The 57671-nt window shown below is 68.3% G+C and carries 52 protein-coding genes (1 of these 52 running past the window's edge); 11 read left to right on the forward strand and 41 right to left on the reverse strand.

The window, feature by feature from the left end; all coding sequences use genetic code 11:
* Positions 1-336: 336 nt before the first annotated feature.
* From AB0M45_RS17500 to AB0M45_RS17530, 7 genes are all read right to left on the reverse strand, one after another.
* Positions 337-1629 carry a helix-turn-helix transcriptional regulator gene (locus tag AB0M45_RS17500; protein WP_364329563.1) on the reverse strand — a complete coding sequence of 431 codons (1293 nt, stop codon included), beginning with the start codon at positions 1627-1629 and terminating at the stop codon, positions 337-339.
* Positions 1630-2089: 460 nt separating this feature from the next.
* A complete protein-coding gene (locus AB0M45_RS17505; protein ID WP_364329566.1) occupies positions 2090-2509 on the reverse strand; it encodes a PIN domain nuclease in 420 nt (139 codons plus the stop codon).
* Positions 2500-2718: a type II toxin-antitoxin system VapB family antitoxin gene (locus tag AB0M45_RS17510; protein WP_364329569.1), complete on the reverse strand. Its 219-nt coding sequence runs from the start codon at positions 2716-2718 to the stop codon at positions 2500-2502. Before AB0M45_RS17510 ends, AB0M45_RS17505 begins: the two co-directional genes overlap by 10 nt.
* Before the next feature lie 177 nt (positions 2719-2895).
* Positions 2896-3123, reverse strand: coding sequence for a type VII secretion protein EccB (locus AB0M45_RS17515; protein WP_364329936.1), 228 nt, complete (start codon positions 3121-3123; stop codon positions 2896-2898).
* Positions 3124-3221: 98 nt separating this feature from the next.
* Entirely contained in the window at positions 3222-3599 is a 378-nt protein-coding gene (locus AB0M45_RS17520) for a hypothetical protein (RefSeq protein WP_364329572.1), read from the reverse strand.
* A 10-nt stretch (positions 3600-3609) separates the two neighbouring features.
* Complete coding sequence (locus tag AB0M45_RS17525) at positions 3610-4152, reverse strand: DUF3558 domain-containing protein (RefSeq protein WP_364329575.1); 543 nt, start codon at positions 4150-4152, stop codon at positions 3610-3612.
* 193 nt (positions 4153-4345) lie between these two features.
* A complete protein-coding gene (locus tag AB0M45_RS17530; RefSeq protein WP_364329578.1) occupies positions 4346-5689 on the reverse strand; it encodes a helix-turn-helix transcriptional regulator in 1344 nt (447 codons plus the stop codon).
* 269 nt (positions 5690-5958) lie between these two features.
* On the opposite strand from AB0M45_RS17530, the gene AB0M45_RS17535 reads away from it, so the two are divergent.
* Both AB0M45_RS17535 and AB0M45_RS17540 read left to right on the forward strand, forming a co-directional pair.
* Positions 5959-6318 (forward strand): hypothetical protein, encoded by a 360-nt coding sequence (locus AB0M45_RS17535; protein WP_364329581.1) that lies wholly within the window; start codon positions 5959-5961, stop codon positions 6316-6318.
* Positions 6318-6620, forward strand: coding sequence for a hypothetical protein (locus tag AB0M45_RS17540; protein WP_364329584.1), 303 nt, complete (start codon positions 6318-6320; stop codon positions 6618-6620). The genes AB0M45_RS17535 and AB0M45_RS17540 overlap by 1 nt, the downstream gene beginning before the upstream one ends.
* Before the next feature lie 59 nt (positions 6621-6679).
* On the opposite strand, the gene eccB (AB0M45_RS17545) is transcribed toward AB0M45_RS17540, so the two are convergent.
* On the reverse strand, positions 6680-8170 hold the full coding sequence (gene eccB, locus AB0M45_RS17545; protein ID WP_364329587.1) for a type VII secretion protein EccB: 1491 nt from the start codon (positions 8168-8170) through the stop codon (positions 6680-6682).
* 112 nt (positions 8171-8282) lie between these two features.
* Between eccB (AB0M45_RS17545) and eccE (AB0M45_RS17550) the strand changes: the two genes are divergently transcribed.
* On the forward strand, positions 8283-9926 hold the full coding sequence (gene eccE / locus AB0M45_RS17550) for a type VII secretion protein EccE (RefSeq protein WP_364329590.1): 1644 nt from the start codon (positions 8283-8285) through the stop codon (positions 9924-9926).
* A 4-nt stretch (positions 9927-9930) separates the two neighbouring features.
* Here the strand turns inward: eccE (AB0M45_RS17550) and AB0M45_RS17555 are convergent, their stop codons facing one another.
* A complete protein-coding gene (locus AB0M45_RS17555; RefSeq protein ID WP_364329593.1) occupies positions 9931-10491 on the reverse strand; it encodes an NAD(P)H-dependent oxidoreductase in 561 nt (186 codons plus the stop codon).
* Positions 10492-10759: 268 nt separating this feature from the next.
* Between AB0M45_RS17555 and AB0M45_RS17560 the strand changes: the two genes are divergently transcribed.
* Positions 10760-11602, forward strand: a complete 843-nt coding sequence (locus AB0M45_RS17560) for an NAD(P)H-binding protein (RefSeq protein WP_364329596.1) — start codon at positions 10760-10762, stop codon at positions 11600-11602.
* A 160-nt stretch (positions 11603-11762) separates the two neighbouring features.
* Here the strand turns inward: AB0M45_RS17560 and AB0M45_RS17565 are convergent, their stop codons facing one another.
* Positions 11763-12572: an S-methyl-5'-thioadenosine phosphorylase gene (locus AB0M45_RS17565; RefSeq protein ID WP_364329598.1), complete on the reverse strand. Its 810-nt coding sequence runs from the start codon at positions 12570-12572 to the stop codon at positions 11763-11765.
* 219 nt (positions 12573-12791) lie between these two features.
* Here AB0M45_RS17565 and AB0M45_RS17570 point away from each other — a divergent pair, with 219 nt between their 5' ends.
* Complete coding sequence (locus AB0M45_RS17570) at positions 12792-13115, forward strand: metal-sensitive transcriptional regulator (RefSeq protein WP_364329601.1); 324 nt, start codon at positions 12792-12794, stop codon at positions 13113-13115.
* A gap of 6 nt (positions 13116-13121) precedes the next feature.
* Here the strand turns inward: AB0M45_RS17570 and AB0M45_RS17575 are convergent, their stop codons facing one another.
* From AB0M45_RS17575 to AB0M45_RS17595, 5 genes are all read right to left on the reverse strand, one after another.
* On the reverse strand, positions 13122-14156 hold the full coding sequence (locus AB0M45_RS17575; RefSeq protein ID WP_364329604.1) for a TAXI family TRAP transporter solute-binding subunit: 1035 nt from the start codon (positions 14154-14156) through the stop codon (positions 13122-13124).
* Positions 14153-15574, reverse strand: a complete 1422-nt coding sequence (locus AB0M45_RS17580) for a HAMP domain-containing sensor histidine kinase (protein ID WP_364329608.1) — start codon at positions 15572-15574, stop codon at positions 14153-14155. The genes AB0M45_RS17575 and AB0M45_RS17580 overlap by 4 nt, the downstream gene beginning before the upstream one ends.
* Before the next feature lie 26 nt (positions 15575-15600).
* Positions 15601-16260, reverse strand: coding sequence for a response regulator transcription factor (locus AB0M45_RS17585; RefSeq protein ID WP_364329611.1), 660 nt, complete (start codon positions 16258-16260; stop codon positions 15601-15603).
* 46 nt (positions 16261-16306) lie between these two features.
* Positions 16307-17707, reverse strand: a complete 1401-nt coding sequence (locus AB0M45_RS17590; protein ID WP_364329614.1) for an MFS transporter — start codon at positions 17705-17707, stop codon at positions 16307-16309.
* Positions 17708-17904: 197 nt separating this feature from the next.
* The gene (locus AB0M45_RS17595) at positions 17905-18738 is read right to left on the reverse strand and encodes an LLM class F420-dependent oxidoreductase (protein ID WP_364329617.1); all 834 of its coding nucleotides are present in this window, start codon (positions 18736-18738) and stop codon (positions 17905-17907) included.
* Positions 18739-18911: 173 nt separating this feature from the next.
* Here AB0M45_RS17595 and AB0M45_RS17600 point away from each other — a divergent pair, with 173 nt between their 5' ends.
* Positions 18912-19391, forward strand: coding sequence for an Hsp20/alpha crystallin family protein (locus AB0M45_RS17600; protein WP_364329939.1), 480 nt, complete (start codon positions 18912-18914; stop codon positions 19389-19391).
* Positions 19392-19435: 44 nt separating this feature from the next.
* Here the strand turns inward: AB0M45_RS17600 and truA are convergent, their stop codons facing one another.
* The 8 genes from truA to infA all read right to left on the reverse strand — a co-directional run bounded on the left by truA (position 19436) and on the right by infA (position 24617).
* Entirely contained in the window at positions 19436-20359 is a 924-nt protein-coding gene (gene truA, locus AB0M45_RS17605) for a tRNA pseudouridine(38-40) synthase TruA (protein WP_364329620.1), read from the reverse strand.
* Between the two features lie 318 nt (positions 20360-20677).
* Entirely contained in the window at positions 20678-21205 is a 528-nt protein-coding gene (rplQ, locus tag AB0M45_RS17610) for a 50S ribosomal protein L17 (RefSeq protein ID WP_364329622.1), read from the reverse strand.
* 50 nt (positions 21206-21255) lie between these two features.
* Positions 21256-22314 (reverse strand): DNA-directed RNA polymerase subunit alpha, encoded by a 1059-nt coding sequence (locus tag AB0M45_RS17615; protein ID WP_039796155.1) that lies wholly within the window; start codon positions 22312-22314, stop codon positions 21256-21258.
* Positions 22315-22464: 150 nt separating this feature from the next.
* A complete protein-coding gene (rpsD, locus tag AB0M45_RS17620) occupies positions 22465-23070 on the reverse strand; it encodes a 30S ribosomal protein S4 (protein ID WP_043719990.1) in 606 nt (201 codons plus the stop codon).
* Between the two features lie 20 nt (positions 23071-23090).
* Complete coding sequence (rpsK, locus tag AB0M45_RS17625) at positions 23091-23504, reverse strand: 30S ribosomal protein S11 (protein ID WP_040704448.1); 414 nt, start codon at positions 23502-23504, stop codon at positions 23091-23093.
* 9 nt (positions 23505-23513) lie between these two features.
* Complete coding sequence (rpsM, locus tag AB0M45_RS17630; RefSeq protein WP_039795645.1) at positions 23514-23885, reverse strand: 30S ribosomal protein S13; 372 nt, start codon at positions 23883-23885, stop codon at positions 23514-23516.
* Between the two features lie 248 nt (positions 23886-24133).
* The gene (gene rpmJ / locus AB0M45_RS17635; RefSeq protein WP_011207363.1) at positions 24134-24247 is read right to left on the reverse strand and encodes a 50S ribosomal protein L36; all 114 of its coding nucleotides are present in this window, start codon (positions 24245-24247) and stop codon (positions 24134-24136) included.
* Between the two features lie 148 nt (positions 24248-24395).
* Positions 24396-24617: a translation initiation factor IF-1 gene (gene infA / locus AB0M45_RS17640; protein WP_003418601.1), complete on the reverse strand. Its 222-nt coding sequence runs from the start codon at positions 24615-24617 to the stop codon at positions 24396-24398.
* A 518-nt stretch (positions 24618-25135) separates the two neighbouring features.
* On the opposite strand from infA, the gene AB0M45_RS17645 reads away from it, so the two are divergent.
* Positions 25136-28960 carry an AAA family ATPase gene (locus AB0M45_RS17645; RefSeq protein WP_364329631.1) on the forward strand — a complete coding sequence of 1275 codons (3825 nt, stop codon included), beginning with the start codon at positions 25136-25138 and terminating at the stop codon, positions 28958-28960.
* 77 nt (positions 28961-29037) lie between these two features.
* Here the strand turns inward: AB0M45_RS17645 and AB0M45_RS17650 are convergent, their stop codons facing one another.
* Positions 29038-29469, reverse strand: a complete 432-nt coding sequence (locus AB0M45_RS17650; RefSeq protein WP_364329633.1) for a DUF4254 domain-containing protein — start codon at positions 29467-29469, stop codon at positions 29038-29040.
* Between the two features lie 239 nt (positions 29470-29708).
* Between AB0M45_RS17650 and AB0M45_RS17655 the strand changes: the two genes are divergently transcribed.
* Both AB0M45_RS17655 and AB0M45_RS17660 read left to right on the forward strand, forming a co-directional pair.
* A complete protein-coding gene (locus AB0M45_RS17655; RefSeq protein WP_364329635.1) occupies positions 29709-30512 on the forward strand; it encodes a GntR family transcriptional regulator in 804 nt (267 codons plus the stop codon).
* Between the two features lie 3 nt (positions 30513-30515).
* Positions 30516-31121 (forward strand): GNAT family N-acetyltransferase, encoded by a 606-nt coding sequence (locus AB0M45_RS17660; protein WP_364329637.1) that lies wholly within the window; start codon positions 30516-30518, stop codon positions 31119-31121.
* Positions 31122-31133: 12 nt separating this feature from the next.
* Here the strand turns inward: AB0M45_RS17660 and eccCa are convergent, their stop codons facing one another.
* Genes eccCa through eccD form a run of 3 tightly spaced genes read right to left on the reverse strand, consistent with a single transcriptional unit; the run spans position 31134 to position 38130 of the window.
* Positions 31134-35231, reverse strand: a complete 4098-nt coding sequence (eccCa, locus tag AB0M45_RS17665; RefSeq protein ID WP_364329639.1) for a type VII secretion protein EccCa — start codon at positions 35229-35231, stop codon at positions 31134-31136.
* A 3-nt stretch (positions 35232-35234) separates the two neighbouring features.
* Positions 35235-36638: a type VII secretion-associated serine protease mycosin gene (gene mycP, locus AB0M45_RS17670; RefSeq protein ID WP_364329641.1), complete on the reverse strand. Its 1404-nt coding sequence runs from the start codon at positions 36636-36638 to the stop codon at positions 35235-35237.
* 19 nt (positions 36639-36657) lie between these two features.
* Positions 36658-38130, reverse strand: a complete 1473-nt coding sequence (gene eccD, locus AB0M45_RS17675; protein WP_364329643.1) for a type VII secretion integral membrane protein EccD — start codon at positions 38128-38130, stop codon at positions 36658-36660.
* A 121-nt stretch (positions 38131-38251) separates the two neighbouring features.
* On the opposite strand from eccD, the gene eccA reads away from it, so the two are divergent.
* Positions 38252-40072 (forward strand): type VII secretion AAA-ATPase EccA, encoded by a 1821-nt coding sequence (gene eccA, locus AB0M45_RS17680; RefSeq protein WP_364329645.1) that lies wholly within the window; start codon positions 38252-38254, stop codon positions 40070-40072.
* Between the two features lie 57 nt (positions 40073-40129).
* On the opposite strand, the gene eccB (AB0M45_RS17685) is transcribed toward eccA, so the two are convergent.
* Positions 40130-41581, reverse strand: a complete 1452-nt coding sequence (gene eccB / locus AB0M45_RS17685; protein WP_364329647.1) for a type VII secretion protein EccB — start codon at positions 41579-41581, stop codon at positions 40130-40132.
* Between the two features lie 95 nt (positions 41582-41676).
* Between eccB (AB0M45_RS17685) and eccE (AB0M45_RS17690) the strand changes: the two genes are divergently transcribed.
* Entirely contained in the window at positions 41677-43464 is a 1788-nt protein-coding gene (gene eccE, locus AB0M45_RS17690; protein ID WP_364329651.1) for a type VII secretion protein EccE, read from the forward strand.
* Between the two features lie 146 nt (positions 43465-43610).
* On the opposite strand, the gene AB0M45_RS17695 is transcribed toward eccE (AB0M45_RS17690), so the two are convergent.
* The 13 genes from AB0M45_RS17695 to AB0M45_RS17755 form a co-directional block, all read right to left on the reverse strand.
* On the reverse strand, positions 43611-43898 hold the full coding sequence (locus tag AB0M45_RS17695) for a hypothetical protein (RefSeq protein WP_195128980.1): 288 nt from the start codon (positions 43896-43898) through the stop codon (positions 43611-43613).
* A gap of 37 nt (positions 43899-43935) precedes the next feature.
* Positions 43936-44232: a WXG100 family type VII secretion target gene (locus AB0M45_RS17700; protein ID WP_364329655.1), complete on the reverse strand. Its 297-nt coding sequence runs from the start codon at positions 44230-44232 to the stop codon at positions 43936-43938.
* An 86-nt stretch (positions 44233-44318) separates the two neighbouring features.
* Positions 44319-45101 carry an ESX secretion-associated protein EspG gene (locus AB0M45_RS17705; protein ID WP_364329942.1) on the reverse strand — a complete coding sequence of 261 codons (783 nt, stop codon included), beginning with the start codon at positions 45099-45101 and terminating at the stop codon, positions 44319-44321.
* Positions 45102-45288: 187 nt separating this feature from the next.
* Complete coding sequence (locus AB0M45_RS17710) at positions 45289-46269, reverse strand: PPE domain-containing protein (protein ID WP_364329658.1); 981 nt, start codon at positions 46267-46269, stop codon at positions 45289-45291.
* A 12-nt stretch (positions 46270-46281) separates the two neighbouring features.
* On the reverse strand, positions 46282-46575 hold the full coding sequence (locus tag AB0M45_RS17715) for a PE family protein (RefSeq protein ID WP_364329661.1): 294 nt from the start codon (positions 46573-46575) through the stop codon (positions 46282-46284).
* A gap of 12 nt (positions 46576-46587) precedes the next feature.
* Positions 46588-47877, reverse strand: a complete 1290-nt coding sequence (locus tag AB0M45_RS17720; RefSeq protein WP_364329664.1) for a hypothetical protein — start codon at positions 47875-47877, stop codon at positions 46588-46590.
* The gene (locus AB0M45_RS17725) at positions 47874-48191 is read right to left on the reverse strand and encodes a type VII secretion target (protein WP_364329667.1); all 318 of its coding nucleotides are present in this window, start codon (positions 48189-48191) and stop codon (positions 47874-47876) included. The genes AB0M45_RS17720 and AB0M45_RS17725 overlap by 4 nt, the downstream gene beginning before the upstream one ends.
* Positions 48192-48320: 129 nt before the next feature.
* Complete coding sequence (locus tag AB0M45_RS17730) at positions 48321-48626, reverse strand: YbaB/EbfC family nucleoid-associated protein (RefSeq protein ID WP_364329670.1); 306 nt, start codon at positions 48624-48626, stop codon at positions 48321-48323.
* Positions 48627-48640: 14 nt separating this feature from the next.
* Entirely contained in the window at positions 48641-48967 is a 327-nt protein-coding gene (locus tag AB0M45_RS17735; RefSeq protein ID WP_364329673.1) for a hypothetical protein, read from the reverse strand.
* A gap of 335 nt (positions 48968-49302) precedes the next feature.
* Entirely contained in the window at positions 49303-50085 is a 783-nt protein-coding gene (locus AB0M45_RS17740; protein ID WP_364329676.1) for an ESX secretion-associated protein EspG, read from the reverse strand.
* Entirely contained in the window at positions 50082-51932 is a 1851-nt protein-coding gene (locus AB0M45_RS17745; RefSeq protein WP_364329679.1) for a hypothetical protein, read from the reverse strand. The genes AB0M45_RS17740 and AB0M45_RS17745 overlap by 4 nt, the downstream gene beginning before the upstream one ends.
* Positions 51933-52180: 248 nt before the next feature.
* On the reverse strand, positions 52181-52858 hold the full coding sequence (locus AB0M45_RS17750; protein ID WP_364329683.1) for a hypothetical protein: 678 nt from the start codon (positions 52856-52858) through the stop codon (positions 52181-52183).
* A protein-coding gene (locus AB0M45_RS17755; protein ID WP_364329686.1) for a sigma-70 family RNA polymerase sigma factor crosses the window boundary here: on the reverse strand, positions 52855-57671 show its final stretch. Its footprint extends 17995 nt past the window's final position; 4817 of the gene's 22812 nt are visible here — the last part of the coding sequence; its start codon lies off the right edge, out of view; it ends in the stop codon at positions 52855-52857. The genes AB0M45_RS17750 and AB0M45_RS17755 overlap by 4 nt, the downstream gene beginning before the upstream one ends.

Genomic DNA, 57671 nt, shown 5'->3' on the forward strand with positions numbered 1-57671 from the left:
GATCCAGCCGAGAGCGCTCGCTACGCTCGCAACGAGGCACGCCCAATGGAGGAATTCCGTGACGGCAGCCCGGGGGAATTACCTGATCGTCGACACCACTACCCCCGCCAGCACCGCGGCTGCCCCTGTTCGTCGTCCCACCAGCGCCTCCCGTCCAGCCGTCAAACGTCCCCCGAAGTGTATGACGCACCGGCCATGGATACGGTTCCACCCGGATCGCTTGACAAGTCGGCGGTTGGACCCCGGAACCGTTGCGCCGGTGCACAGCTGAACTTCCAATTCATCAGCCCAACTCGGTGCTCGCTCTGCAGGTTGCGCTTTGAGACAGCAAGCGGGCTATGTCGACGCGAGAGACTTGCCCTGCCCCACAGTCGAACCGCACAGTGCGTCGAAGCGAAGGCGGAAACGTTCGCCCTCGTCTCCGGAGATTCGTTCGGCAGCGACTCGCACTGGTCGAAGCTCTTCCACCAAACGCGGAGAGCTGACCGGGCCTTCCAGCAGCGACAAGGCTGCGTGCCCTTCAGTGATTGCCGTGTTGAGATCGCCGAGGCCAGCAAGCGACGCCGCGAAGTAAGCACGGTATGACGCCTGGTCTCGCAGAAGCATGGTTCCTGCGCTGCTGGTCGCCTTGCGATAGATGGTCGCCGCCCTGCTGTGCTGTCCCAAGTAGGATCGACCTCTGGCCTCGATGGACCGGATCTCGGCCGAGGTGACGAACTGCAACCATGTCAGGTCATCGGGATCATCGAGACCGCGGTCGACCTCCCGCCAGGCGCGGATCATGGCCTGTTCGAACTCGCGTCGCTCGCCAACTGCCGCGTGCGCCACTGCTTCTCGCGCAGCACGCAACGCGTTCAAACGCGCTGAAGGGACTCGACGCGCAAGTTCGCTTGCACGCTGGGCCAGGCGTACCGGCTCACGACTCGTCGGACGTTTCGTGGCTAGGAAGGCCACGTTCGCGATGGCGTTGGTCAACAACTCATCTTTTCCGCCTTGCTCGGCGAGTAGAACTCCCTCCATGTAGAACCGCCTCGCCACATCCACCCAGCCGTTGTCTTCGGCCACCCAACCTGCGAAATCAGCTAGCCGACCGGCGGCATCGATCAAGTCCGCGCCGACGCGGGGACCGTATTCACCGTGGTCCACCAGTCTGCGAGCAAGACGGTATTGCTCGATCGCAAAGTCAGCGATCCTGCCGCCGCCGTATACGTTGTCGTGTTCCCACAAGCGTTGAGTTACAGCACGAATGTATGCGATGTGACCGGTCCCGACTCGCATCGGACCCGACCACGGCACATCGGCCGCCGCACCCGCCGTCACCGCTAGCGTCGCTGTCTGGACGAATTGTCTGCGATCCACGTCATCGACTCCTTCAGCGCCCCCGCCCTCGATGGTCCCCGCGTCAGGGTCACCGAGCAAGAGGGGCAATAACGCAGACCGTGGTATGCCCAGCGCGTCCGCCGCCCGGATCAGTTCGCGCACATCGAAAATCGTGCCGACCTCACCCCGCTCGACCCGCCCGGCGTGCGTGCGATCCCAGTGCAGCAACTCCGCGAAATCCGCCTGAGACAAACCCATCTGCTTACGCACGAGCGCCAGCGCCGCGCCTGGCTTGCCCGAGGCGAGCAACTGCCGGAACCGCGGCGAGTCCCACACGGCGATGAACGGTGAATCGGTCACATCCGGCCCCCAGATCCGAAGCGATACGCAATACCCGGAACTCTATTCCGCGCAACACAATTCACGGCGGCAAACGGCAGATATCGCGCAATCCGACCGATCGGCCGGGGCAGTCGTCGCACGGCCAGCAGCGGCCGAAGCTATCGATGGCTCCGGCGCCGGGCCGATGCCTTTTCCAGGGCACATCGGCCGCAAAGGGTTGCGGGTCGGTGGCGCAAGCCCCCGGCGCCGGACGCTCGATTCTCCCGTCGACCCGAAAGAGACACCGCATGACATCGCCACACATGGCACCGCCGCACACCGCACAAGCCCGCCCAAAAGCACTGGGTTATCTGCGCGACGAAGTGAGCGGGCCAGGGTTGGTGCTCGGGCGAACGGCACACGCATGACAGGTAGCGTGCACGTTGAATCACACTGTTCCTGCGGGAACGATCCACCGCGTGGCCTGACCGGTGATCTGCGCAACGGTGTCGAAGTCCGCGTCATAGTGCAGCACTGTCAATCCGCCCAGCTCTGCAGTAGCTGCCACAAGGAGATCGGCCAATCCTGCACTCCGTAGGCAGCCCCGTTTGGCCATCTCGTACTGCACTTCCCGCACGCGCTCCCAGACTCGCTCGGGCATCGGTTGCCAGGGATAGATGTCGGCAAGGTCATCCCGATCCTGCTCGAAATCCGCCAGGGACCGGGATGAGTAGAGGAATTCTGTCTCGATCGCCGCGCAGATGTGCACCAAACCCGCCTGCACAGTGCCCGTCCACACCGAAGCAACGGCGGGATGGCCCATCCGCGCCAGGGCGCTGGTGTCGATGAGATATCGCTCTACCGCCACGCCTCAGCCTTGCGCCCCGGCGCGACGACGTCGTCGTACGCACCGCTCTGGGACCGAGCCATCATCCGCTCCAGTGCGGCAGACCGTCGATAGAACGCGATGACCTTGTGCAACGCCGCGTTGACGGTGTCCTTCTTGGTCGTGGTGCCAAGCAGATCACCGGCCTCAGCCAAAGCCGTGTCATCGATGTCGATCATCGTTCGCGACATCTTCCACCTCCAGCATGTATATAACTCGTGAGCTTCTAGCATACTATTTCGGAATACTATATGCCCATATCTGGTCGAAGTGGACACACGAAATCGCGGGGTGGGTGCCGCTCGCCACGCCTCAGCAGCAGCCGCTGACTCGCGGAGTTCGAGCATGCCGGACGCATCGCCGACCGACTACCTCGCCGAGACGACCCGCTGCTCGGCGGGTGCGGAGTCCGGCGCGACGCCGTCGTGGGCCACCATGGCGGCGTCAGCGCCCATGGTGGGGCCGCTGCCGAGCAGCCCGAGGATCGGCCACAGCGCCGGTTCCGGGGGCTCGACACCGGATTCGGCATCCATGCCGAGCGCCTTCGCGCGGCCTCTTTGTCCTTGATCCCGACCAGGCGACGGCGCATGCCCCAGGGAAGAGGAACCCTACGTCGGCTACGGCACGATTGGTGCCATCACCGCACCCACCGCCGATGGCACAATCACGGGGATACCCACAACCACTCCCCCGATCAGTTGATCTGGACATTCGCCAGAGCCTGCGCATTGACCCGCTCCTGCTCCACCAAGCGGTCAACCGAGACCTTGATCGTATCCCGGATGAGCTCCAGGACAGTGATGTGCTCGGCGAGGGCCGAATCGAAGTCACCCTCACCGCCGCTTGCCTTCAAGCCCAGCATCTTTGCGAGCTCGTCGGCACATGGGAAATCACCCAGACCAGTGACTTTGTCCATGTTCCCAAGCATCATGCGGCACTCGGTGTACACCTGGATCCGATCCTCGCATGCCTTCAGGCAGTCACGAGAGACGGAATCGTCGAGATATAGACGGCCAGCCTTCGCCTCATCGGCAAGATACCGCCACAACGTAACGTCCTCGCTGGTCCCCATCTGCTTCCCCTCACTTCGGGAACAACGGTACTAGGACATCAGCAGCGGCGAGGGCCCGATCGCATGGCACCGTCTTAGCACTGGGTGACAGGTTATAGAACGAAATTCCATGTACTCCCTGACTCGACGGGAAGAGCAGATCGCATTTCTCATTCTTCTTATCGTTCGAACGGTGATACCGCCACCCGCTGCGGCCCTTCACAGAGATATCGACAAAATCGACATTCCCTTCTTTCTTCTTGAAGTCGTCAACCGTGAAGATTGAAGAATCGACCGTCAAAGAGTAGTCCTTCCTTGGCGAGGGGCTCCAGCTACACATCTTCCATCCCTCCGTCTGGACTCCTCCGACGCCTGACTCACGTGTCGCTGGATCGACATCGAGACTGCGCAGTGTCTGGTCACTGATCTGCGTGCATGGATCCCACAGCGCCGCAGTAGCGGCCTTCTTGTCGATGCTCGCGCTCGGTGTCGCCGCCTCGTCGGTCGGCTGCGTGCACCCGGCAAGCGTCAACACTCCCGCCAGCATCACGGCCGCTCCTGTGCGTCCTCCCACCAGTGCCTCCTATCGCGCCGCCACAAGTCCTCCGAAGTCTATGACGCACCAGCCGGGGGTTCGGTTCCACCGGATACGACCGATCAGTGTTTGACCGGAACCGTTGCGCTGGCGCAGGACTGACCATCCATCACGGCCCAAGCAATGCTCAGTGCTGGTCCTTGCTCTGCGCACACTTCGGAACAGAGTGGGCCTACGTCGATCGGAAGGATCCACCGTGTCCCGTAGCCGCACCACACAGGGAATCGAACCGGCGACGGAAGTATTCGGCATCGTCTCCTCGCAACCGCGAAACACCGACTCGTACCGGTCGAAGCTCTTCCACCAAGCGAGGAGAGCTGACCGGGCCTTCCAGCAGGGACAAGGCTGCATGCCCCTCGGCGATTGCCGTGCTGAGATCGCCGAGGCCAGCAAGCGACGCCGCGAAGTAGGCACGATATGACGCCTCGTCTCGGAGAGGCATGGATCCCCCACCGCTGACCGCCTCGTGATAGACGATTGCCGCCCTGCGGTGCTGCCCTAAGTAGGAACGGCCCCTCGCCTCGATGGACCGAATCTCGGTCGGTGTGACGAAGTGCAACCAGATCGCGTCTTCTGAATCATCGAGACCACGGTCCACTTCCCGCCAAGCGCGGGTCATGGTCTGTTCGAATTCACGTTGCTCGCCGACAGCTGCGTGTGCCACGGCTTCTCGTGCAGCGCGAAGCGCATTCAAACGCGCGGAAGGGATTCGGCGTGCGAGTTCGCTCGCACGCTGCGCCAGGCGTACCGGCTCGCGGCTCGCCGGACGTTCCGTGGCGAGGAACGACATGTTCGCGATGGCGTCCTCCAGCAACTCTTCTTCTCCGCATTGTTCGGCGAGGAGAACCGCCTCCGTGTAGAACCGCCTTGCCAGGTCAACCCACCCGCTGTCTTCGGCCACCCAACCCGCCAAACCGGCCAGGCGACAGGTAGCATCGATCAAGTCCGCGCCGATGCGAGAACCATATTCGCCATGATCGACCAGGCGACGAGCCAGACGGTACTGCTGTACTGCGAAGTCAGCGATCCTGGCGCCACCGTACACGTTGTCGTGCTCCCACAGCTGCTGAGTCACCTTCTCCAGATATGCGATGTGACCGGTCCCGACTCGCATCGGACCCGACCACGGCACATCGGCCGCCACACCCGCCGTCACCGCTAGCGTCGCTGTCTGGACGAATTGCCTGCGATCCACGTCATCGACTCCTTCACCGCCCCCGCCCTCGATGGTCCCCGCGTCGGCATCACCGAGCAAGAGGGGCAATAACGCAGACCGTGGTATGCCCAGCGCGTCCGCCGCCCGGATCAGTTCGCGCACATCGAAAATCGTGCCGACCTCACCCCGCTCGACCCGCCCGGCGTGCGTGCGATCCCAGTGCAGCAACTCCGCGAAATCCGCCTGAGACAAACCCATCTGCTTACGCACGAGCGCCAGCGCCGCGCCTGGCTTGCCCGAGGCGAGCAACTGCCGGAACCGCGGCGAGTCCCACACGGCGATGAACGGTGAATCGGTCACATCCGGCCCCCAGATCCGAAGCGATACGCAATACCCGGAACTCTATTCCGCACAACACAATTCACGGCGGCAAACGGCAGATATCGCGCAATCCGACCGATCGGCCGGGGCAGTCGTCGCACGGCCAGCAGCGGCCGAAGCTATCGATGGCTCCGGCGCCGGGCCAATGCCATCTCCAGGGCACATCGGCCGCAAAGGGTTGCGGATCGGTGGCGCAAGCCCCCGGCGCCGGACGCTCGATTCTCCCGTCGACCCGAAAGAGACACCGCATGGCACGGCCACAGATGACACCGCCGCACACCTCGCAAGCCCGCCCCAAAGCGCTCGGCTACCTGCGTGACGACGTGAGCGGGCAAGGGTGGCAGCACGATGAGCAGGCGATCCTGGCACTGGCTACCCGGCTCGGCTACGACCTGGTGAAAACCGTGCGGATGCGTCCCGATATCGACGACCCGCTGCATCGGCTGTTGGTCATCGTCCGCCGCCTCGATATCGCCGCAGTGATCACACCGACCCTCGAGCACATCGGCGGCCCCGGCCGCATCTGCCGGGTCTGTTCCCTGATCACCATCAGCCCGGAATACAACTGGGCACTCGCCTACCGGCCATTCGACGGAAGTGGGCAATAGTGCCCGCAGAACTCGCAGCCGTGTTGATAGTCGCAGCCGCCGTCGTCGGACTACTCATCCTGCTGTTCTGGGTGCTGCCCTGGCTGATCGACAGCGCGTCCCAGCCGCCCGACCTCACCGGTGAGGCCCGGAAACACGTCGGACCCCACGCCGCACCGCGCAGGCCCTACCCGGTGCACGAAGCCCATTGGGTGACACAGGACCACATCGACTGCGACGCCCGCACCTGCGGCACGAAGGCCACGGCCATCGACGTTCTCATCGAGGCCGGGCACATGCGGCCAGCGAGGTACTTACGGTGAATCCCGCAGGTACCGCCGATGTCCTGGGCCGCTGGTATGCACAGCCGCGGGGATAATCCCTACTTCGCCGAGGCGACCGGCTGCTTGGCGGGTGCGGAGTCCGGTGCGACGCCGTCGTGGGCAACCATGGCGGCGTCACGGCCCATGGTGGGTCCGCTGGCGAGCAGACCGACGATCGGCCAAGGCGCCGGTTCAGGTTCGACACCGGACTCGACGTCCATGCCGAGCGCCTTCGCGGCCTCATTGTCCTTGATGCCGAAGCGAACACCGGTGTCGGCGACGTAGAACATGCTGTCCTTGCGCCTGCTGTCCGGTTCGATGCCGGTGGTCTGGACGAAGGCGCCGGAACCCGGCGGGAAGTACACCGAGTCGACGTTGTCGCCCTTGCCGTCGGCCTGCGCGAGCGGAACCAGCTTGGCGCCACTGGACATCGGCAGATCGCTCCCGTCGATGAACGACAGTTCCGCCCGCACGGCGACATCGGTATTGCCCGCGACTCCCGGAATCGGCTTCCACGACATGCAGCTCACCGGGCGCGCCTTGGGCTGGATGATCGTCGGCGCGGTCTCGGGGTAGGTGTCGACGTTCAGTGCCCGCGACTCCGGTGCGTTGGTCTTGTCGAAGGATTCGATGGCGGTGCCGTGGTCGGGGTTGCGCTGCGAGCCACGGATCACTTCGGCGGTGAACGGACTGACGGCCTGCAGACCGTCGTGCAGCAGGACGTAATTCTGATTGGCTTTGCCATCGAGCTGGACGACTGTGCCGATCTTCAAGCCGTTGATCGAATACCCGGACGGTTGCCCGCCTGGATCGGTGATCTTCGGCGGGATAATCGGATCGACCTCAGGAATGGCGTTGAGCAGGCCCTCGCTGATCGGCCGCGGGGTCATCCCCCGAATGTTCAGCGGTCCGGTAACGAACGGGTCGTTCATGTCGACACGAGCGCGCGTCTTGTTCCAGACCAGGTAGGCCGCGTCCTTGCCCTTCACCAGCAGCGCTTTGTCCTTACCCATCGGCGCGGCCTTGTCGCCCAGTTCCAGATCACCGATCAGCACGGAGCTGCTGCGGTCGTCGCTGCCGTCGGTCTTCAACGAGTCGCACACCGTCCAGACCCGCCCCTTGCCCTCCTTGTCGAAGTGCAGCGAGCCGGGAGCGCCTGGGATGCCGATCAATTGGCCGCGCGGCTTCTTGCCCAGCTCCGATTCCTTCACGATCGCCGGCTTGGCCGCCTCGCCCGCGGCCAATCGCGCGGAGGCCAGGTTGAGTGCCGGGTGCACCACGTCGTCGAGCACCACGTAGACCGCGCCGGAATCCTTGCCGATCAGGATCTTGTTGTCGCCGATCTTGTCCTGTGGACGCAGCAACGCCAGCACACCACAGCCCGCGAGCACGACGCACGCCAGAATCAGACCGACCGCGTACGCGCGGGACTGGGAACGCATGGGGTCGTGCAGCATTCGCACGTCCCGGCGCACCAAGGCGTGCTCCATCCGCCGGACCAGAAAGCGGTAGCCGCTCACCTGCCAGCGTGTAGTGGGTTTTGAAGGCATTATTCCTCCCCCGAACAGTGCTCGCGTTCGCCGAACACAGTACAGTTCCCGAGGACTCTTGTTCAGCTCGGCCACGACAAACCGGCCGACACCGGGTACATGGGGGACGATGATGGCGGAACCGGCCGGCGCGGGACCACGACCGCTGCTCGGGCGCGTCTCGATGCAGAATCTGCTGATCGCACAGATCCTCGGGGTGATCGCCGGAGTGATCGCGCTGCTCGCCGGGCTGCCCGGACTGCCGGCGCTCGGCGTGGCGGTGGTCGCGATACTGATCCCGCTCATCACCGTCGCCAAACGTACTGTGCTGGACTGGATCACCACCTGGTGGCGCTATCAAACCCACCGGGAGTACGAGATCGGCGACACGATCGACTACCGCGGCACGGACGGACGTTCACTCGGACTGTTCTGGGACGGCAGCCGTGTGGTGACGGTGGTCGAGGTGCTTCCCCCGCCGGGCGGCCTGACCAGGATCGGCCGCACCACGGTGCACGCCTCGCACCTGCTTCCACTGTCGGAGCTGGCGAAATGCCTGAACCAGCACGATATCCTGCTCAGCGGCATCGACATCATCAGCCACGGGCACCGCAGCCGCTCCGGCACGCCCGCCGGCCCGATCTACGAATCGTTGCTCGGTCCACTGCCCGCCACCGCACACCGCACGGTATGGCTCGCGATCAGCTTCGACGCGGTGGCCTGCCCGGAGGCGGCGGCCCGGCGCGGCGGCGGGGCCGAGGGCGCCTCGCGTGCGGTCACCATCGCCACCCAGCGCATCATGCGCACGCTCGAGGACGCCGGCTGCAACGCCCGCATCCTGACCGCGCCGGAGATCCGCAAGGCGGTCCTGCAGATCACCGGCGGCTACGACCCGCGCGGCCTCGAACACCGCTGGCGCTACGCCGAAATCGGCAACAACGTGAACATCGGCAGCGGCGTCGACCCGAAGCGCCTCAGCTCCGACCTGCTCGCCCAGCTGTGGGTGGCGCCGTCGCGCGGCACCACGGTGGCGGTGCGGCTGCGCCCCGGCAATTCGGCCGAGTCGGTGAACATCGGCGCCGCATGGCGCCTGACCACGCGGGAACTGCCGGAGCGGACCGAGTTGCCGGGCATGGTCTCGATGAACGGACGCCACCGCGACGGACTGCTCGCCCATCTGCCGATCGCCGTCCCCGATCTGGACGATACCGTTCCGATGATCGAATACCCCATCGACGTGCTCGACGTGCTGCACCTGCCTTCCTCCGGCTGCGGCCAGCTGATCGGCTCGGACGACGAAGGAAACGGCGTCGCGGTCCGCATCGTAGGCGCAGGTATCTCGACGGTGTACGTCGCGGGCGAGCTGTACTTGGCGCAGCAGCTGGTGTTCCGGGCACTCGCGGTCGGCGAGCGGATCCTGATCCGCACCGACCGGGCGCAGGCATGGGAGAACCTGGCCACGACGATCGGCAATCCGGAGCGGCTGACCATCGCGGTCGAAACCCACCAGTCCGATGCGGGATTCACCGCCACGGTGGTGGACGGCGTGCTGGCACCGGCGCCGCACGCCGGCGTCACCACCATCTATGTGACGGGCGACCCGATGGGCTGGCCCGCCACCCGCCCCGACCTGGCCATCCAGCAACCCGGCGCGATCGGCAATCACGTGATCCTGCGTACCGGCACCGCGCAGGTCGACCTGACGCTGGTGTCGATCCCGCGCGAGGCCACCTACATCGGTCAGCCGCGCGGCCGCCGCGCCGTGCCGGCCGGGTAGCGGGCTAGCCGGGATACGGGTCGGCGGCCCGTGCGGCCCGCAAAAGGCGGGCCCACCAAGACAATTGGCGCAGCATCCGTTCGGCGGCGTCGATCGCGGCGCCGTCGCGGGTCTCACCCGCCTCGTCGAATCGCTTCTTGGCCTGATGGAAACTGACCGTCTCGCGAACCGAGACCATGTGGATCTCGGCGACGACCTGACGCAGCTGCTCCACCGCGCGCAACCCGCCGGAAAGACCGCCATAGGAGACGAAAGCGATCGGCTTGGCGCGCCATTCGTGTTTGGCGGTGTCGAACGCGGTCTTCAGCGAGGCCGGGTAGCCGTGGTTGTATTCCGAGGTGACCACGACGAAGGCGTCAGCCGCGCGCAGTCGAGCACGGTAGGCGACGGTCTGCTCGGTCTCGGTGAGATCGATCGGCAGCGGAGTGTGCGCGAGATCGATGACGCCTGTGTCGAATTCGGCATGCGCGCGGAGTGTGCGCAGTAACCAGTCGGCGACCACCGGGGCGAACCGCTCCGGACGCACGCTGGCCACGATGACCTCGAGCCGCAACGGGGTGTCCACCGCGCGAGCCTAACCCCGGAGTGTCCGACCATGGCCACCGGCGCGCTCGGTTGGCCACGTCGAACGCGGCTTCCCGTGGTAGGCACGCTGCCCTCAGGCAGAAACCCGCCGGATACCCTATGTTCGACAAGGGGCCATACCCATTGCGAAACCCGTTGGCTCCGGCGGCTTTTCGCGCGGAGCGAGATCGAGCATGGCCCGCTCGCGAGCCTGAAGGGGCCGCGAACACGCAGCGCCGCAGGCGCTACCGAATAGACACGGAGACGAAATGATCCTGGTCACCGGCGCCACCGGGAATATCGGCGCGGAATTGGTGCGAACGCTGAGCGAGCGGGGCGAGCAGGTGCGAGCGCTCGTCCGCGACCAGGCGAAGGCCGCGTTCGCGCCGGGCGTCGAGGCCGTCACCGGCGATCTCAACCGGCCGGAGACGCTGACCGACGCGCTCGACGGCGTGCACGGGCTGTTTCTGCTCCCCGGCTACAACGACCTGTCCGACCTGCTGGAACGCGCGAAAAAGGCCGGGGTGCACCGGGTCGCGCTGCTCTCCAGCGGCTCGGCCGCGCTGCAGGACATGGACAACGCCGTGTCCCGCTACATGACGCTGTCCGAGCAAGCCGTGCGCGCGTCCGAGCTGAGCTGGACCTTCCTGCGGCCGCGGTCGTTCATGTCCAACGCGCTGCGCTGGCTGCCGCAGCTCGCGGTCGGCGACGTCGTGCGGGTGCAGTTCCCCGGCGTGCGGGTCGGCGCGATCGACCCCGCCGATATCGCGGCGGTCGCGGCGGCGGCGCTGGTCGAGGGCGAACTGGACGGGCAGGTACTCGAACTGACCGGCCCGCAGGCGCTGCGGCCGGCGGACCAGATCGCGGTGCTCGCCGCGGTGCTGGACCGACCGCTCGTGGCGCACGAACTCAGCGACGAGGAGACCGAGGCCGAACTGGCCGCCACCATGCCGCGGGAGTACGTCGACGCGTTCCTCAGCTTCTTCGTCGACGGCACGCTGGACGAGGCGACGCTCCACCCGACCGTCGAGCAGGTGACCGGGCGCCCGCCGCGTACCTTCGAGCAGTGGGCGAACGCCCACGCGGCGGCGTTCGCGCCGAAAGCGCACTGAGTCAAGCCGTTTCACCTCGCGCGATTCGATTTCGGCCACATTTTGGTGTGTGAAACCGGCCCGAGTGACGCGGGAACCGACGCCTGCACCCGGCCGGGTGCAGGCCGAGGACGTCCGAGGAGGACGGTGTCCGGAACTCCGCGAGTCTCCACTCACGTTGTCAGGGCAGTTCGAACGGCAGCGACACGCCCGCGTGGACGCGGCATCGCTCGCAGGTGTCGGCGCCGTCCACCGCGGCCACCGCGCGGCGGATGAGCTCTTTGAACGGTGTGAGGTTGCGCTTGAACTCGGCGAAGACGTCGACGGCGTGCACGCCCTCACCCTCTTCCAGGCCCGCATCCAGATCGGTCACCAACGCGACGGCGGCGTAGCACATCTCGAGTTCGCGGGCGAGCACGGCTTCCGGGTGACCGGTCATGTTCACCAGTTCCCAGCCCTGCGCGGCGAACCACCGGCTCTCCGCGCGCGTGGAGAACCGCGGCCCCTCCACCACCACCATGGTGGCCGCGTGCATCATGTGCAGCGCGTCGGACTCGGCCTTGATCGCGGCGGCACGCAGTTCCTCGCAGTACGGATCGGCGAAGGACACGTGGATGCCGCCGCCCTCGAAGTAGGTCTGCCGACGGCCGGAGGTCCGGTCCACCAGCTGGTCCGGCACCACGACCGTGCCGGGACCCCAATCCGCGCGCAGGCTGCCGACCGCGCACGGCGCGAAGATCCGGCGCACGCCCAGCGAGCGCAGCGCCCACAGGTTGGCCCGGTACGGCAGGGTGTGGGGGGCGAATTCGTGGTTCTTGCCGTGCCGCGGGAGGAAGGCCACCGGCCTGCCCTCCACCTCCCCGACCGCGATCGGCGCGCTCGGCGCGCCGTAAGGCGTCTCGACCTCGACGGTGGTGGCCTCGTTGTCGAAGAAATCGTAGAACCCGCTGCCGCCTATGACGGCGAGCGCGGGCCGGGGGTGCGAACTCATACCGCAATTGTCTCGTCCCGCCGCTCCGGTCGCTCGGCGGGATCGGCCTCGGCCTGTGACCGCGGCGGTATCGGACGGGTCGCCGAAGTCCTCGCCAGGAGTCCGCCCGTCCCGCCAGTCGGGGCGAACACGCCGCCGACCTGACAAGTCCAGCGCGAAACTGTACCCTAGGGGGGTATTAATCCGGTTCCCGGACCGGCAGGCAGCGAGGAGACACCGGTGGCAGCTACCCCCCACGACCACGCGGCGCCCGAGCACGCGGCGCACGGCTACATCACCGCCAAGGATGACTACCTCAAGCGGCTGCGCCGCATCGAGGGCCAGGCACGCGGCCTGCAGCGGATGGTCGAGGAGGATAAGTACTGCATCGACATCCTCACCCAGGTGTCGGCCATGACCAAGGCCCTCCAAGCGGTGGCGATGGGACTGCTCGAGGACCACATCAGCCACTGCGTGGTGGACGCCGCGGTCGCGGGCGGTCCGGAGGCGGAAGCCAAGATCAAGGAAGCCACCGACGCCATCGCCCGCCTCGTCCGCTCCTGACGACGTTTACCCGTGCCAGCGGCGATAGACGGCGGCCGCGCCGGGGTGCAGCGGGATCGAACCGGTGCTGATCAGGGATCGGCCGTCGAGGAACTGGGTGCCCGCCGCCACGGTGGGCACCAGCGCGTCCGCGTGCCACACCAGTAGTTCCACGATCGCGGCGGCCACCTCGTCGGGCACCGTGGTGGCGGCGAGCAGCAGGTTCGCCACGCCGATGGTGTGCACCGCGGCGCCGCCGGGGTAGGCGTCGGCGGGGATCGCGACGCGGTCGTAGACCGGACCGAACCGCTCCCGCATCGGCGCGGCAAGCTCGCCCATGTCCACCAGCCGCATCCGGCTCGGCACCGCGAGCAGGGTGGTCGGCACCCCGCCCGCCCACAGCAGCGCGTCCACCTCGCCGCCCGTCAGAGCGGCCACCGCCTCGGCCAGCGAGCGGTGCGAAATCGCCACGTCCACCGCGGGATCCAGGCCCGCGACACGCAGAATCCGTGCACCGGTCAGTGCCGCGCCTGATCCTTCCGCGCCCAGACTCACCCGAGACCCACGCAGATCCGCGACCGAACCGATCGGGCTATCGGACCGCACGACCAGCTGCAGGTAGTTCTCGTACACCCGCCCCAACGCACACAGCGTCGTGGAGCGACTCGATGGGGGGTGGTCGGGTGACGGGTGGCCCAGCGTCGCGGAGCGATTCGGTGCGGGGTGGTGGTCGGGCGACGGGTCGGCCGGCCGGTCGGTGGTGTCCCGCACCGAGTCCGCGAGCGCGAGCGCGGCGTCCACCTCGCCTCGGGCGAGAAGTGCCAGATTGTCTTGCGAACCGGACGTGGTGACCCGCTCGATGCGCACGTCCCCCTGCTCCGCCGCCGCGGCGCCGAGCAACCCCGCGAAAGCGTGATAGAAGCCGCCGACCTCACCGGACGCGAGCCGAACAGTGGCGCCGCCACCACTCGGACCGCAGCCCGTGATGCCCGCCGCGACGGCCAGCGCGAGAAAACCGCGTCGGCCGATGCCGCGCCGCACACCGGGTTCTCGACTGGTCATCGCACCTCCGCCGCGGGCAATCGGACACCGACCGCGAGACCGTGCGGATGCACCGCCTCGATCGTGAGCGTGCCACCACGCGCCTGCGCCAGCGCCGCGGCGATCGGCAAACCGAGCCCGGAGCCACCGGCACCGGCGGACGAGCCGCGGAAGAAACGGGTGGTGAGTTTGTCGATCTCGTCGGGCCGCACGCCGGCGCCGTCGTCGCGGACGGTCACCGCGACCCAGCCCGGCTCCGCGACGACGATCAGCTCGGTGCGCGTGCCCGATCCGGCATAGCGCGCCGCGTTGCTCAGTGGCACGTCGAGGATCTGGGCGAGCACGTCGGCGGGTACCGCGACCTCCGCACGCACGGGCGCGGACGCGACGCGCAGTTGCTGCCCCGCCGCCTCGAACGCCGAGCACCAGGCGTCGAATCGGTCGGCGACCACCTGCACGGCGTCGCACTGGTTGTCGGCCTCGGCGGCGCGTGCGACGTCGAACGCCGCGGGCGTTTCGGCGACGGCGAGGCTGAGCAGGCCGTCGAGCAGCGCGGTCAGGCGATCGACTTCGGCGCCCGCGCCGCGGAAGGTGCCCGCCGCGCTCGCGGGTATCGCGGGGGCCAAGGAATCGAGCCGGATGGTCAAGGCGGCCAGCGGATTACGCATCGCGTGCGCGGTGTCGGCGACGAGCTGGCGCTGCGCGTCGGCCGAATCGGCGACGGCGCGGGCCATCGCGTCGAAGGATTCGGCGACCGCCCGCATCTCCGGCGGCCCGCCGTACCTGCCCACGATCGACACCGGCGCGACGCTGTCCGCGCGCGGTTTCGGCAGCGTCGCGGTCAATTCCGCGACCGCGCGCGACAGCGCCGACAGCGGCCGCAGCACCCACCGGCTCAGCGTCACCGCGAGCAGCATGAACAGCGCCATCGCGACCACGCCGCCCAGCACGATCACCGCCCAGGCCCGCGCGATGTCGCCACGAGCGCGCGCGGTGGACGCCTCGATCACCACGGCGCCGTTCACCTGCACCCCGGTGCCGACCGGCCGCGCGACGAGCATGGTCGGCGCGCCCCACGGCGTCAGCTTGTCCACCGCGTGCGGACGCTGGTTGCGGCGCGCGGCCGCCACCGCCGCGACGATGCCGGGATCGGTCACGTCGGCCCCGGCGTTGACCGTCGTGGCGCCCCTGGCGTCGACGACGAGCACGTTCTCGCCGTACAGCTCGTGATAGCGCAGCACTTCGTCGGCCAGCGCGCGGGTGTCCCCCGCGGTGACGGCGTCGTCGGCGAGCGTGGCGAAGCGGTCGGCGTCCCCGGAGCGGGCCAGCACCAGCTGCTGGGTGCGGCTGGTCGCGATGGTCAGCGACAGCGGCACCGCGAACGCCAGCACCGCGATGGCCGCGAACACTGTCAGCGCGACGAGCAGACGACGCCGCATGACCTACCTCCGGCCCGGCATCGCGCTCACTGCCCCCACCGATATCCGTAACCGCGGATCGTGGTGATCAATCCGGGCCGATTCAACTTGGCCCGCAAGCCGGTCATGTGCACGTCCAGCGAACGCGACACGGCGACGAAGGCGTCGCCCCAGATGCGATCCATCAGCTGCTGACGGCTCACCGCGGCGCCCGGCCGTTCCACCAGCGCCTCGACCAGCTCGAATTCCTTCTGGGTCAACGGCACCGGCTCGCCGTCCACCTCGACCACCCGGGCGCCGAGGTCGACCCGGACGTCACCGGTGACCACCACCGACCGCTCCTGGCGGGCCGCGGCCGCGGCCCGCCGCGTCACCGTCTCCAGCCGTGCGACCAGCTCCGCGATCCGTGGCGGCTTCACCAAGTAGTCGTCGGCGCCGCCGCGCAGGCCGCGGACGATCGAACGTTCGTCGCTGCGCGCGGTCAGGATCAGCACCGGCACCGAGCTCACCTCGCGCAGTCTGCGCAGCACCTGCAGGCCGTCGCCGTCGGGCAGGCCGAGGTCGAGGATGACCGCGTCGTACTCGCGATGCGCGATCAGCAGATCCGCGCCGCGGCGCTTGCGTTCGGCGCGGTAACCGCGGGCGATCAGCGCCTCGACCAGCGCGTCTCCCACGCCGTCGTCGTCCTCGACCACCGCAAGCCGCACGCGCCGATCCTCCCACAGCGGGCGAATCGGCGCGTGTGCCGGGCGGTCAGTCACGCAGGGTGACCAACGGTCGTCCCGGCTCGGCCACCGCGGCGCCGGACCCGGTATCGGCGTCCGCGGTGGGCTCGCCCGCGTCGATCGTCGACGAGGCCGAGGTCTCCCGCATGAAGTAGTAGGTGACCAGCGAGATGGCGATGCACCCCGCGACGTACCAGAAGTACAGCGACTCGTGGCCCGCCTTCTTCAGCGCCAGCGCGATCGTCTCCGCGGTCCCGCCGAAGATTGCGACGGTCAGCGCGTAGGGCAGCCCGACGCCGAGCGCGCGGATCTTGGTCGGGAACAGCTCGGCCTTCACGATCGCGTTGATCGAGGTGTATCCCGTGATGATGACCAGGGCCGCCATCATCAGGCCCCACGCGGCGGCCGGATTGGTGGTTCGCGCGAGCACGGTCATGATCGGCACGGTCAGCACGGTGCCCGACACGCCGAAGAAGATCAGCAGCTTGCGCCGCCCCACCCGGTCCGACAGCGCACCCGCCAGCGGTTGCAGCACCACGAAGACCAGCAACGCGACGAAGTTGATCCACGCCACGGTCGACTTGGAAATGCCGGAAGTGTTGATCATGAACTTCTGCATGTAGGTCGTGTAGGTGTAGAACGCGACCGTTCCGCCCAGCGTCAACCCGATCACCAGCAGACATTCCCGCGGGTATCGCAGCAGCATCCGCAGCGAACCGCGCGACGCGGAAGCGCCCGCGGCGTGCGCCGACTCGCCCAGCGCCTGCCCGGATTCGGCCCGGAACTGCTCGGACTCGTCCATGCCGCGCCGCAGCCACATCACGATCAGCGCACCGGCAGCGCCGATCACGAACGGAATCCGCCAGCCCCAGTCGTTCATCTGAGCCGCGTCGAGGAACTGCTGCAGCACGATCTGCACGCCCAGTGCGACGAGCTGACCGGCCACCAGCGTCACGTACTGGAAGCTGGAGTAGAACCCGCGCCTGCCCGCCGAGGCCACCTCGGACAGGTACGTCGCGCTGGTGGCGTACTCGCCACCGACCGAGAGACCCTGCAGCAGCCGCGCCACCAGCAGTAGCGCCGGAGCGGCGAGGCCGATGGTCTGATAGCCGGGTGTAAGCGCGATCATCAGCGAGCCGGCCGCCATCACGGTCACCGAGAGGGTCAGCGCCGACCGGCGACCGAACCGGTCCGCGTACCGGCCCAGCGCCCAGCCGCCGATCGGTCGCATCAGGAAGCCGACCGCGAAGACGGCGGCGGTGGACAGCAGCTGCGCCGTCGGGTCGTCCTTGGGGAAGAACGTCTTCGCGAAGTACACGCTGAACGCGGCGTAGACGTACCAGTCGTACCATTCGACGAGGTTGCCGATGGAACCGCGCAAAACGTTCGCGACCACCCGGCGCTCGCCCACGGGCTGTGTCGTAGTCACAAGATCTCCTTTTTCGACGCCTCATCACGTCGTCGCAGATCAGTGTGTCGGCAGTCACAAGCCGCGAGGAATGGCTCTCGTCGCTTCCTAACAGTCCCTTAGGACGATCGCCGCCGAGCCCGAAACTGGTTCGGCCCCCGTACAGCGCCGCGGTGGACGGCGGACGCCGAGGGCCGAACGAGACCGGCTCAGAGTGCTCAGGATCGCGCGGCGAACAGCGGCGCGAGGGTGCGCAGCGCCGCGAGGTAGTTGTCGCCGAGGATCTGGACCGCGACGTGGCCGGCGCCCGCGTCCAGATGTTCCGACAGCCGAGCGGCTATGTCTTCCGGCGTGCCGTGCGCGATGACGGCGTCGAACAGCCGATCGCTGGGCGGGGTGGTGAGATCGGCGTCGGTGAAGCCGAACCGGCGCAGGTTCGACACGTAGTTGGTCAGGCCCAGGTAGAACCCGACGGTCTCGTCGGCGACGGTGTGCGCCGCACGGGCGTCGTCGGTCAGTACCACCTTGTGCTCGGTCGCCAGCAACGCGTCCGGGCCGACGATTTCGCGCGCCGACGCGGTGTGTGCCGATGGCACGAAGTAGGGCAGCGCACCCGCGGACCGCTCGGCCGCCAGCTTCAGCACGCGCGGACCGAGTGCCGCCACCGCGCGACGCTCGGCGGGCACACCCGCCGCGTCGAGTTCGTCGAGGTACTCCACCAGCGCGTCGTAGGGCTTGCGGTACTCGCCGGTGTGTTCCGGGTGGCCCGCGCCGATGCCGAGCAGGAACCGGCCGGGGAACCGCGCCTCGATCCGATGGAACGAGTCGGCCGCTTCCTTCGCCGGCGCAGCCCAGATATTCACGATGCTGGTCGCCACCGTGATCGTTTCGGTCGCCTCCAGCAGCGGTTCCACCACAGCCAGATCCGCCGGGGGCGAGGCCCCCAACCACAGCGCGCCGTAGCCCAGCTGCTCCAATTCCCGCGCATCCGCCGGGCTGAACCCGTTGTACGCCCGCCACACTCCGAACTGTCCGAGACTCTCGAATGCCATGTCCGGAGCCAACACGGGTCCGCGGACGGCTATTCCGTGTCGGCGGGCGACGCGCCACTTGGTCCCGTCAGGTCGAAGCAAGCCGGACCCGAGCGAGCTACTGTGAAAATTGCACAGCTATCGGCGCCCGCCGCCGTGGCAGGCGTCACCACTAGGAGATGGAGGTGATCGCTGTGCTCAGATTCGATCCATTCCATGACATCGACACCGTCGCCCGCCAACTGCTCGGAGAAACCGCCGGAACCGCTCGCGCACCGCGATTCATGCCGATGGATCTGTTCAAAGCGGGAGATCACTACGTGCTGAACGCGGACCTGCCCGGCGTCGACCCCGGCTCGATCGATGTCAGTGTCGACAGCGGCACGCTCACCCTCCGCGCACAGCGCACCGTTCCCAGTGAGGAAGGCGTCCAGTGGATCGCCTCGGAACGCTTCGCGGGCACCTTCATGCGGCAGCTGTCCCTCGGCGAGAACGTCGATGCCGACCGGATCAGCGCGACCTACAACAACGGTGTGCTGTCGGTGACGATCCCCATCGCCGAGCGCGCCAAGCCGCGCCGCATCGAGATCTCCGGGTCGTCACAGGAACCGAGGACGATCGAAGCATCGACGCAGTCGCAGCAGACGCCGCGACCTGGGCAAGCCTCGAAGTGACCGCTCGCTACCCGCGCCCGCGCACGGGTGCGGGTAGCCCTGTGTCAGTCGCCGCAGCAACCTGCGTCCGGGACCGGGACCGACCGCATCTCACGCGTCTGCGCGTTGCGGGCGGCGAGTTCGCCGTCCGCGGGGTAATCGACGCCGATCAGGCTGAGGCCGTGGGCGGGCGCGACGGTGACCGCGCTGGACCGCTCCGTCTCGCGCAGCAGCTCGCCCACCCATTCCGGACCGCGGCGCCCCTCGCCCACCGCTAGGACCGCGCCGACCAGGCTACGGACCATCGACCAGCAGAACGCGTCGGCGCTCACGTGAGCGAGCAGCAGGTCACCCTCGCGCACCCAGTCGAAGCGCTGCAACTCGCGGACCGTCGTCGCGCCCTCCCTGCGTCGGCAGAACGCGGCGAAATCGTGCAGTCCCAACAGTTTGCGTGACGCAGCGCGCATGGCCTCGAAGTCGACGCCGGACCGGCACGCGACAACGCTGCGCGCCTGCAACGGCTCCGCGCCATACGATGCGGTGGTCAATCGGTACACGTAGTGGCGGCGGATGGCGGAGAACCGGGCGTCGAACTCGGGCGGGGCGAGCCGCGCCTGCTTGATCCGCACGTCCTTCGGCAGGAATCGCGCCATCCGGTGCACCAGCTTGTCCGGGTCCAGTTCACCGGACGTGTCGAAATGCGCGACCTGTCCCTCGGCGTGCACGCCCGCGTCCGTGCGCCCCGCGACGGTCAACTGGATCGGCTCACGGAACACCTTGCTCAGCGAGTCCTCCAAGACACCCTGCACGGTGCGCAGACCCGGTTGTCGCGCCCAGCCGATGAAATCGGTGCCGTCGTAGGAGATGTCCAGCCGCACGCGAACCGTCGGGCGCACGGCATCCGGCGCCGCGCCGGCCACATCCGGCTCCGGGACCGCATCGTGCCGCGCCGACGCGGGAGCCGATTCCGACGGCATCACTGCACCCACTGCCTCCTCCACGCTCATCGACTAAGCAATCTCCTGGTCAACGCGAATGAGCCCGCCGACCCGGGAGCGGGTGGCGGGCTCATTCGCGAACGTCAGACGTCCGGATCATCCGCGCGGAGTTCCTGACACCATCCTTCTCGGATGTCCTCGGTGTACACCGCCACGGGTCCACACGTCGGTTTCCGCTTCATCGGGGCCGGTAACACCTTGGTGGTCACCAAGGCCCGCGCTTCGGGCTCCCGGATCTGGGGCAATCACGCTGTGCGCCCCAGATGAGAGCAGTCTGCCACGGGCCATCGACAGGTTTCAGATGCCCTCTCAGGCGTCCTTCTTGTCCTCGTCGGCCTCGGCGGCAGCCGGAGCCTCCGCCTCGGCGGTCTCGGCGACGGCCTCGTCGTCCTTCTCCTCGACGACCTCGGCGGCCGGAGCCTGCTCCGCCTTCTTCGACGCGGCGACGCGGCGAGCGCGTTCGGCCTCGTTGGTCACGGTCTTCTCGCGGACCAGCTCGATGATCGCCATCGGCGCGTTGTCACCCTTGCGCGGCAGCGTCTTGGTGATGCGGGTGTAGCCACCCTCGCGCCCCTCGAACGACGGGCCGATCTGCTCGAAAAGCTCGTGCACGACGTCCTTGTTGCGGATCACTTTGAGCACCTCGCGACGGTCGGCAAGCGTGCCGGCCTTCGCCTTGGTGATCAGCTTCTCCGCGTAGGGGCGTACGGCCTTGGCCTTGGCCTCGGTGGTGGTGATCCGGCCGTGCTCGAAGAGCGCCGTGGCCAGATTGGCGAAGATCGCCTTCTGGTGCGTCGCCGACCCGCCGAAGCGGGCACCCTTCTTGGGCTTGGGCATTGTGTGGTTCTCCTTGTGAGAGGCCGGTCCGGGGCGCCTACCCCGACGGCCTAGAGCTGTTCGGTTTCGGCGTAGTCCTGCTCGCCGCCATCGGTGTCACTGAACGTGCCGCTGTCGCTCCACGTGCCGGTGCTCGCGTCGTAGCCGACCACGCTGGACGGATCGAACGACGCCGGGCTGTCCTTCAGCGAGAGGCCGAGCGCGTGCAGCTTGACCTTGACCTCGTCGATGGACTTCTGGCCGAAGTTACGAATGTCCAGCAGATCCGACTCGGTGCGGGCGACCAGCTCGCCCACCGTGTGCACACCCTCGCGCTTGAGGCAGTTGTAGGACCGGACGGTGAGGTCCAGGTCCTCGATCGGCAGACCGAACGAGGCGATGTGGTCCGCCTCGGCCGGAGAGGGGCCGATCTCGATGCCTTCGGCTTCGACGTTCAGCTCGCGGGCCAAGCCGAAGAGCTCGACCAGGGTCTTGCCCGCCGAGGCGAGCGCGTCCCGCGCGCTGATGGAGTTCTTGGTCTCCACGTCCAGGATGAGCCGGTCGAAGTCGGTGCGCTGCTCGACACGGGTGGCCTCGACCTTGTAGGTCACCTTGAGCACCGGCGAGTAGATCGAATCCACCGGAATCCGGCCGATTTCCGCGCCGGACGCCTTGTTCTGCACGGCGGGGACGTAGCCGCGACCACGCTCGACGACGAGCTCGATCTCCAGCTTGCCCTTGTCGTTCAGAGTCGCGATGTGCATGTCCGGGTTGTGCACGACGACGCCGCTGGGCGGGACGATGTCACCGGCGGTGACGGTGCCCGGGCCCTGCTTGCGCACGTACATCGTCACCGGCTCGTCCTCCTCCGAGGACACGACCAGGCCCTTGAGGTTCAGGATGATGTCGGTGACATCCTCCTTCACCCCGGGGACGGTGGTGAACTCGTGCAGGACGCCGTCGATGCGGATGCTCGTGACCGCGGCCCCCGGAATCGAGGACAGCAGGGTACGCCGCAGCGAGTTGCCGAGGGTGTAACCGAAGCCCGGCTCGAGCGGTTCGATGGTGAACTTCGAGCGGTTCTCGGCGACGACCTCTTCGGTCAGCGTCGGACGCTGTGAAATCAGCATTGGGATCATCCTCCTTTTTGGGCGCCCGCTATTTGACGCCTCGTCTCAGGGGTTTGTGCGTGGTCGCCCGATTTCCGGGCGACCACACACCAGCAGCACGGTGCTGTGCGCGTATCCCGTCCCGGGTATCCAGGACGGCTCGCCGAGGGGCTACTTGGAGTAGTACTCGACGATCAGCTGTTCCTGCAGCGGCACATCGATCTGTGCGCGCTCCGGCAGCTGGTGGACCAGGATCCGCAAGCGGCCCGGGATCACCTGCAACCAGCCCGGAACCGGGCGGTCGCCGACGGTCTCGCGCGCCACCTGGAACGGCAGCGTGCCCAGCGACTTCTCCTTGACATCGATGATGTCGTACTGGGTCACCTGGAAGCTGGGAACGTCGACCTTCTTGTTGTTCACCAGGAAGTGGCCGTGGCTGACCAGCTGGCGGGCCTGCCTGCGGGTGCGGGCCAGACCGGCGCGGTACACCACGTTGTCCAGGCGGGTCTCGAGCAGGCGCAGCAGGTTGTCACCGGTCTTGCCCTTGAGGCGGTTGGCCTCCTCGTAGTACCGGCGGAACTGCTTCTCCATGACACCGTAGGAGAAGCGGGCCTTCTGCTTCTCCTGCAGCTGGAGCAGGTACTCGCTCTCCTTGATCCGGGCGCGGCCGTGCTGGCCCGGCGGGTAGGGACGACGCTCGAACGCCTGGTCGCCTCCGACGAGGTCGACACGCAGACGACGCGACTTGCGGGTGATAGGGCCTGTGTAACGAGCCATTGTTCGCTGTTCCTTTCCCGCTAGACGCGACGCCGCTTGGGCGGACGGCAGCCGTTGTGCGGCTGCGGGGTGACATCGGAAATCGTGCCCACCTCGAGGCCGGCGGCCTGCAGCGAGCGGATCGCGGTCTCGCGGCCCGAACCGGGGCCCTTCACGAACACGTCGACCTTCTTGACGCCGTTTTCCTGCGCCTTGCGGGCGGCGTTCTCGGCGGCGAGCTGCGCGGCGAACGGGGTCGACTTGCGCGAGCCCTTGAAGCCGACGTGGCCCGACGACGCCCAGGAGATGACGTTGCCGTTCGGGTCGGTGATCGACACGATCGTGTTGTTGAACGTGCTCTTGATGTGCGCGTGGCCGTGCGGGACGTTCTTCTTTTCCCGGCGACGCGACTTCTGGGTCTTCTTCGGGCCGGCGGCCCGACTCTTCGGAGGCATCGGTTATCCCTACTTCTTCTTGCCGGCGACGGTGCGCTTCGGACCCTTGCGGGTGCGCGCGTTGGTCTTGGTGCGCTGGCCACGCACGGGCAGGCCACGACGGTGGCGCAGGCCCTGGTAGCAGCCGATCTCGATCTTGCGGCGAATATCGGCCTGCACCTCGCGGCGCAGGTCACCCTCGACCTTGAACTCGGAAGCCTCGATATAGTCACGCAGCTTCGTGAGATCGTCGTCGCTGAGGTCCTTCGAACGCAGGTCCGGGCTGACGCCGGTGGCCTCGAGGATCTCCTTGGAGCGGGTACGGCCAATGCCGAAAATGTAGGTCAGTGCGATCTCCATGCGCTTCTCGCGCGGGAGATCGACGCCCATGAGACGTGCCATCTGGCAGTTTCCTTAATCGTTGCGGAGGTCTGCTCCCTGTCCATCCCCTCGTCTTGTGGGGCACCGGCCTCCGAGCCGGTGGTAGGCACGCACGCCCCAGGGCGAACCCTGAATTTCCGCAGCGTGCGGCTGGTGCTGGGAGTTCTTCTGTGCCAATCCGAACTGCGGTTCGGTGCTTGGCTGGTGTCGCGTCGAGCGGCGCCGTCGGCAAGCCTCGGGCGGTGGTGCGAGGTTGCCCTCGCCTCCGCTCAGCCCTGGCGCTGCTTGTGGCGCAGGTTGTCGCAGATCACCATGACCCGGCCGTGACGGCGGATCACCTTGCACTTCTCGCAGATCTTCTTGACGCTCGGCTGAACCTTCACGTCCGTCCAATCTGTTGTGGTTCACACGGGTGTGAACACAGTTTTTCCCCAGTCGGCGACTGGGGAAGCTCTGTGGTGAGTCATTCGACTCGGTCCCGGCCTGCGCCGGGACGGCAGGCTCGCGCCGACCCGATCGCGCCGGGCGCGATCACTTGTAGCGGTATACGATCCGGCCACGTGACAGGTCGTAGGGCGAGAGCTCGACGACCACACGGTCCTCGGGGAGGATGCGAATGTAGTGCTGCCGCATCTTCCCGCTGATGTGCGCGAGAACCTTGTGCCCGTTCTCGAGCTCGATCCGGAACATCGCATTGGGCAGCGGTTCGACAACTCGACCCTCGACCTCGATGGCCCCGTCCTTCTTCGCCATATCCTCCGCGATCCCGGTTACGCTCAACCTGGTTTGTCTGCCTGACGTCTGCTTGTATGGACCGACCACTCGCACACAAACAGGCGGCGCATGGGTGCACCGCCGCTCCAGCTTACCGATCAGTTCCGGATCGGGCAAAAATGCCTCCCTGTATACCCCCGTCGCCAGGGGTTTCGCAGCCACCTTCCCACCCGTGGCGAGCGCCGGGTGCTGCGCCGCTGCGGCGGCATGTTGTCGCGTAAACTGGCCGCTGTCCAGGTATTTGGGTCGAGCAGATCGAGGGGGACGCGTGAGCGAGCGCAGCGAGCGAGCCGTCAACGCAGCCGCCTTCGCGGTCATGCCGGAGCCGAGCGCCGGCGAGGCGGAGTCGTGAGCGAGCGCCAGCGAGTGAACCCGAGAATACAGCGCGCCCTCGCGCAGGACGGAGCCGAGCGCCGGCGAGGCGCAGCCGTGCGCGAGCGAGCCAGGAACACCGCGCCCACGATCCCGGCCGAGCCGAACGCTAGCGAGGCGAAGTCGTGAGTCGTAACAACAACGACCTGCCCATGCTGCCGCCGTGGCTGTCCGAGAGCGACGTCACACAGGCCGGCTACGAGGCACCGGTACAGAATCTCCCGCACGACGAGCTCATCGAGGAAGCACCGAGCCGCAGACGTGGGCGGTTCAAGAACCGGGCCCCCGAAGCGGAACGCCCCGAGGCCGCGCGCCCGGACAAGCGCCGCAAAGGCTGGCGCCGCGACAAGCACGAACCCTCCGACGAGGGAGCGCAGCAGAGCGCGGCACGACCCGCGCCCGGACCGGACGGGCCTGGGCCGGGTCCGCTGCCGCAGGACTCGTGGCAGCAACCCGCCTACGAGCAGGCACCGCCGCGTGCGGACGGCGGGTGGCAGGTCCCGCCCATCGGCGCTACCCAGCAGCCGCTGCCAACCCGCAGCCCTTCGCAGCCCTCGCCAGCGTTCCAGCTGCTGGGCAGCCGACCCACCGAAACGCCGATGCCGAACGACAGGTCGGCGCCGCGGCAGATGGGCAGGCCTGATCTTCCGCCGCCACCAGCGCTGCCGGACCCACCGCGGCAACCGAACGACGAACGGCCCGGTCCGGCGCCGAACCGCGAGCACCCCGTGCCGCCGACTGGCGAGGGTGCCGGCGGACAGACCACCAGGCCGGATCGGCCTCCGCACGGACCACAACCGAGCCAGTGGCCGTCCACCGGTAATCCCCGGCTCGATGCCGCCCTTTCCGCGGTGCGGCCGAGTCACTGGCCGACCACGCCGGCCAACCAGATGTCCGCGCCACCGATCGATGGCCATCCTGTCGGACCGCCCACGGGCGCGGGCCAGACCGGTGCGGACCCGAACGCCCGGCCGGGCAACGAGCATCCGGCGATGCCGCCGACCGGTGAACGATCGGCCGTGCCGCCACAAGGCGCACATCCCGGCACACCACAGACCAGTGCGGACCGCGCGGCGTGGCAGGCCGGAAGTCATCCGGCTCAGAGTCACCTGGCACCCCCGACCGGCGAGCAGCATGCGACGCCGGCTTGGACCATCCCTCCGGTGCCGTACACCGGCGGAACCTCGGTCGGGCCAACGGCCGACGAACACTCCGCCCGGCAGGCCGGACATCGCCAAGCGCCCACCGGCGAAAACGCAGTGGACCAGCACGATGGCGGGTCCGCAATTCCGGCAAGCGACCAGGCATGGCACTCCAGCGATCCGACGTCGGCGCCGACCGGCGCAAGCCCGGCGACCGGCGCGGGTTCCACGACCGGCACCGAACGGGCGGTGCCGCCCACCGGCGGAACTCCGGCCGCGCAGTCTTACGGCGAGCGCCTCACGACTCCGGCGACTACCGGTAGCCACGCCGCACCGCATACGGGCGAACACCCGGAGGCGGCGGGTGCGGAACAAGCCGGTACTCGGATCGGACCGCGTGCGAACGACGCGACGGCGCCGGTCGGCGGCCAGACGGCGGCTGCCGGCGCGGACCCTGTCGTACCGCCTGCCGATGTCCGGCCGGTCACGAGCGGGAACCAGCCCGCCGTATCGGAGGCCGACAGCGGATCCACAGCGTCGGGCAATCCGCCGTCCACTGGTGACCGGACACGCCCGACGGGTGATCAGTCTTCGACGCCGCCGGTCGGTGCGCATCCCGCGACGCCGACACCGCAGGCCGCGCCGTCTTCGTCCGGGTCGAGCGACGGCCCCACCGCGACCGGTTCCGATGGTCCGCCACCCTGGCTCGCCGCGCCGCCGCCCGAGCGGGCGGCGACCTCCACGACGGACGCGCCGCGCCGCCTCCCGCCGCTTCCCGACCCGCCCGCGCCGCACGAGCGCCCGCACAGCGGTGCACCCGGCGTCCCGCCGGCGCCGTCGCCGCACGAGGAGCAGCCGCCCACACGCGGCGGAGACGGTCCGCCGACCTGGCTCGACCACACCGCAGCCGCGCAGGCGGGCCGGCCCGGTCTTCCGCCCGCGCCGAACGAGACCGCGGGGCAGGCTGATCAGGCAGCCGCCCGGACGTCCGCCGACAGCTCACCATCGGCCACCGCATCCGAACCGCGGGTGCGCGCCGATCGCCGACCGGCCTCGAATCCGTCGCCCGCGGATCGCACCGGAACCGGCCCGGCTTCGGCAGCTGCACCGTCCGCTACCGGTCCGCACGCCGCGCACGGTGGGATCGGTTCCGTGCCACCCGCGCCCGAAAGCGCATCCGCGACCGGCAGCCCATCGAGCACCGCGCCGCACGGCACGGCGCCGACGAACGACGCGACCGGCGCAGCCGCGAACCCGCCGTACACACAACCAGATCTGGGCGCCGCGGCGTCGCGCTGGACGAGCGCCGCGGAAGTCGGCGCCGCTGCGGCACGGCCGGTCGGCGGACGACACCGGCTGCCCACCGAGACGAGCGAGCTACCGGTCGCCCAAGCGCCGGTCGAGCAAGCGCCGACTTTCGATCAGCAGCCGGTAGCCCAGCAGCAGACCGAGACGACGCGCCGCGAGGCGGGCAACGTCGCGCCGGGTCCACACGCTCCGGTTGATCTCGCCGGCGAACACCCGGGTTATGCACCGCAGTCCGGTGGTCGGGCACCGGTCGCGGCGCAACCCGACCACTGGCGCGATACCACCCAGCGCCCTGGCACCGGACCGGCCGAATCCTCCGGGCACCCCGCCCCGTTCGTGGGTGGACCGGCGCCAATTGGCCAGCCTGCCGACCAATGGCGCCACGTCGCCGAGCAGGACCCCGCGCAGGCCGGCCAGGCGGCGCCCTATTCCGCGCCGCCCGCGCAGCAGCACCCCGAACCTCAGGACTATGGACAAGCCGCGCAGGCGGGTGGCCAGCAATGGGGCAATCCGCAGCGCCACGCTCAGCCCCCTACCCAGCAGCCGAACGCGCAGCCGGGGACGCCATTCCAGCAGCCCTCACTGGACAATGTGCCGTTGCGGCGGGCCAAGCGGGCGCCGGGATCCGGGTGGCGCAAGGCCGTGCACCACGTGTCGGGTGGCGCGATCAACCCGGGTATGTCCGCCGAGGAACGCAGACTCCAAGAACTGGTCGCGCGGATCAGACAGCCCGTGCGCGGCGATTACCGCATCGCGGTGCTCTCGCTCAAGGGTGGTGTCGGAAAGACCACCACCACAATGGGTCTCGGATCGATCTTCGCGTCGATCCGTGGCGACCGAGTAATCGCGGTGGACGCCAACCCAGACTTCGGCACGCTGTCGCAGCGGGTGCCGCTGCAGACTCGCTCCACCGTGCGCGACCTGCTGCTCGACCCCTCGATCCAGCGGTACTCGGACGTGCGCAGGCACACCTCGCAAGGCACCAGCCGACTGGAAGTGCTTGCCAGCGAACGCGATCCGGCCGCATCGGAGGCGTTCAGCGACGAGGAGTACCGCGCCGTGGCCGGTATCCTGCAGCGGTTTTACAACATCATCCTCACCGACTGCGGCACCGGGCTGATGCATTCGGCGATGACCGGGGTGCTCGACCTGGCGCATTCACTGGTGCTGATCTCCTCGGCGGCGATCGATGGCGCCCGCAGCGCCGCCGCCACACTGGACTGGCTATCGCTGCACGGCCACGATCATCTGGTCCGCAACGCGGTGGTGGTGATCAATCTGCCGCGCGAGGGGTCACCGAATGTCGGCATCCAGCAGCTGCGCGAATACTTCCTGTCCCGTTGCCGCGCCGTGCATATCATCCCGTACGACCAGCACCTGTCCGAGGGTGCCGAGATCGATCTGCACCAGCTGCATAAGCAGACCAAGCGTGCCTATGTCGAGCTGGCCGCCACCGTCGCCGACGATTTCGCCACCGATCACCGCCGCTACCGCCCTTGACGCCGGCCAGAGCCTCCCCCTGACGGCGTGCGGTGGTCGGACGGCGTGCGGTGGTCGGACGGCATGCGGGAGTCGGCTCACCACTCGGGCAGACGCCGTCGTCCCGCCATGACGTCGCGCACCAGATCGTCGTAGGCGTCCGCGAGTTCGGCGAGATGATGCCATGCGTAGTGCAGCAGATCGTCGTGCGCGTCCAACGTCATCAACGCGTGGTGCGCTCGCACCGAGGACTCGGCGAGGCGGTCGATCACCGCGCCAACGGTCTCGGTGTGCAAGGTGGCGCCGAGCCGATGCTGCGGCACGCTGCGCAGCACCCAGTCGTCGATGGCCATCACCAACTCGACTCTGCGACGCTCGATTTCGCGGATCACCGCGACGGACGTATCCACCGAACCGCCACGACCGACGAGTCGGCGTTCATGCAGCACCGCCAGGTCACGGGCGAACCAGAGCAGCGGACCGCCCACCACCCGGTGGCCGCGACACGCCCGAACCAGTAGGTCGGACATAGGAAGTAGTCCCGGTGCCGAAGAACGCACCGAAGGATCGACACACCGTGATGTGCCGGGGAGGGCCATTACGACCGTTGTATCCGAACCTGCCACGTTGCCTCGCCGTCATCGCCGCACAACACCGGATCAGGACGTTCATTACAATAAACCTCTGAAGTCGCCTGTCAAGCGTTACCCGGCCGTAGGGAGTCACGAAGGGTACACTTCGTTACCTGCATGACCAACCGAGGAGCAAGATGGCGGACGGTCCGACGTATCACCGGATCGCAGACCTCCTCCGCGAGGAGATCCGCGCAGCCAAGTGGAAGCCGGGCGATCGACTGCCCAGTCATTCCGAGCTTGCCGATCAGATGCAGGTCTCGATAACCACCGCGCGCAATGCCATCCAGGTATTGGTGACCGAAAACCTCGTCTATACAGCTACTTCCCGCGGAACCATCGTCCGAAACCAGGAAGTGCTGGAATCGGTTGTCACCGACCATATCCGCCCCGATCGGCCGAAGACCGAGCACGACATCTTCGAGGAGATCGCGCGGGCCGCGCACCGAGAGCCGTCGAAGGAGTTCAGCGCGAAGATGGAGCCGGCCAGCCGCGAGGTAGCGTCCTGGCTCGGCGTGCCGCCGGACTCCTGGGTACTGGCCAGGACGGTGGTGCAGTATCTGGACCATGAGCCCTGGTCCTGGGAGGTCAGCTTCTATCCCCGAGATCTGGCCGAGGCCACCGGAATCGACTCTCCGCACGATATTCCGGAAGGCACCACTCGCCGCCTGGCCGACCGAGGCCAGGCGGAGACCGCCCACCGCGACACGCTCGTCGCCCGGCCCGCCACCGCGGAGGAAGCCACGGTGCTCGGTGTAGCCGCGGGCACCGTCCTACTCGACCACCTGCGGATCGGCGCCAATCACGAAAGAGTCACCCGCGCCACCCGTCATCGCTCGCTCGCCACCGGCAACCGCCTGGCCTACGAGCTCGGCGATACCGCAGGCACGGCCGTCATCCGGGCCACACTCGCCAGATCGCACGGGCTCGGTCCGGCGTAAACCATGACCATCGTGCTCCGCCAGGCAACGCTCGGCGATCTCGGCATGATCTGCCGCCTGCGTGTCCAGCGCACGGCGTGGCTCACCGCGCGCGGCTCCGACCAGTGGACGGTCGCCGGACGCGGCCTGCCCATCGAGATCTTCGCTCGCGCGGTGGGCCGGTCGCTGGACGCGGGTGAGACCTGGATCGCCGAGATCGCGGGCGAACCGGCGGGCACCATCACGGTCAACGACCGCGCCGATTCCGGCCTGTGGTCGCGATGGGAGCTCGACGACGCGGTGATCGTCCACTTCATGATCGTCGACCTGCGGTTCTCCGGCCAGCACGTCGGCCACCACATGCTCGCCCATGCGGGAACGCTTGCCCGCCAACGGCAGCGCGAGTGGGTCCGGCTGGACGCCTGGACCGCCAATACCGGCCTGCACGACTACTACCGCTCGGAGGGATTCCGCCTGGCCCGCATCGCGGGGCCGCCGGCGCAGGGGCCCTCCCGCGCGCTGTTCGAGCGCAGGGCCGACAGCTGGGATCGAGCGCTGCCCGTGCCGGTCCTCGCAGTCGGCCGCCCGGACCATTCGGTGATCCTGGGTCCGCCGCGACCGAACAACTGACCAGCCCGCGGGTTACAGCGGCGGCAGATAGGCGATCTGGATCATCTCCGGTTCCCTGCTGCGTGAAATGAGGGTGCCCCGGCCCGGTGGAAGCTTGGCCGAACGGATGTCGCCCAGGAACTTGCCCTCGTCCTTGGGCGCGCTCATCAGCAGCGCGTCGACCGAGATCTCCTTCATCCGGCCGAGCACCTTGTCGTACAGGGCCCGCGACGCACCGCCGGAGCGCCGGGTGACGATGAGGTGCATACCGATGTCACGCGCCTGGGGCAGGAATTCCAGCAGCGGTTCCAGCGGGTTCTGACCCGCGGCGACCATGTCGTAGTCGTCGACGACGATGTAGATCTCCGGCCCGCTCCACCAACTGCGCTCCCGCAGCTGCTGCGGGGTGATGTCCGAACCCGGAATGCGTTTGGCGAGATAACCGGCGACTTCTTTGATCATGCCGACCGAGGTCTGCGACGACGTCGAATAGCCGGCCAGCTGGTCGCCTTCGAGCACACCGAGCATGGTGCGCCGGTAGTCGATGAGGATGACCCTCGCCTGGTCGGCGGTCGAGTTCTCCGCGATGCCGAGCACGATGTTGCGCAGCAGCGTGGTCTTGCCGCATTCCACGTCGGCGAAGGCCATGAAGTGCGATTGGGCGCTGAAATCCAGTACCAGGGGCTGCAATTCGGACTCGCCGAGACCGACGACCACGCAGGTCGGCCCTTGCTCGATACCGCGTGCACGCGCCGCCGCGAGGACCTGTTCGCGCGGGATCTCCATGGGCAGCATCCGAACTTCGGGGGCGCGCCTGCCGCCGTAGAGCTCGTTGAGCTGCTGTTTGGCGGCGCCGACACCTTCGGGCAGAGTCTGCGGATCGGAGTCGGAATCCAGCCGCGGCAACGCGATCAGCATGTGCAGCCGGTCGGGCGTCAGGCCACGGCCGGGACGCCCCACCGGGACGAGCACCGCGGTGCGCCGGTCCATCTCGGAATCCGCGGGGTCGCCGAGGCGCAACTCCAGCCGTGTGCCGATGAGGTCCTTGACGGCGGGACGGATCTCCGCCCAGCGATTGGCCGAGACCATGAGGTGGATGCCGTAGGACAGACCCTGCGCGGCCAACGCGTTGAATGCCGGTTCGAGCACGTCGAATTCCGCGCGAATGGTCGGCCAGCCGTCGACGACCAGGAACACGTCGCCGAACAGGTCCTCCGACAGCGGGTCGGCGGCGCGCTCGGTCTCGGTCATCATGGCCAGTTTGGCCTTGCGCCTGCGGAACTCGTGAATCGACTCGATGCCCAGCTCACGGAAACGTTCCTCACGCTGGTGCAGCAACGTGGTCATCTCCGCGATGGTGCGCCGGACCCGGTCGACCTCGAGCCGTCCCGCGACCGAACCGACGTGCGGCAGGCCGGCCAGGCCGGCCAGGGTGCCGCCGCCGAAGTCCAGACAGTAGAACTGCACCTGCTCGGGGGTGTGCGTGGCCGCGGCGGCCATGATGACCGAACGCAGGGTGGTCGACTTGCCCGACTGCGGACCGCCGACCACGGCCAGATTGCCCTGTCCGCCGGACAGATCGATGACCAGCACGTCGCGGCGCTGCTCGTAGGGCTTGTCGATGACACCGATCGGCATCCACAGCTGACCGTACCGGTTCACCGGGGACTTCCAGTCCGGATCGGGTAGCAGCATGTCCACCGAGGGCGATTCGTCCAGCGGTGGCAGCCAGACCTCGTGCGCGGGCCTGCCGTGACCGGTAAGCCGTCCGACCACCACTTGGAGCAAGGTCGCAGGCACCGCCTCGACCGGACGCGCGGCCTCAAACGGTTCCTCCGCGAGGTCGAGCTCGCCCGGCGGCGCCATCTCTAGCGATCCAGGAGGCGGCGGGAGTTCGGGAAGCCCTTGGCCAACGGTTCTTTCGGCGCGGTCGGCCTGCTCGCGCTCCTCCACCGTGCTCGCCCTGAACACCACCGGCGACTGGCCGCCGACCGCGCGGCCGTCCACCTGCTGGCTGCCACGTGGGGAGACGTAGGGCCCGGACACATAGGCCGCGTTGAACCGCAGCGGGTCGTCCGCGTCGCTCTTGAGATAGGCCGAACCGGGCACGCTCGGAAGATGGTAGGCGTCGGTGATGCCGAGCACCGCGCGGGATTCGTTGGCCGAGAAGGTGCGCAGACCGATGCGATAGGACAGGTGGCTGTCCAGGCCGCGCAGCTTGTTCTCCTCCAGCCGCTGCGAGGCCAGCAGCAGATGCACCCGCAGCGAGCGGCCGAGGCGACCGATCATCACGAACAGGTCGGCGAAGTCCGGCTTCTGCGAGAGCAGTTCGGAGAACTCGTCGACCACGACGAACAGCGCGGGCAGCGGATCGAGCTGGGCGCCGGCGGCGCGTGCCTTCTCGTACTCGGTGACGTTGGCGAAATTGCCCGCCGAGCGCAGTAGTTCCTGACGCCGGTTCATCTCGCCCGACAGCGCGTCCTTCATGCGGTCGACCATCGAGAGTTCTTCCTCGAGGTTGGTGATCACCGCGGCGACGTGCGGCAGCGATTCCAGGCCGAGGAAGGTCGCGCCACCCTTGAAGTCGACCAGCACGAGGTTGAGCAGGTCCGGCGAATGGGTGGTGACCAGCGAGAGCACCAGGGTACGCAGGAACTCGGATTTACCCGAACCCGTCGCGCCGATGCACAACCCGTGCGGGCCCATGCCGTTCTCGGCGGACTCCTTGATGTCGATCTCCACCGGCATGCCGTCCGGGGTGACGCCGATCGGCACGCGTAGTCGCTCCCGGTCGCTGCGCGAGCGCCACACCAGGGCCGGGTCGATCTGGGCGGCGTCCGGAATCTTCAGCAACGCCATCAGACCGGGGACGGCGCGCGTCTCGTCACCCAGGCTGACGATCTGCGCCGCGGTCGCGACCCGGTATCGGGCCAGGTCGCGGGCCAGCGCGGCAGCTTCGGCCAGGCTCACCGAGTCCGCGGTCGCGAATCGTTCGGTGCCTGCGGCTGATTTCGCGGCCACCCACCCGTCCGACACCACCAGTTGCAGGCCGCGGCGCACGGCGAGACCGGTCTGCGGCGCGGTGAGGTCGAGCACGGTGACCGAGTCCAGGCCCGCGTCGCTGACGATCCGCTCGGTTCCGCTGACGAAACCGTCGTCGATGATGACGAGCAAGTGGATCCGGCCGGCGGTCGGCTGTGCGTTACGCATGAACCTGCCGCGTTCGAGCAGCTCGGCGGCCATGGCGGTTTCGAGTTCGCCCAGCGACCGGTACATCATGCGCGCCGATCCGATGCCGTCGCGATCGACCGGATGCTGCAGGTGCGGAATCCACTTGGCCCACGACCACGCCTCACCATCGGGATCGGCGCAGATGATGGCGACCGCGGTGTGGTCGGGTCCGTGGAAGGCGGTGAACTCCATCAGCATCGACCGCGCGAGCATGCGGGTCTGTGCCGGTTCACCCTCGATGTTGATGGCCGGGAACGCGCGCAGCGAGATCGCGGTCGGCAGGGTGTGCACCACCGAATGGGTGCGCACGAAACGACGCAGCGCCACCGTCGACACCGGCTCCAGATCCTCCAGCGGACCCGTCTCCGGCCTGGCCAGCTTGGTCGCCAACCGGTGGCTGCCGACGCCGACGCGCACGTGCCCGAAATCCGGGTCGTTGGGGCGGCGCTCCCACATGCGCCGGGTACCGACCAGCGACTGGAGATCGGCCGGGTCCGGATGACTCCACAGCAGCGCGTCGAGCTGCGCACGCCCGGTCTTGCGGACGTCCTTGCGCACTTGGTCCAGGTACCGGAAGTAGTCCTTGCGTTCCTCGTTCAGCTCGGCGGCCTTCTTCGGTCCGCCCCCGCCCCGGTATCCCGCCATCATGCCGACCATCGACATGATCATCATCATCGGGAACATCATCATGAACGGATTGGCCAGCAGGCTGCGGCCCATCATGACCATCATCGCGATCATGCCGACCACGGCGACCACCATCACGACCGGCATGAGCTTCATCAGCAGGCCGCTCGGTATCGGACGGGGAATCTCCGGCGGAGCGGTCAGCGCCACCTCGCCGCCAGGCGCCCGCGGCGGTGCGATGCGAGGCCGGCGCACGAAACCTTCGGTAGCCATGTCCTACAGTCCTTCTCCGGTCTCCGCCGGGTCGACGACGCCGCGACCCCGGCGGAACGGGACGGACAGCGCGTATCCGATGCCGAGCAGGGACAGCAGCACGATCGTGCCTATGGTCGCGACGCGACGCGGCGCCGGATCGACATAGGGTGGCGGCGGAGGCGGCGGAATCGGCCGCGCCACATCGGCTCCCGCGTTCACCGGACGTTCGGGCAGCTGCGCGGTCAGCGCGGCGAGCGGGTCGACCAGGCCGTGGCCGATCCGGTCGTCGCGTCCGGAGCCGGGCTGCTGCGCCGTGCGGGTGATCCGGTCGATCACCTGTTGCGCCGACAACTGCGGGAACCTGGCGCGCACCAGCGCGGCGAGCCCGGATACGTAGGCGCTGGAAAAGCTGGTCCCGTCAATGGATCCGACGCCATCGGCGGTCTGCACCGAATCGACCAGACCGGTAGCGCCCGGCTTGCTGTCCAGCGAAACGATAGTGCGTCCAGGGGCCGCGACACCCACCCACGGACCATGGATGGAGAACGGCGAGGCCGTGCCATCGGCCTCCACCGAGGCGACCGAGAGCACATAGGGCGCGAACCAGGCCGGACTCACCGCGGTACGCACCGCGCCCCATCCTGTTCCCTCGTTCTGGCCATCACATGCCCCACCCTGCTGTATGTTCCCGGCCGCGGCCACCACGACCACATTTCGATCGTAGGCGTATTTGACGGCCGCGCCGAGCGCGCCGTCGGCCGGGTCCGCACCCGCCGGTGAGCAGGCGACCTCGGAGATATTGATCACGCCAGCCCCCATGTCCACCGCGCGCACGACCGCGGCGGCCAGGGTCAGCACGTTGCCGTACCCGGCGCTGGCGATCTTTCCCGGAACCTCCGAGCGCGCCCGGTCTTTCGGCTCGTACGCCAGGCTCAGCTGCCGGATGGCCAGGATCTCCGCGTCGGGCGCCACGCCGGAGAACGCATCGTCGGGGCTCGGCCGCGCGGCGATCAGGCCGGCGACCAGCGTGCCGTGGCCGTCGCAGTCGCTGGTGCCGTCGGAGTTGGACACGAAATCGCCGCCGGGTTGCAGCGCGGGCAGCCGCGGATGCCGGTTCACGCCGGTATCGATCACCGCGACCTTCTGTCCGCCGCCACGGCTGAATTCCCAGGCGGCGGGCAGTTCGAGAATGCGTTGCGGCAGCGGCGCGTCGCGCGGCGGGCCGCCGCCGAGCATCGGCTCGGCACACACAGAGCGCTGTTCGGTCTCGTCCGGCGGACCGCCCCTTGCATTGACCGCGATCGCCGCGCCCAGGGCGCCGTCATCGATGGCGGGCGGCCCGAGGGCGGAGGCCGGAGCGGGCGGTGCGAGACAGCTGAGGCCGAGCACCAGCGTCACCCCGGTGAGCCGTAGCGGAACACTCATCGCCACAACCACTCCACGATCACAGGTTTCTTGCCGCCGAATACAAGTCCATGATCCACAGCACCAGCGGCACGACGGTGACGATCAGCAGATATTCGAAGATCTCCCCGGCTCGTCTGGTCACCGGCGACATCTCGGTGTGCGGCGCGATGACACCGAAGCCGACCATTGCCGTCGCGACCGCCAGCAGAATGCCCGCTATCGGCACCAGCCACGACGGATGCCCGACCGCGACGGCGACACCGACCGCGACCAGTGTGGCCGCCCCACCAGCGATCAGCGTGCCCGCCTGGACCAGGTCCGCGAATGCCCGTCCGCGCAAGGACAGGATCAGCCCGACGACCACGCCCAGTGCGATGCCCTGCCAACGCGCCGCGCCCAGCGGATCGGCGGCGAGCACCGCGCCGACCGTGGCGGCGAGTGTGCTGCCCAGCAGGATGCCCGATTGGTACTGGTTGGCGGCTTTCGCGCGCAGTTCGAGACCCGCCGCCGATGGCAGCGCGGTGGCCCCGATCGCGCCGATGTCCTCGATGGTGGGGCGCGGTTCGTGATCGGCCGGGTCGATCGCGCCGCCCGCGGTGGGCACGGGCGGGACGGGCAGGCGCGCGGCCGCGACCGCGAGCCGCGGCGCCATCGTGATCATGATCAGCGCGACGACCAGCACACCCGCCGCGATCTTGGGCGTTCCGACTTCCCACACCATCCGCACCAGCGCGGAGCAACCCGTGAACGCGGCCGTGGTGAGCGCCGCCGCACACAGCAACGCGCCGACTCCCGTGACGCTGTAGGCGACCACGGCCACGACCAGCGCCGTGACCGAGGCGAGCAGCAGATGCGGACTGCCGAGCGCGTTGGGGACGAAAAACGCGGCGGCCGCGAAGACCAGCGCTATCGCGTACAGCGACAGCAGCGTCGCGGCCAGCGTGGCCTGGTATTTCCGCACGCCGATCACCGCGGCGGCCACTGCGGCCAGCCCGGCGCCCGCGGGCAGGAAGCCGATCGCGATGCTCGCGCCGTCGGTCTTGGCCACGGCCAGCAGACCGAGCGCGGCGAGCACGCCGACCAGCGCTGTGATCAGGCCCATCCATCGGGCCGCGACCGGTGACCAGCTGTGGAACGACTCGGCCGTCAACCGCGACACCGCGTCGATCACGTCGTCGAACAGGGCGGGCGATTCCTTCGCCGTCACCGACCGCAAGACCAGCAGCTCGCCGTCGAACACCTCGGCGTCGGTCAGCGTCTGGTTGGGCGGAATCGGGTCCCGCCCGATCCTGGCCAGGGTCCAATGCTCGGTGCGCAGCGGGGCGCCTTCGTCGTGCTCGGCGAGGTCGGGAGTACGGGACTCGATCAGTTCCACGATGTCGGTGATGAACGCGGCGATCGGAATCGTCGCGGGCAGACCCAGATCGAGCTGGGTGTTGCCGCCGATCACCGAGACTCGGCACAGCTCCGGATCAGCGGCTCCCAAGCCGCTGGTCGACGACTCGGTCACGAGTTTGCAGACTCCCTATGTCGACTCTGTCTTGCTTGGCAACGCACTCAATCTATACCGCTGTCTCCCGGTATGCTGACCGAGAACTCGCAAATACCGTAAGCTTTGGGGGGTTACCCGCATGACCGGCAACCGCCAAGCACAACGCGCCTTCGACGCCGGCGTCTTGTCATTGGGCCTCAGTATCGACGGGCAGGAATCCGCACGGGATCTCGACTACGCGAAGCTTGCGTTCACCAGGGCGACCGAGTGGGATCCCGGTATGTGCGACGCGTGGCTCGGCCGCGCCGCCGCCGGTGAGATGACCCGCGAAGTTCTGTTCAATCTCTACAAGACCAGCTCGACCACGCTTTTCCGGGAGCAGCGCAGGCTGGGTCTGCGGCCGCGGGAACTCGCGGGCCGATTCGTGGTCGGCCAGTACATCGACTATCCGCTGGCCAGCTACACCGAGATCTGGCTCGCCCAGGCCGCGCAGCTGATCGCCGACGCCGATTACGACGAGGCCGAACGGGTGCTCGACGAACTGGCCGCGTATCGCAAAACCCAGCTCTCCCAGCCCGACAAGGAGATCGACGACCGCATCTGCGCCTATGTGCGTGCGGTGCTGCACTATCAGACCCAGCGCTGGCCCGACGTGATGACCGTGCTGGCCGGGTCCGCGGAGTGGGAAGACCCGTACATGGCCGCCGCCGCGCACGTCATGGTCGGCACCGCCTGCGCCCAGCTCGGGCTGTTCGGCGAGGCGATCCGCCGGATGGAACAGGCCGAGCAGGGACCGATTCCGGCCGCGGCGACCACCGCCCGGTTCTGCCGCGGACTGTGCCTGCGGGAAACCGGCAACGAAGTCGAAGCGCAGGCGCTGTTCGAGAAGGTGTTCTCCGAGGCGCCCGATTTCGAGGCCAACACCCAGGCCATGCGGGACCGCAAGTACCGCATCACCGTGACCACAAAAGAACAGATCGACGCGCGCACCAACCGCTGGGATCCGGCCTCCGCGCCCTCGGCGGAGCAGATCGGACGCGAGGAACGCGACGACAAGGCCAAGCATATCCTCGAGACCGCGCGCGCCGAACTCGACGCGCAGATCGGCTTGGCCGCGGTGAAGACCCAGGTGGCCAAGCTGCAAGCCACCGCACAACTGGCCAAGATCCGCGCCCAGAAGGGTATGGCCAGCGTGCCGCGCGGCCAGCACTTGGCCTTCACCGGGCCGCCGGGCACCGGCAAGACCACCATCGCCAGGGTGGTCGCCAAAATCTATTGCGGGCTCGGATTGCTGAAGACCGACAATCTCGTCGAGGCCAAGCGCGCCGATTTCGTCGGACAGCACCTGGGCAGCACCGCGATCAAGACCTCCAAACTGATCGACAGCGCCATGGACGGCGTGCTGTTCATCGACGAGGCGTACACGCTCATCCAGACCGGGCTGCAGGGCGGCGACGCGTTCGGCCGCGAAGCGGTGGACACGCTGCTGGCCAGGATGGAAGACGATCGCGATCGGCTCGTGGTGATCATCGCGGGTTACGACGGCGAGATCGATCGTCTGCTCACCGCCAACGACGGCTTGGCCTCCCGCTTCGCCAAGCGGGTGAAGTTCGACTCCTACACTCCGGCCGAGCTCGGCGAAATCGGCCAGTTCATCGCGCGGAAGCGGGATTCGGAGGTCTCCGAGGAGGCGCTGACGCTGCTCGTCGCCGCCTGCGCCGAACTGTACGAGAAGGACAGCACCGACCAGAGCGGTCAGCCGCGCCGCGGCATCGACCTCGCCGGCAACGGCCGCTTCATCAGGAACGTGATCGAGGCGGCCGAAGAGGAACGCGAATTCCGGCTGGCCAATGACGAAAACCTCGATCTGGCCAACCTGGACGAGGAGGTGCTCATGCGCATCGAGGCCGAAGACATGCGCAATGCCCTCACGAATGTCCTTGCCACGCTCACTCGTTAGCTGTGTCTGATCTGCAGTGCCTGCGGCACTGCGTGTTCGCGGCGAGGTTGGTGCGGACTAACGACCGGACGGCAGTGTGTCGTGACTGACGAGCGCGTCCCGCGGCGTGAGTGTGGGCCCGGGCACCAATTGGCCGACGATCGGCCACGGAGCCAGTCGTGGCTTCGATTCCAGGCCGAGTACCGCCGCCGTCTCGGCGTCCGGGACGCCGTAGCGAATGCCGTTGTCGCCCACGTAGAACAGCGTGCCGCGCCGAGCGCTGTCCGGATCGATCCCGGTTGCCTGGACGAATTCGCCCGTGCCCGGCGGAATGTAGGCCGCGTCCACGCGCTCGCCCGTACCGTCGGCGGTGGCCAGCTCGACCGGAGTGGCCGAGGAGGACAGCGGCAATTTGCGACCGGCCAGGATGGTCACCGTCGCCGCCGGATCATCGGCGCCCCTGGACCAGGACGTGCAGCCCACCGGTGCGTCCTCAGCCGCCAGGATCTTCGGTGTCTCGCGCGGGAAGTGGTCGAGCGGGAGCCGCTCGAGCACCGGGACGCCGGTGATCCGGTCCGGCGGCACCGTGGTGATCTCACTCATGCCTTGGGAATTCGCGTTCCGGATGACCTGCGCGGCGAACGATGACACCCGCTGCACGCCATCGGCGAGTACCACGTAGAGGTCGTCGGCGACCACGCCGCGCACCCGCACCACGCCGCCGACCGGCACGCCGGACAGCTTGCCGGGTCCCGGCTCGCCGACGCGCTCGATCTGCGGGGGCGCCAAGGCGGCGACCTGGGTCGCGGCGTTCAACAGCCCGGTGCTGATCGGCCGCGGCTGATGGGCGCGCAGGTTCAGCGACTGGGCCATCACGGAGTCCTTCGGATCGACCTCCGCGCGCTTGCCGTCGAACAGCAGGAATGTCTTGCCCTCGCGGACCGCCAGCAGCGCCGCGTCGGCGCCGAGCGGCTGGGCGACGCCGTCCGCGTCGGTCTCCAGACCGCCCGCGATCACCGTGGTGTTCACCCCTGGTGAGCGAGCCGCACTGCCGGCGGGGGACAGTCGCACCGCATCGCACAGGGTCCAGATCGACCGCTTTCCCGCCGAGGAACCCGGGAGCGACGCGGGTGCGCCGGGGATGCCGAGCAGCGCGCCGCGTGGCAGGGCGGCGAGCTTGGATTCCTTGACAGAGGTGGGCGACTCGTTGCTCTGGGTGATCAGCCGGGCCGAGGCCAGATTCAGCACCGGATGCAAGGTGTCGCCGACGACGGCGTAGAGCGCGCCACTCTCCTTGGCCATCACGATCTTCGCGTCGGCGATCGAGCCCTGCGGCCGCAGGAACGCCAGAATCGCGGCGCCGGCCACCACCAGCAGGCCGAGTACCGCACCGACGACCAGGGAGCGGGACTGTGAGCGCATCGGGTCGTGCAACATCCGTACGTCCCGGCGCACGAGCGCGTGCTCGTAACGGCGTAGCAGGAATCGGTAGCCGTTGACTTGAGCGCGCGTGGTCAACTGGGCCGGCACGAATCCTCCGAACAGGACGCGGGTGGATCGGGGTGCGACATGGTCGCGCGGCTCTACAGTAGCGAAGCCGTGGAAGTTCGGTCCATGATGAGCCCATGGCGTCAACGACGGCCGACCGGGCCACACGGGTTTCGGCTCCGCCGCTGCACTCACGACAATTCTGGTTGTTCCGCACGCTTCCGCTTCGCCTGGTACTCCCGGTATTGCTGCTGGCCATCGCGGTTGCGCTCGTCGCGGTGGCGTTCGACGCGCCGACCTATGCCGCGGTGGCGGGCGGCGCGCTGATCGTGCTGCTCGGGCTGGTCCATCGGCACGGAAATTGCCTGGCCGCCTTTCTCGCCGAAGAATTCACTTTCCGGTGGCATGCGTTTCGCCACCGTTCGACCGCGGTCAACCATGCGCCGTTCGACGTGCCGCTGCCCGACGGCGGCAGCTACGGCATGCGCTGGGACGGCACCCGGCTGATCACCGTGCTGCGGATCGATGCGCAGCCGCGCGGCGTCACCCTGCTCAGTCCGAGCGGGCTGAACACCGGGGAAATGGTTCCGCTCCCCGAAATCGCCCGCTGCCTGCACCAATTCGATATCGGGCTGGCCTCGATCGACGTGATCAGCACCGGCTCGCGCACCTCCGACGCGGGCCAGGTGGCCCGGCTCTACGAGCAGATCCTCGGGCCGCTGCCCGCGGTCGCGCACCGCACGGTGTGGGTGGTGCTGCGCCTGGATCCGCTGGCCAACGCGCCCGCGGTGGACCGGCGTGGCGGCGGCTCCACCGGAACGCTGCGGTCGGCGATCGTCGCCACCCGCCGGGTGGCCAACCGCCTCGCCGCCCATGACCTCACCGTGTCGGTGTTGTCGGCCGCCGAAATCACCTCGGCGGTGCACGAATTGACTCGCGGCGCCGCCATCGACCAGCTCGCCGAGACCCAGCACAGCGTCGAACACGACGGCATCCATTCGGCCGTCTACCGGATGGCGCCGGAGGCCCTCGGTCCCCGCGGCCTCGCCGAGGTCTGGGCGACACCGAGCCTGGCGACCACCGTGACTTTGCGCCTACGGCAGGCGGCCGGGGCAACCACGCGGCCTGGCGACGCCGGGCCTGCCACCATCGCGGTGACCGCCACCGTTCGATTCGATTCGCGCGACCGGCCGCTCGAGGTGAACATCCCCGGCCTGCTGCCCATGTCCGGCAAGCACCGTCGCGCGCTGCTGCAATACCTGCCGGTCGACACCCAGGGTCCGCAGCTGCCGATCGACAGCTACTTGGGCACGCCGGAATCCCTGGCCGACCTGTTCACCCCGATCACCGGCTGCGGCCAGGTGATCGGCGCCGACTCCTCCGGCCAGGGTGTGGCACTGCCGCTGGTCGGGCAGTACGTGCGCCGGGTCGAGATCATCGGCGCATTGCTCATCGCCAAACAGGTGATCCTGCGGGCAATCGCGTTGGGCGCCACCGTGGTCGTGCACACCAACCGGCACGACGCGTGGCGTTCGATGGTGGCATATGTCGACGCGCCGCACTCGCTGTCGCTGGCGTCTTGGTCGGCCGGCTCGCAGCAGGCGAGCTCGCATCGGTCGGCGACGGTGTTCGTCTACGACGGCATTCCGCCGTCCACGCATCATTCCGACGCGACGGTCATCGTGCTGCGGTCGGACGCGACCGGCGCCGAATCCTTCGACGCCGACGTCACGCTGATCGAAGACGCCGAAACGGCGAACCTGGTCACCGTACGAACCGCGACCGGAACCACTACCGTCTACATGGTGGCCACCCCGGCAGAGATGAACTACCTCGGCACGCCGATCGCGGGATCATTCCCGCATGCGCGGGGAACATGGACTGGCGAAGTCCGGCGAGGAACCGATGGCGGTTCTGTCCAGTGAGCGTGTCTGGAAACCCTTTCGGCATCTCCAGGCACAGAGGGCAGTCTGTCACAGGACACCGACCAGAGTTCTCAGACACACACTGATCCGTCGAACGGCCCGTTCGCCCTTATCGAGAACGGGCCGTTCGCGGTCAGCGGTGCCGCTCAGCCGGCGAAGCTGTTGTACACCTTCATGTCGGCGTGCTGCGCGTTGCCGAGCGCGCGGTCGACCGCGTCGCGCAGCCGCTCCAGAATGTCGGCGGTGTCGCTGAACTCGTTGGTCCACGCGGTGTGGGCGGTGCGGAAACCCTCGGCAGACTGGTTGTCCTCCCACGCCACGTTGATCAGCTTCGCGGCCGCCTCCTCCAGATTGGAGATCTGGGTCTGCAGGTTGCGGTAGTGTCCGTCCAGCTGATCCATCAGCGGCACCAGGTACTTGGGGTCGTAGAGCATGTCGGATCCTTTCGTAGGAGATGGGTCGGCGCCGCGCTCAGACCAGGTTGGTGAACGAGTCGACGTTCTCGGCGTCGACGTTGTTCTTCGTCTGGCTGCCCTCGAAGATCTTCGAGGTCATGTCGTCCAGCTTGCTGTTCAGGCGGGCGCCTTCGTCCTGCCATGCCTGAGCGGCCCGGCCGCACGCATCGTTGGCATCGCCCTGCCAGCCCGGCTTGGCGGCCTCGATGTCGCTGCCGATGTTGCTGATCGTCGTCTTGATCTGACCGACAGCCGTCATGAAATCGTTCACGACCTGGGCGGCCGCGGCATCGTCGAGACTTACCTTGGACATTTTCTGACCTTTCCTCGTCTGTCATTACTCGTGTTGGCGGTTCAGGTTTCCCGGGTTTTCGCACGCAGCTCTCGACGACGCGCGAGCTAGGGCATCCACCTTCCTCCGGGCAGGGATTCGATCAGGGCCGAAATCGCCTGCGCGATCCGGTGATCGGAGCCCGGGGTGAAGGTGGACCAGACCCGAAGGTCCGCGGCGGCGCCGGGGCTGGCCGCGATACGACCCCGCGCGGTGTCGTACACGGCTACCGCCCCGGACGATCGGAGGGTCGCCCCGTCCTCGTGGGCGTAAGCGACGATTTCGGCGTGCGCATGGCAGCTGGACATGGCGAGACCGAATTCGATCGCGTCGCGCTGGTCGAGTACGCCGAGCGCGTACACCGCCTGCGTGAAATCGCTCGATGAGGCTGCGCCGTCGAGACGTTCGCGCAATTCCTCCGACGGTGCGCTGAATCCGGCGATCTCGGCGGGCGGGCAGGCGCCCAGCGCGGCGAGCACCGGGCGCGCGAGCGCCGCGCCGTCGTTGTCCGCCCAGGCGGTCCACACGTCGAAGGCGTCACCGGTCCGGACGGCCACCGCGTGCGCACTCCCCCGGCGAGCCAAACAGACGCGCACGGGTCCGGTTTCGGTGTAGATGCGGGCGACCAGCTCACGATCGGGCTGGGCCAAGGTGTGCAGCGCGGTGGCGAGTTCGGCGTCGAGTTCGTCGTAGCCGTCGACGAGCCCGGACGCGCGCAAGCCGGTCAGGGCCTGCCGCTGCGCTTCCTGCCATGCCTCGGCCGAATCCTGCCGCGGGCCGACGCCGAGCACCAGCGGCAGCGTCTGCACACCGATCAGGCCGGACGCCGCGAGCAGTCCGTCGTTGGTCATCGTCGGCACGCCGGCCTCCTCCCCCGCGGCGCGGGCGCAACGCCTCGCTGGCACTCGGCCGCGCCGCGCCCGTTGGTGCTGTGCTCGATGGCTCCCCCGCTGCGCTCGACTACGACGCTGCCTCGCTGGCACTCCGCTGCGCCGCGTCCGTTGGTGCTGTGCCCGATGGCTTCCCCGCCGCGCTCGATCACGACGCCGCCTCGGTCGGCGCCGAGTCCGGCCGCGCGGCCTGCTCGGGGGCTGCGCCGAGCACCGGCGGCGCCGCTTCGACACCCGCGTCGATCTGCAGGCCCTCGCCGGGACGCGGTGCCGCGGAGCCTCCGGCACGGACAGCGCGCTCGGCGTCGCCCGCGGCCATACCGGGAGCCATCGCGCCGGGCACCATCCTGCTCGCCGCGTTGTCGGTGACGACCGGAGCCGGCTCCACCGGAACGACTTCCGGCGCGGCCACCGATTGCGACACCGTCTGCGCGTGGTAGGCGGTCTTCGCACGCAGCATCGACAGCGCGCCCAGGTTCGGCATGCCGCCGATGCGCGGGACGCTCGCGGCGGCCGCTGCCGCCGTGGTGGTCTGGTTCGCGCCCGCCTCGGCTTCCAACGCCGCGCCGCTCGCGATCACCGGCGGGTGCTGCTGTTGCCACGGCATGGCCAGCGGCGCGGTGGCCGCCTCGTAGCTCTGCATCACGCGTGCGGCGTTCGCCTTGGCCAGGTCCTGTTCCGAATCGACCTGCGCCGCGGCCGCGACCAGCGCCGCGCCCAAGGCGGCACCGGCCTGCTCGATCCCCCGCTTCGCCGCTTCCAGCGCCGCGATCTCGGCGACGTGCGGCATGGCCAGACGCGCCACTTCGTGGGCGACCGCCTGCGCACCCGCCTTCGCGGCATTCTGGCCGGCCACCGCGGCGGCGTCGATCAGCCAGTCACGCAGCTTGGTGATGCGCTCGAGCACGGCCTCGCTCTCGCCGGATCGCCACGACTCGCGGATCTTCGCCACGATTTGGTCGTATTCCACGACGGCGGCGCCGAAACTCGCGGCGAGCTTTGCCCATGCCGTGCCCGCGTCGGCCATCGGCGCGGCACCGGGCCCCGTGGTCAGATCCCGTGCCAATTGTTCGGTTGGCCTGGCCTGCCAGACCACACCGGTGAATCCGATTACCGGTGGTTCGACCATGCGCGCTCCGTGTCAGTTCGCTCCGAAGCCTGCGGCATTGTCGTCGTCCATCCGCACCAGTAGATCGGTGTGGGAACGCAACGCCGCGGCCAGTTTTCGGATTTCCAGCACTCCGGCGGACGCGGCCTCGTCATAGGAGGACGCGACACCGCGCAACGTCTCCGCCGCGCGACCGGACACTTCGTCCGAACCCGCGGGCTCGACGGCCAGCGTGGGCATGCTCTGCCGCAGATCGGCTTCCAGACGCGCGGCGAGAGCATCCAGGTCCGCGGCGGACTTGCGGGCCTCGGTGGGATCGAATTCCATGACGTCCTCCTGTCAGAGGGTGAGCGACTTGTCCGGCGGCTCGGAGTCCAGTGGTTCGGAGACCCGTTCGGCCGCGCCGACCACCGGCAGCGAGGCGCCCTCGATTTCCCCCACGACTTCGTTGCCGTGCTGTTCGGTGACCAGCAGTCCACGCACGCCGTCGGTGCTTTGCTCGCCGGAGCGCGCCATGCCCGCGGCACCTGCCGCGCCCCCCATCGGCACCATCCCCGGGCCGGAAGTCATGCCACGCGCCGCGGCGGCGGATGTGGTGGAAGCGGCCTCGGCAGCAGGCACACTCGCGCCGGCGGCACCGAGCGCTCCAGCCCCGCGGGCGCCCGCCCACGGAGTCAATTGCCGCGCGGGAGTTCCGGCCGCGCCGCCGACGCCATCGACACCTGTCCCGAGAGGACCCGCACCGGCACCTTCCAAACCGTCCGGGTGCTCGCCCTCCTTCAGTCGCTCCCGGTCCTTTTCGGCGTCCGAGATCGACTTCGGCACGTTCAACGCGGTTTGCGCGGCTTGCAGCGCCTGCGCGCCGGTGGTCGCCATCTGCGTCAGCGGGCCGAGCAGCTGCATGAGCTGCGACACCGACTGCATCGGGTCGACGTTCTTGGGCGCGTTCGTGACCGGCACCTTCTGTCCGGTCTTCGTCATCTCCGCGCTGTGCACCGTGAGTTCGCCGCGGGTCTTGGCGACCACGGCCGTCGCCTCGGCGAGTGTTTCGGTGGTCAGCGCGACCACGAACAGCTGGCCGCCCGGCGTGCCGAGGAACGGCGCCGACGCGGCGAGCGAGGTCATGAACTTCGCGATGATCGCCGCCATCAGGCTCGCGCCCTGGAACACCGAACCCGCGGCCGCCGAGACACCGGCGGAGGTGGCCGCGCTCTGGCCCGCGACCGCGGTACCGTCGGACGCCGCCTGCCCGGCCTTCTGGGCCGCCGAGGACGCGCCCATGCCTTGCCACAGCTGCATCACCACCTGCAACGCCGATGTGCCGAGCGTCATCGCGGTCTGCACCACGGTGGAGACCTGGGACAACACCTGCGCCGGGTCGAGCTGCGGTGCGGCGGGCAACTGCCCGGTCCCGAAGCTGCTCGCCAGATCGGTGAGGGGCTTGGCCAACAGGGAAAGGTCGATCACCGGAAGCGGCGGAAACTCCGGCAGCGGTGGCAAACCCGAAATCTCCGGAAGCGGCGGCAAACCCATGTCTTTCAGCACATCGTTGACCGGCCGGTCGAGCATGGGCCCCCCCGCACTCCGGCGGAGCAGATCCAGGACGGACTGGTCGAGCGGCGCGCTCATATCGATGTGCTGATCGACCCGAAGTCGCTGGCCGAAGCGTCGTCGGTGAGGTCGTAGGTCGCGGCGCTCTCGTGTGCGGCGACAGCGGTCATGCCGTGCACATGCGCCAGCTCGGCGACCGACGTGAGGTTGGTGGCCTGCGCAACGGCGAAGGCGGCCAGGAAATCCTGCCCGATCAGGCCGAAAACCGGAATGGCCGCGGCGATTGTTGCCGCCTGGTTGGCCGCCCCCGCGACCGCTACATCGACGGCCATGGCAGCCGAGGCGTCTCCGTACCTGCGGATGGCGTCAGAAACTACAACGATCTCGTTCATCGGGAACCTCCGCTGCCGGAACATGATTGGTCCGTTATTTTCAAATGTACCGGATCATCCCACCAGTCGGTCCGGGAATATTCCGTAAACACCGGTAGACACTTCCATGACATTTCAGGCACCGAATTCCTACGCGTACTCGGCGGCTTCTTCGTTGAAGCTGTTCACCAGCGAGCCGCGTTCGCCGAAGGCACGGCGGGCCGCGGAAGCCGCCGTGTTCACCACGATTCGCTCGAACTCGGCGGGCGACAGTTTCGTGATCGCGCCGGAGAGTTCGAGATCCACGAGTGCGCCGTTGCCGTCGACCACCGCGGTGACGGCGCCGTCGGGCGAGGTCTCGCGCACGCGGACCGCGGCCATCTGGTCGGCCAGATCGCGCATTCGGTTGAGCTGACGGTTAACTCGCGCCTCCAGCGCGTCCATCGCCTCGTTCATACCCACCGCCTCACTCATACCGATCTGAGCCAGCTCTGCGGCTCGACCTCGTACTCCGCCTCTTCCGCCAGCTCTTGCCGCGCAACATCTTCCGGCTTGGGCAAGCCGGTCAATGCCAAGACATCGCTGGTGAGCCCGGCCGCCTCCAATTCCGCCCTGCGAGCAAGCCCGGCGCGATTCGCCGATTGTTTGCACAATCTGAGAATCTCCCCCGCCAACTCACCCGGATCGCGCCGTAACTCCCCGGGCTCGATCGTGATACGGACCGGCAGTCCCTGTTCGGTGGTCTCAACCGAGATCGAGCCACTCTTGGACGCTGCTTTCCACATGGCATCCCTCATCCGCTCGTCGTACCTGAAAGTGTACGACCCGCTACCGACAAGTAGCACCCATATTTCTCTGGGCCCGGCTACACCCGTTCCTCTTTGCCGACGCAAACGATCTCGGCGATTTCGGAATTGATCATGGCGCCCTGCCGCTCGGCGTCATTGCCTGCCACGATTGGAGGGGTAGCCCAGAGCCGGTGAACGCACAGTGAAGGCGATCGGAACGGGAAGATCATCTTTCTGCAATTCTTCGCAGAGGACGACGAACGCGAGATCGGTGTGAATCGCCAGGACGCGCTCATTGGTCCACAACGAGTTTCGACACCAATTGCGGTGCCGGTCGGCTCGGCCTACCGGCGTTCATCTTTGATCGCCCGCACCACCGTGGCGACTTCGGTGTTGATCATCGCCGTCAATCGAGCGGCGTCGGCCCCGACCGCGACGGATGGAAGGCTCGGGGTGCTCGCGTAGCGACCGTCGTCCACCACGTCGCGCCATAGGATCTCGCGGCGCGTGACGCCACGCGGCCCGAACACCGAGCTGCCTTGGACCACCGCGATGGTCCCGATCGTGGTGGCCTCGGTCTTCAGGAACTTATCCGAGCGGTAGGCGACGGTGTCATCGAACGAGTCCTCCACCGCGGACTCGCCGAACGCGTAATCCATGTCGGACCCGCTGTCCGTGGCGAGCACCACCTCCGCCAGCTTGCCCGCTGCGGCTTCCGGCATCTGCGCGACCACCGCGTCGGCCAGTCCCACCGCGGCGCACTCGGTCACTTCGAACCCGCCACTGTGCCAGATGGTTTCCCCGGGCAGCTGCTTGACGACGTACCCGGCGTCGCCGCGCCGTGCCGCGAGCAAACGGACGCACTTCTTCGGGTCGTCACCGTCCGTACCGTCCCAGCCGTCCACCGTGATCCGGATGTCCGGCGCGGCGAGCGTCTCCAGCACCTCGCCGAAGGAGCGGTCCACCTTGTTCCGCAGCGCATCCCGGGTGCTGCTCTTTTCCAGCTCGAAGTCGTCCAGCAGCGGGGTGCGACTGGTGAAGACCAGTGGTGACGGCAGCGCGTCCTTGGCGTGGCTCTCCCAGAGCACGAAGAACTCGATGTCGCTGAACTTCCAGGTTCGCTTCATTTCTCCACGACCGGCTTGACGACCCGCGGTGCATCGCCGAGCGCTTCTTCCAGGTGCTCGGTGGAATCGAGGAATGTCGGTCGCTTGTGCGCCTGACCATCTCCCGCGCTCCGGCCCGCGGCTCCCGCCGCTCCGGGCGAACCGGGCATGCCCGCCATCGGCGCCATACCCGCACCGCGGCCGACCGCGGTACCGGCCGCCGTCGTGGTGGCCGTGCTCGCACGCGGAAACAGTTTGGCGGCCTGCGTGAGGTCCTTGCCGGCCGGCGCGCCAGGACCCGCCGCACCGGGGCCGGGTCCACCGGCGCCTTTCGGCAACCCCGTCTTGGGGTCGATCTCGGTGCCGGGTATCGACGGTACCCCGGGCAAGCCCGCCCGCTGACGGTCCTGCATTGCCTGTTGCGCGGCCTGCTGGGCAGCCTGCATCGCCTGCTGGAGGCCCTGCTGTCCGGCGGCCATCGCCTGCTGCACCGCCTGCTGCCCCTGCTGGGCGGCCTGCTGAGCGGCCTGTTGGGCCTGCTGCTGGCGCGCCGCAGCCTGCTGCTCTCGCTGGAACTGCGCGGCTTCCTGCTGCTGCCGGCGCGCCTCGGCCTGCTGCTCTCGCTGGAACTGCAGCGCCTCCTGCTGCTGCCGGCGTGCGGCGGCTTCGGCGCGGCGTTGCGCGTCCGCTTGTGCTTTCGTCTGGGATGTTCCGGGGCCGGGGCCGTTGATCCCGGGGCCGGGGGCGATACCAGGGCCTGGGGCGGTACCGGGACCCGGGGCGGTACCAGGACCGGGACCGGGCCCTTGCGGAGCGGTGACGGGAGTCAGCGCGGCGGGCAGTAGCGGAATCGCGCTGCTGGACGCGGTGATACCCGGCGTGTAGAAGGTGCTGAACGCGGTCCTGGCCTTGGGCAGCAGTTCATCCCTGGCGTAGGGCTTCCCGACGTTCGCCCAGGGGGTGTGCGGCATGTTGATCTTGGTACCCCACAGCCACCCCGAGGTGTACATGAGGTTGTCGCTGACCAGCCGCATATCCCCGGTCAGCTCGGTGACGTTGCCCTGGTATGCGGTTGCCGCCGAGACCGCGCCCGCCGCGCCGTCGCCGGTCCACGAACCGTTCGACTGCAATTGGGTCAGCTGATTCTTCAGGTTGGTGAAGACCGTTTCGAGCCGGTCGGCCATCCACTTCCAGGTGCCTGCCGCGTCGGTCACTTCCGAAATGTGGTCGCCGATGGATTGGCCGAGGCTGTAGTAGGTGTTGTACTCCAGCGCATAGGCGTTCTCGACGCGCACCGAGTTCTCGTTCCAGTGCTCGCCGCTCTGCGCGCTGTCCCGCGGCCGTTCGGGAGCCCGCTCCGGTGTCACCGCAGCAGTGTCCCGGTCCCGCGACGAGCTGACGTTTCGAAGGCGCTCGTTCATGGCGGGCAGTTCGGTCCCGGTCGCCCAGTCCGGCCTTTGTGTCTCACCGGCGTCCGGCACATGCGGAAAGTCCTGCCACTTGCCCCAGCGGCCGTTCTTGATCCGAGTGAACGCCGCCTCCGAGTCGGTCTCGCCGTCCCGGTACAGCCGGCCCGCGACGACGAACGTCTCCCCCATCTCGCGGAGGATGTTCTTGTGGTCCTTCAGCCGATCGTCCAGATCGCGACCGGCTTTGAAGAACTTCGACGCGAGTGCGGCGCCGGAACCGAGATTCCCGAAGCCCTGATAATTCAGGACCCGCTCGACGGCGGCGTGCACGATACCCACCATCGTGAGCGCGTCGGCGACGTTGATCGCGGCGGTCTCCGCGACACCGTGGTCCACCGTGATCTTGCCGTCACGGGCCAACCCTTGCAATCCCGTCCATGGGTTCACTCCGTCGCCCACAGGTCCTGCTCCTGCCTATCCGTCGCACGTCCTGTATCCCCAAGCTACCTTCTGCGGGGCCATACCCGGCGCGCCGTGTGGCCGATGATGCCGGGGCGGAACGCGCCCACACAGACACCATCGATCTGATCATCCCACCCGTGCTCTCGCCGCAATGTCTCCTTCCGCAACGAAGTTTCGAAGGTTCATCCGAACAACGGATGTCCGGCAAGTGACAACACTGTCCATCCGGCAGGCCGATGGTTCCCTCATCGGTCGAAAGTGCTCGGTAGATCGGGGTAATGGGTTCGATCGGCCAGGGTCAGTTCGGCGATCACGAGTTCGCCCGCGCCGCGGCAGACCGGACAGACCTTGGCGCCGAGGCATTCCCCGCAGCGCCGGCGGCCGGAAGGTCCGGTGGCGGTCCAGCCGCGTCCCTGACAGGCGGGGCACCAGCCCAGGCCCGCGCACTCATAGCACAGCACCGCGTCCGCGCCGACGGTCTCCGGCGTGACGACCGTTTCGGGTGGGACGAACGAATCGTCCTCGGGTACGGCGATAATGGGTGTCGCACCGGTGAAAATGACGCCGCCGTACCCTTCCTGCACGCGGATGCGCACCACGAACTCGTCGCGTTTCCCGATGACCGTCGACTGCACCGCCCCCGGCTCGTCCGCGGAGCGCTCGACGTCGACCGACCACCCGGCCTCGGTGAGCGCGGCCACCGCCCGGTGCACCACGGCCGGATCGTAGGCCGCGCCGGGCGGGTGCACGCGGGCGCTGGCGCGGTACTGGTACCGGACCGGCTCGTGCCAGTCCACCGCGACCGGATGGTCCGGCACCGACACCTGCGGGGTCACGCCGGGCGTCAGCCGCGCGGCCAACCACAGCAGGTAGTCGCGCAGCTGCTCCGCCGCGCGATCGAGCCGAGCCCGTGGTGCGGTCACGCGCTGCCTCCCGATTCGTCACGGTCGAGTCCGAGATCGGCGCCACCCGGCCGCTTGGCGCCCTCGATGATCTGCGCCCAGCTGAGACCCTTGACCTCGCGCAGATATTCGACGGTCGGGCCGAGCGGGTCCTTGTACTCGCGGATGTTTCGCCTCCGGATCCGATCCTTCAGGTGCTCCAATTCACCGTAGTCCTGGGTTTTGTAGAAGGCGCCGATCTCCCGGCGCGCGTTCTGCAAGGTCCGGGCGATCTCCTCGTCGGACGCGCCACGTTCGCGCAGCGCGTCCTGCACGGCCGGCAGGCGCCCCACCTCCGCGATGTAGTGCTGACGCAGCGTCGGCAGATTCGCGGTCGCCGGATCTCCGGTCGGCTGGGCTAATACCTCCGGTCGGCGGTCGTGGGCCAGGATCGCGTCGACGTCGACGGCGGGCGTGACCCGCTGCACCGCCGCCACCGGCGTGCCCGCGTCCGGCTCGTAGGCGATCACCATGCGGTGGTCGGGTTTCGGCGGCGTGTACAGCGCCATCGTCCCGGCGTTGAGGACGTTGCTCGCGCCCGCGTCGATCGAGTACAGGTAGTCCTCGTTGCCCGGCGGGTCGAAGACGGTGTGCTCGACGACCCGGAAGGCGCCGCCGACCGTGGGCGGCAGCACCCGCTCGATCGCTTCCATCAGCAGATCGCCCTGGATGTGTCCGCGGTCGCCCGGTCTGCCGCCCTCGGCGCGCTCCGAGGTCATGTCCCACTGCACTTCGATGCGCGCGCCCGGCGCCAGAGTCCGCGGCAGTTGCGCGGCCAGCGCGTCGTACTGGGCGGCGGTGTAGTGCGCGCTGACGTTGTTGATATAGAACCTGGCGACACCGCCGTTGCCGCCCGCCGCCAGCACCTCGCCGTGCGTGAGCAGGTCGGCGAACAACACGAGCGCGCCCGGCATCGGCAGCGGACCCGGATCGAGGACGCCGAGGTTGCGGCGGCGCTGTCCGGCGTCGGCGAAGTCCTGCGGCAATTCGGTCTGCAGAATCAGGCCGCGGCCCATCGTGTCCTGGATCGGGGTCAGCTCCACCGCGAACGCGCTGCGTCCCACGCCGACGTCGACGGTGTGCCCGCCCGCGCGCGCCGCGGGTACCGACGGACGGGGCGCGAAGAGCACCGGATCGTTGCGCTCGGCGGGTAGCCGGTAAGTCGGCCGCGGGCGGGAGAGCACCTCCACCGAGGACCGTCCGTCGGCTTGGTCGTGGATCACGACTACGTACTCGGCGTTCAGACCGTGCTGCGCCGCACCACGATTCGCCCTGTCCACGGTGTGCAGGAAGTCCAGCAGCGACATCGATGTGCCCTGCGGATGCGCCGGTAGGGCCGCCCGGATCTCGACCTGTCCCGTGTTCCGGTGCAGCACGCCTCCGATCCAGTCCGGCATCGCCACCAACGCGGACGCGGCCTGGCGCATGCGTGCCCAATTCACCGCGCCGCGCAGCTCGTCGGTGACCAGCGGTGACGCGCGCAGTTCGTCGATGGCCGCCTCGATCGCGGCCAACCGCCGCGGGCCGTGCGGCAGCGGATCATTGATCGCCGCCCTGAGCGGGACCAGCGCCTCGATCAGGTCGTCCCGGTGCACGGTTCCGCGCGCGGCATCGGCGTTGGGATCGAAATAGATCGGGTCGAAGATGCGGCGCACCTGTTCCTCGTGCATCCGCCCGTTCAGCGCCAACGCCTCGATGGTCAGCACGTCGGCCGCGTACTCGCCGCGCAGCAGTTTGCCGAGGCGGGTCAGATGCGCCAGGGCCGCGTCCTCGAAGGCCGGTTCGGTCAGCAGGAGCCCGAAGACCGGGCGGCTGGCCACGACACCGCCGTACTCCAGTCCGATTCGCCGTGCCAGCTCGGGATCGTGTTCGGCGAGCAGCTCGGCGGCTTCGCCGACCGGGTCGGCGGTGATACCCAGATGATCGAGCAGGTCGGCGAGATCCCGGCGGTAGTCTGGTGTGAGATTGGATCGTGCCGGGTCGAAGATCGATTGATCCAGCTGCGCGGCAACTACTTCGAGCTCGGCGAAACGTCCGCCGGGATGCCGGAAGGTGGGATCGGTGGCCAACCGGATCTGCACCAGCAGAGCGGCCACCGCACGCGCGACGTCGCGCGAACGCGCCCGGTCGGACACGGTGAGATCGAAGGCGGAACCGTCCGGCCGCGCGTGGTATTCGGCGACCGCTCCCGCGCCGACCTCGCCGACGCGCAGGTGCACCGGCCGGCCGCCCGGCAGCGTGAAGTACCCGTCTTCGCGAGCGCGGCTCATGGATCCCGCCGGACCCACCGGCGGCGGCCGGAACCAGCTCACTTCCTCCGGGGCGATCAGCCGCAGGGCGCTTTCGACGTGTCGCATCAGAACGGACTGACGCATGGGATCGCGGCCGGGATCGCGTGCGTCGCCGCGGAACTCACCGAGGTTGCCGGCTGTCCCGTGGTGCCGGTCATCTTCCGGCGACGGTACGTGGTCATCCTCGGGGGGACCACCAGGGCCGACGGCTTCCCTGCCCCACTCGGGCATAGCGAGGTCGGCCATGGTGGCCGGTGCGCCGGAGAATGCTCCGGCATGCCGCATCAGCAGGTCGTACAGCACCTCTTCGCCCTCGGTGATATCCGAGTCGTCGTGTTCGACGGCCGCGTACGCCTCCGCCAATGCCTCGCCCGGCTTCAGATCGCCACGCTCGTCGAAGCAGTACCTGCTGAATTGCTCGCGCACCCAGTGTTCGTATCCGTCGAGATCCGCCTCGTCCTGGACACCTGCCTGGCTTCGCAGCAACAGGTAACGCTCGAGCAGTGCGTACGGCACCTCGCGCCGGGCTGCCAGGCTGCCCGCGTAGTCCACCGCGTGGCCGATCTCGTGCACGATATTGCCGTACCAGGGCCGGTTTTCGGGACCGACGTGGTGTCCGCCCGCCAAGTCTTCGGCCCACTCCCGCATGGACCGCTCGGGGTCGGCGGCGTACAGCTCGTTGAGGACGATCGACTTCGCGTAGAACTTGCCGTTCTCGACCCCGTATTCGGTCTCGGCGAAGTTCTTCCGATGGTCGGTCGGCCCGATGCTCGCCTCGCGAATATCCAGCCACGGATGCTTGGTGAGCTTGTCGTCCAGCGCCCTGGCGAATTCGCGGGCCGCTTCCACATCGATGACCCGGCCGTCGGGCAGGTGGCGGGCGTCGAATCCCACGGCGATCACACCGTGTTTCGCGGTCAGCAACGCGCCGACCTCCTCCGCGGTGCCACATCGGGCGAAGTCGTCGTCGATCGGCTGCGGAACTTCGCGGGCCGATTCGGTTGCCGCACTGGGTAGTGCGGGATCGTCTGCCCGGCCGGAGTCGGGGACGGAGTTCTCGGTCCTTGGCTGGTCCACCGGGCCGGCCGCGGAATCCCGCTCGCCGCGGCCAGTTGGAATCGAGGCCGGTCCTGGGCCGATATCGTCCAGTTGACCGGACACTGCGTCGTCGGCTCGGCCGATCCCTTCGCCGCCTCGGCGCGGTGGCGGACCGGCGTACGCCCAGACTTCCGCGGTGATCATGCCCCGGGCCTGGATCGACGCGAGGCGGTGCAGCGCGCCATCGATCGCGCTGCGCGAGTGGCCGAGTTCCGCGAGCACCGCCTCCGCTCGCGCGCGCGTGACCGCGCGGACCTTGGCCAGGATTTCCGGCGGGATCGGCTGGTTCATCAACTCCAGCAGGTAAGGAAATCTGGTGCCGAGGAACGGCAGATCCGTTCGTGTGTCCGGCCGGTCGGTAAGAATCAGATCCGGGTCGGCGACGACGAACGAACCTGCGTGCTCCGGGAACGAGAAGTCGTTGTCGGCCGCGATGGCGATCGCACCAGCGGTGCCGTCGCTGCCCTGCCGGTCGCACTCGCCCGTGATGGCGTCCCGGATCGCCATCATGAACCGCTGCGTGACCGAATATCCCTGCGGTGCAAGTGGTTCTGTCAACTCGCCGACAAAGAATTGCAGCGATCCCGGTCCACGGCTTCCGTCGTAGGGGACGGTCGGCGGAACCTGATGGAACCCGAGGAGGTGGTCGAACCGGAAGGTGGCGACCTCGCCGGCCACCGGCCCCGCCGCGGGCAGCTCCATGCCGGGGATCGGCTCGCGCGCCGCGGGCCGATATACCGCCGTGCCCTTCTCGAAGTGCACGACCAGCACTTCGTTCAGATGGAAGTGGCCGGTATCCAGAACCTCTTCGCGGATCACCGCACCCATGTCGAGTAGCGCGAGCTCCGCCGGAGTCATGGTCCAGGATGACGTGCCCTGAGCGTCATGCGCCGACGGACCGGGCGACGGCGGGTCGTCCCCCTCGGCTGGTCGGCCCGATCTCGTAGCCTCCTTTCCGCTTGTCGTCGGCGGATTCCGGTCCGCGCGGTCCGGCCCAGCGGAATCGGACTCGACCGCGCCACCACCCGGCTGATCCGAGCGCCGCTGGGCCGGCACCGTGCCGTCGCCCGGCGGCTGTCGCCGCGGTGCGTCGGGGACTTCGCCACGGTTACGCCGGATCACGGCATCGATATCCGCGAGTTCCCGGTGGAGGGCGCCGCAGTCGGCGCAGGTGACAAGGTGCTCGCGCACGGCTGTGGTCTCACGCTTGCCGAGACCGGCACGCACGTAGGCGCCGAGTTTCTCCGCCACCGGGCGGCACTGCTCCCGAACCGGACCGGAAAGGTGCAGCTGCAGGTATGCCTGACGCAGACCCTCCCGGGCACGGGCGGCGAGGACGCTTGTGGCGTTCGGGGTCAGCCCGAGCTCCGACGCCAGTTCGCGGGGCTTCATTCCCTCGAGTTCAA

This window comes from Nocardia sp. NPDC051787 (assembly GCF_040681325.1).
GTDB lineage: Bacteria > Actinomycetota > Actinomycetes > Mycobacteriales > Mycobacteriaceae > Nocardia.

What these genes read in the sequence shown, in the direction of transcription:
- rpsD (WP_043719990.1), bottom strand. Translation starts at nt 23,070, where the DNA reads ATGGCTCGTTACACAGGCCCTATCACCCGCAAGTCGCGTCGTCTGCGT.
- AB0M45_RS17595 (WP_364329617.1), bottom strand. Translation starts at nt 18,738, where the DNA reads ATGGCATTCGAGAGTCTCGGACAGTTCGGAGTGTGGCGGGCGTACAAC.
- eccE (WP_364329590.1), top strand. Translation starts at nt 8,283, where the DNA reads ATGGCGGAACCGGCCGGCGCGGGACCACGACCGCTGCTCGGGCGCGTC.
- AB0M45_RS17655 (WP_364329635.1), top strand. Translation starts at nt 29,709, where the DNA reads ATGGCGGACGGTCCGACGTATCACCGGATCGCAGACCTCCTCCGCGAG.
- AB0M45_RS17535 (WP_364329581.1), top strand. Translation starts at nt 5,959, where the DNA reads ATGGCACGGCCACAGATGACACCGCCGCACACCTCGCAAGCCCGCCCC.
- rplQ (WP_364329622.1), bottom strand. Translation starts at nt 21,205, where the DNA reads ATGCCCAAGCCCAAGAAGGGTGCCCGCTTCGGCGGGTCGGCGACGCAC.
- rpsM (WP_039795645.1), bottom strand. Translation starts at nt 23,885, where the DNA reads ATGGCACGTCTCATGGGCGTCGATCTCCCGCGCGAGAAGCGCATGGAG.
- AB0M45_RS17730 (WP_364329670.1), bottom strand. Translation starts at nt 48,626, where the DNA reads ATGAACGAGGCGATGGACGCGCTGGAGGCGCGAGTTAACCGTCAGCTC.
- eccE (WP_364329651.1), top strand. Translation starts at nt 41,677, where the DNA reads ATGGCGTCAACGACGGCCGACCGGGCCACACGGGTTTCGGCTCCGCCG.
- AB0M45_RS17740 (WP_364329676.1), bottom strand. Translation starts at nt 50,085, where the DNA reads ATGAAGCGAACCTGGAAGTTCAGCGACATCGAGTTCTTCGTGCTCTGG.
- eccCa (WP_364329639.1), bottom strand. Translation starts at nt 35,231, where the DNA reads ATGGCTACCGAAGGTTTCGTGCGCCGGCCTCGCATCGCACCGCCGCGG.
- AB0M45_RS17650 (WP_364329633.1), bottom strand. Translation starts at nt 29,469, where the DNA reads ATGTCCGACCTACTGGTTCGGGCGTGTCGCGGCCACCGGGTGGTGGGC.
- AB0M45_RS17695 (WP_195128980.1), bottom strand. Translation starts at nt 43,898, where the DNA reads ATGCTCTACGACCCCAAGTACCTGGTGCCGCTGATGGATCAGCTGGAC.
- AB0M45_RS17560 (WP_364329596.1), top strand. Translation starts at nt 10,760, where the DNA reads ATGATCCTGGTCACCGGCGCCACCGGGAATATCGGCGCGGAATTGGTG.
- AB0M45_RS17565 (WP_364329598.1), bottom strand. Translation starts at nt 12,572, where the DNA reads ATGAGTTCGCACCCCCGGCCCGCGCTCGCCGTCATAGGCGGCAGCGGG.
- AB0M45_RS17710 (WP_364329658.1), bottom strand. Translation starts at nt 46,269, where the DNA reads ATGGTCGAACCACCGGTAATCGGATTCACCGGTGTGGTCTGGCAGGCC.
- rpsK (WP_040704448.1), bottom strand. Translation starts at nt 23,504, where the DNA reads ATGCCTCCGAAGAGTCGGGCCGCCGGCCCGAAGAAGACCCAGAAGTCG.
- infA (WP_003418601.1), bottom strand. Translation starts at nt 24,617, where the DNA reads ATGGCGAAGAAGGACGGGGCCATCGAGGTCGAGGGTCGAGTTGTCGAA.
- AB0M45_RS17615 (WP_039796155.1), bottom strand. Translation starts at nt 22,314, where the DNA reads ATGCTGATTTCACAGCGTCCGACGCTGACCGAAGAGGTCGTCGCCGAG.
- AB0M45_RS17580 (WP_364329608.1), bottom strand. Translation starts at nt 15,574, where the DNA reads ATGCGGCGTCGTCTGCTCGTCGCGCTGACAGTGTTCGCGGCCATCGCG.
- AB0M45_RS17520 (WP_364329572.1), bottom strand. Translation starts at nt 3,599, where the DNA reads ATGGGGACCAGCGAGGACGTTACGTTGTGGCGGTATCTTGCCGATGAG.
- AB0M45_RS17575 (WP_364329604.1), bottom strand. Translation starts at nt 14,156, where the DNA reads ATGACCAGTCGAGAACCCGGTGTGCGGCGCGGCATCGGCCGACGCGGT.
- AB0M45_RS17510 (WP_364329569.1), bottom strand. Translation starts at nt 2,718, where the DNA reads ATGTCGCGAACGATGATCGACATCGATGACACGGCTTTGGCTGAGGCC.
- eccB (WP_364329587.1), bottom strand. Translation starts at nt 8,170, where the DNA reads ATGCCTTCAAAACCCACTACACGCTGGCAGGTGAGCGGCTACCGCTTT.
- AB0M45_RS17725 (WP_364329667.1), bottom strand. Translation starts at nt 48,191, where the DNA reads ATGAACGAGATCGTTGTAGTTTCTGACGCCATCCGCAGGTACGGAGAC.
- AB0M45_RS17660 (WP_364329637.1), top strand. Translation starts at nt 30,516, where the DNA reads ATGACCATCGTGCTCCGCCAGGCAACGCTCGGCGATCTCGGCATGATC.
- AB0M45_RS17700 (WP_364329655.1), bottom strand. Translation starts at nt 44,232, where the DNA reads ATGTCCAAGGTAAGTCTCGACGATGCCGCGGCCGCCCAGGTCGTGAAC.
- eccA (WP_364329645.1), top strand. Translation starts at nt 38,252, where the DNA reads ATGACCGGCAACCGCCAAGCACAACGCGCCTTCGACGCCGGCGTCTTG.
- mycP (WP_364329641.1), bottom strand. Translation starts at nt 36,638, where the DNA reads ATGAGTGTTCCGCTACGGCTCACCGGGGTGACGCTGGTGCTCGGCCTC.
- AB0M45_RS17720 (WP_364329664.1), bottom strand. Translation starts at nt 47,877, where the DNA reads ATGAGCGCGCCGCTCGACCAGTCCGTCCTGGATCTGCTCCGCCGGAGT.
- AB0M45_RS17735 (WP_364329673.1), bottom strand. Translation starts at nt 48,967, where the DNA reads ATGAGGGATGCCATGTGGAAAGCAGCGTCCAAGAGTGGCTCGATCTCG.
- AB0M45_RS17715 (WP_364329661.1), bottom strand. Translation starts at nt 46,575, where the DNA reads ATGGAATTCGATCCCACCGAGGCCCGCAAGTCCGCCGCGGACCTGGAT.
- AB0M45_RS17705 (WP_364329942.1), bottom strand. Translation starts at nt 45,101, where the DNA reads ATGACCAACGACGGACTGCTCGCGGCGTCCGGCCTGATCGGTGTGCAG.